The organism is Paenibacillus sp. OAS669, from assembly GCF_014873645.1.
Taxonomy (GTDB): Bacteria; Bacillota; Bacilli; order Paenibacillales; family NBRC-103111; genus Paenibacillus_S; species Paenibacillus_S vulneris.
This window is the reverse complement of the sequence record NZ_JADBDR010000021.1, coordinates 1-57,671: the sequence shown is the minus strand read 5'-3', so window position 1 is coordinate 57,671 and position 57,671 is coordinate 1. Positions and strand designations below refer to the sequence as shown.

Genomic DNA, 57,671 nt, shown 5'->3' with positions numbered 1-57,671 from the left:
AGGGAGCTCGTTCGGCAAGCCCATAAGGACATGGCTGCTTATCACGAGTCGATAGCCGCCTATCGCGGAACAGAGCCCCCGGATCCGGAGGTAAAGGCTTGGAGGGCAGGGCTTCTAATGGCCGAGCTGGCCGTGCGCAGCGGCAAATTAGCTGAGGCCAGGAAGCTCCTGAGGTATTATGCGCAACGATTTCCTGAAGTCGGGCCCTTACGGACGGAGCTTCAGCATTTGGAAGGGAAAATCAACCGCTTAATGGGTGACAATGCGGCCCTATCGAATTGGAGCGAATAGAGCCGTTCTATAACAGGAATCGGGAGTTAAGAAGGCTCAAATCCTGATTTATCCGGTGGCGGAAGGTTTTTCCGCAAAGCCAGGCAGCATCACGCGGATTTATACTTCCTCATGCTCGTCCGGGAGTAAGGTAAGCCCGCAGGAGGGGCATGATTTCGTGATGGAGGTGACCCGGAAACCGCATGCCGGACAAGCTTCATCCAAGACTTCGGCCGCATGCTGATACTGCAGAGCCGGTTCGTTCGGAAAAAAACTTTGAACGGGCTGTCCGTCAATTTCTATCACCTGCAGCTCCTCGGTAAGCATCCAGATTATGTTCCCGTAGCGGTCGCTTACGGCGGCCAATGGAATTTCCGCGGACTCTTCATGGGGAAATAAGCTCCCGCCAAGGACGCTTGGCAGCATAGCTTTATAGGCTCCATATCCGGTACCGACCAGAACGTAGGTCTTGCCGCTTTCCTTATGTCTGACAACCGTTGCCAATAGGATCACCTCTTTTTACCGTTAGGAATAGATCTCAGTCCAGGCCGAGACGCACTAACAGCTCCTCAGGCTCCTGAAGCTGCTCGAATTCCTTGAATTTTTCGTTACGGGGTGCGAACCATGCTGCCCGGTAGGGCTTCATACCTGCCTCCGCCGCGCCTTCCAGCTCCTGGGAGCCGCCGTCACCGACGAACACCGATTCCTCGGGCCGCACCTGTAAGCGGGTACAGGCCAATTCATATATCCGGGCATCCGGTTTGGCATATCCCGTCTGATAAGAAAAGATCACTTCATCAAAGTACGAAGCCAGCCCGCTGCTTTCCCATGCGCGAACCTCCTCTTCCGTACAATTGCTGATAAGTCCCAGACGAAGGTCGTTGGCTTTTAATCTTTTTAACATGTAAATAATATGAGGGGAAATATCCTGAAAGGGTATGGATTTGGCATACAGCCTTGAAGAATAGAGCTTTTGGATATGGGCTTCATCCAGGGACTTGCCTTTGCCCTGCCACATATCGCGGAGAACCGAAGGGTAGTCGGGGAAGGTGCCGTTCATTCTCTGTTCCTGACGTACGCGCCATTCCTCATCGTATTCCCGCCTGCTTAAGCCCCACTGCTCATCCAGCTCGTTAATACGCGGCACTTTGCGTGCCCCGTCGGCAAACTCGGTAATCAAGGTTTCGAACAAATCGAACATAACCGCTTTCATGACTGCAGCTCTCCCTCTTTTTGTAAAATGGTGTTGCGGATGGAATCGTTCAGGCGCTGGATATGGCCTCGGGGAGCTGCTCCAGAAACTGCCGGACTTCCCGGGGAGATCGCAGAATATAGATCGTTTTGTGACCGGTTAATGCGCTTAGCTTGTTCAACAGGGCAGGGCGGCTTGTCTGTCTGTAGCTCCATACCCATTTGACGAATTTCAAATCGAGCCGTTCGGGGCAGCCTTCGGCTAAATCGGGCCGCGTTTTGCCGCGATACATCATTCTTCGTTTGATAATCCGATAGACGCAAAGATGCCGCGGCATGTCGAGAAATATAATCGTATCGGCTGCCGCTAAACGCATATCCATCGTCCTGCCGTAGTTGCCGTCAATGATCCACGTGTCCTTACCGACCAGCTGCCTCATAAGCGCGTCCCATTCCTCCTTGGGGGTAGCTACCCAGCCGGGGCGCCAGTTCAGCGCGTCCAGATGATAGACGGGAAGCCCGGTCCGATCGCTTAATTGTCTCGAAAATGTTGATTTACCCGAACCGCCGGAGCCTATAACAACTACTTTATTCATCGTCAGGGTTCTCCGTTTCTATGGATTTTTCATACAAATCGGTTCCAAATCCTTATATGCATCGATAAGCCAGGGATGAATAACCTTCAATCGATCCCGCTGATTCCATAAGTGCTGGATATAAACGAAGGCGCCGTGTTCCAGGGAGGTATCGAGCGCCGACAGCAGCTTGTCCAAATAGGGAGGCGTTCCCGGCTGATCCCATTCGATTTTGTCCGCTACAAACACAATCAAGTCCATTCGGGTTGGATTCGCTTTCAAAGTTGTATGACATTCTATAGCATCCAATATCGTTACATCGTGAATTTGAAAAAGATCTTGGGCAATGACGCGGGAGATTTTCTGGTGGATGATCATGGGGAAGGCCGCTTCCTCGGGCAAAATATCGATTCCGAGCGCTTCGGCTGTACGGATTCTTTCACTGTTAGGAAAGATTGCGCTAATATCGTGCAGTAGTCCCGCCTTCCTGGCTGCTTCGGGAAGGCCGCCGAATGCTGCGGCTAGTCGTTCGGCTTCACGGCCCACCCGCACGCTGTGCTCAGCGGTTTTGGGACAGTGGTGCATATGCAGCAGGCGGCTCACGTCGGCTTCGAGACGGCCCGAGAATGTCATGGATTGTTGAATGGCACCGAGCAGAGGATGAACGGACATGACATTTCCCTCCTTATGGAGAACTATCCCCATCGTACCATATTATGGGTGAGATGCCCATATCCGAATAGAAAATAGCGAGGCAGGATGAACGTGAATGAAACCTTTAGCTTTTTACCTGATTTGTTCATCAGAGACCTGGGTTGTTTTCGGGGCCTGCAGCTTAAAGGAAGCGAAGATGCAGGAGCGGGGACTGCTGTCCGCCCGCACCGTGCCTCGGCTGTGTTCTGCAGAGAAGCACGATGCGGGAGGGAGGAGATCAGACGTCCCCTTCCTGGTTTTGGGAAGATGTGTTTTGTACGATTTGGGCAAGAACCGTGAGCTGCTGCTGCATGAGCTGCGAAATCTGACCGAAGTGCTGCTCCAACTGCTGTTGATTGACCTGCATCTGCTGCTTGATGGATTCGGCGGCAAGAACCAGAGCTTTTTGCGATTGGTTCAAATCGGTCAGAATTTGCTGCGTTTGCTGCTGATTAGACTCCAACTGAACCTGGATTCGCTCTGCCGTCGTTCCCAAAGCTCCTTGATCTTGGGCCAGCCGCTCGAGCCTTTGTGCCGTTTGGACATGGTTCTCCTGGACGCGAGCGCCGATCCGGGAAGTTTCTTGCACCAGCCCGGATTGCATTTGCTCCAAACGGGATATGGCGGGAGGAGCTTCCTGCCGGTTCACCTGGATTTGAGCCCGTATCTGCTCGATTCCGTTGGCCAGTACCGACCTCGTTTGAGCGATTTCCTCGAAGGCCTGTGGAAGCTGCTGCTGATTCAGCTGCACTTGCTCTCTGAGCTGAGTGAGTCCGCTGACCAGCTCCGTTCTCGTGCCAGTAATGGCTTTGGTGGTGGCTTCCTGCTGCCTCAGCAGGCGCCGGCCGGTTCGCGTCTGACTTCTTTGCTGCTGCAGCGAATCGCGAAGCAGTCTGCGGGTTGATCTTATTGCCATGAACGATACCTCCTTGTAAATCTGTTTATAGTGTAGTGGCCGTGCCGGGAGATGGTATGGGTAAAATGGAAAACAATTGCGATGCCTCGTCCTCTATACTATAGAAAAAATCCCCCTTGCCGCCGCGGGCAAGGGGGATACTTAAAATTTCGATAGATTATTGACCGCCGGTTGGAGATTTCCGTTCCACAAGCATCGTAAGACTAAGCAGGCTGATAATGATCGTGGCTCCCATATCGGATAAAATGGCGAACCACAGAGTCAGCATCCCGGGAATCGTGAGCAGCAGCGCAGCGAGCTTAAGCCCCATCGCGATCGTAATGTTGATGGCGATGATCCGGTTCGTGCTGCGGGCTATGGCAATGGCATCGGGCAGCTTGCCGAGGTGATCCTGCATCAGCACGATATCCGCCGTCTCAATGGCGCTGTCCGTGCCCTTGCCCATCGCAATTCCCAGCTCGGCGGTGGCGAGAGCCGGGGCGTCGTTGATTCCGTCGCCAACCATAGCGACCCGTCCGCCTCGTCCGAGCTCACGGATTTTCTCAACCTTATCCTCCGGCAGCAAGCCTCCGTAGAAGGAGGTGACACCGACGGCGCGGGCAACCTTCTCCGCCGTTTGCGGATGATCACCCGTCAGCATAACCGTACGGCGAATGCCGCGGCGATGCAGCGAGGCGACCACGCCTGCGCTTTCCGGACGAACCTCGTCGGCGATGCCGAAGAGCCCGAGAACCGCTTCCTGGTCTGCAACCAGAACCAATGTCAGACCGCTTGCCTTGAAGCGGGCAATATCCTCTTTTACAGCCTCCGGCAGAGCAAGATGGCTGACGCTCGCTTCATTGCCCAAGGAGTAGCGCTTGCCGCCAAGCACCGCGCGAATCCCGACGCCGGAAGCGGCGACAACCTCCTCGGGCTGCTCGGCCTGGATGCCGCGCTTCGCGGTTTCGCGCAAAATCGCTTTGGCCAGCGGATGGGTGGATGACTGCTCGATGCTTGCCGCGACGCGGTAAAAGCGTTGTTCGTCGGCATCGTACACGGCTGTTTGCTCCACATGCGGCTCTCCCAAGGTGAGCGTTCCCGTTTTGTCAAAGGCGATCGTATCGATACGGCCCAGCTGCTCCAGGAACACGCCGCCCTTGACAAGAATGCCGTGCCGCGCGTTGCGTGTAATTCCGGCAACGATGGCAATAGGGGAGGCCAGGATTAAAGCGCAAGGACAGCCGACGATCAGTACGGCAAGCCCTTGGTACAGCCACTCCTTCCAATCGCCTTGGAGGAAGAGGGGAGGGAAGACGGCAACGATTAGAGCAATGATCATGATGGCTGGAGTATAGTATTTGGCAAAACGATTGATAAACAGCTCGGTCGGCGTCTTGGTTTCCTGTGCCTCCTGCACCAAATGAAGAATACGGGCAAGGGACGAATCCTCATAAGCCTTTTCTATAAGAATGTGCAAAACGCCGTCGTGGTTAATGCTGCCGCCAAACACCGGATCCCCCGGCACCTTCTCCAAGGGGAGCGACTCCCCGGTAATTGCGGCTTCGTTGACGGAGCTCGTGCCTTCAAGCACACGGCCGTCGGAAGGGATCTTCTCTCCCGCCCGGACCAGCACGATGTCTCCTGCCTCGAGCGACTCGATAGGCACGGAGGCTTCCTTACCGTCCCGTATCCTTACCGCTTGCTTAGGCGCTACCTGCAGCAAGGTTTCCATGGAACGACGCGCTTTCTCCATTCCGATGCCTTCGAGCAGCTCGTTGATCCCGAACAGGATGGCCACCATGGTCGCTTCTTTCCATTCGCCGATGCTTACAGCGCCAATCAAGGCTATCGTCATCAAGCTGTCCATATTGAACCGAAGCTTGACCAAACGCTTGAGTCCTTTAATGAAGGTGCTGTAGCCGCTCAGCAGGATGGCGCCAAGATAAAGAAGGATGCTTATGAAGCCCGGAATCCGGTCCTCAAGCAGCAGTGCGGCTCCATATAAAACAGCGGAAACGACCAGCTGCTTGATCATGGAAGATCCGCTATGGGAGTGGGAATGGTCGTGCCCGTGATCATCGTGCTCATGGGCATGATCGTGAGCATGCCGGTGGTCATGTCCATGCTCATGAGAGTGATCATGCGCATGGCCGGAAGCTCCGTCGTTCCCGGAGGAAATGTGCGGAACAGTCCGGGCAGCCGCATCTCCATGCTCCACGGCATCGGAATCGGCATGATGGCCGCGGGAGTGATGATGCTCCGTGCCGCAGTCCGTGCATGCGTGTTCTACCGCAGCGCTGACCTGCTCTCGGCTTTCCTCAAGACGCTCGTTATGACTCCGCACCCGCTGAGTCACTTTGCCGGCAGCCGCCGGTTTAACGGAACGCGGGGCCAGCGAATCGATAAATGCGCCGTCGGAGCGCAATATTTTTTGAACTTCGGGTAAGGATACATTAGGATCGATCTTCAGCTTGCCGCTATTATAATTGAGCGTTGCGTTTTGTCCGTGCTCGAGCTGCTGAATCTGCTCCTCCATCTCCCGGGCACAGTTCGCGCAGCTTAATCCTTTGACTCTGTATTCCAGCATGGCTATTCCCTCATTTCGCGCTTGTCTCCGGTCTGTCTCCATCCCGGAATTAATCAGCCCAGCTAATCGTGGTTGGCGTGGTGAATCGCTTCACTGAGCAGATCCATCACGTGCTCGTCATCATGTGAATAATATAAAGTGGTACCGGCTCTTCTGAACTTCACCAGACGCAGGTTTTTCAAGAAGCGGAGCTGGTGGGATACGGTCGATTGAAGCAGCGAAAGCTCGTCGGCAATTTCATTGACCGAGCATTCTTTTTGTGACAGCAGGTATAGAATGCGTATCCGTGTTGTATCGGATAAAGCCTTGAACGTTTGAGATACCATAAACAAAGTTTCTTCATCCAAGGAACGGACTGAAACATCCGGCCCTTGAGGGCGGTCCATAGATTCCATAGAATACCTCCATAAAATGAACGTATGAATATATGAGTATATGTTCATATAGTATTCTATAAGGATGTTTTTGTCAACGACAAATGTCCTTATTGTCGAAAGAAGGATGTTAACACAGATAGGAATAGGATGTGCTTTTTGGCGCCGGAACATGAAAAAAACAGGAAACGTCTGAACCATTCATCCTGTGGTTCAGACGTTTTTTTTGTTTTTTTAATTTCTATGGTTAATGTCCGGGGCCCCCGCAAAGTATTTGGTAATGCTTCGAAGCATGGCTCCACTTTGTGTGGTTAAGGTTATTGAAAAAACCTGTTTTGCGTGAGCTATGCTATACATGAAGGTGGGGTATGCCCCGGAGGAGTTTACGTCCGCCTTTGAAACCCGTGAAAAATACCGCTAAATCTATTCATATTTCACGGGTTTCAACAGCGGCTGGAGAGGCATACCCCACCGGAGTATATTGGCAAAAGTTCAAGCTCTCTTGGTCTTTCAACAGACTAAGCTGCACTTTGTGGGGGTTATTGCTATACGGTGCCGCGGAACATTTTGGGCGATACGCCGACGATTTTTTTGAACAGACGCGAGAAATAAAATACGTCTTGATAACCCAGAGAGGAAGCGATTTCCTTTAACGATTGATCCGTGTTAAGAAGAATATTTTTGGCTTCCGCCATCTTCAGGCGGTGAACATACTCATTCAGTGGATAGCCCGTATATTTGCTGACGATTCGCCGGAGCGTCGGAAACGAGATGTGATGCCGTTCGCATAATTCGGCAGGATCAAAGGGCCGGTAAATGTAGTCGGTTACCGCTTCGATCAGTTTGAGAGCATTTTCGGCTTTTGTGACTTTGGGGACGGATTCGGAGCTAAGGGCGAACTCCAGCAGCATCGCCTCTACGGCTAATGCGGCCCGGTCGATATTACTCGGAATGCCGCTTTCCATCAGCATAAAAATACGGTTGATTCGCGTCAGCTGCTCTTCCTCTGTCTGCTTGACTTTGCCGGGCTCTATAAGACCGGATTGAAGCCATTCTTGAATCCGCGGTCCTTCGATCGTGAAATAATGCTCATCCCAGTGCTCGTTCTCCCCGGGTCCATAATGAAATACGGCTCCCGGATACAGCAGGAAGAAGCTGCCCTGCTTGACCTTCTGCTTGTCCCCGTCGTTCACCTGGTAGGTTCCCGAGCCCCCGGAAATATAGACGATCGCCCAGTAGGTAAACCTGGCCTGGCTCCGATAATGGATCCGCGCCGGGATATGGCCTACGTTGATCACTCGGAGCGCTTGTACCTTCAATATGCTTTTATCCACCGTCAGGTCAACGATCCGAATTGGCTGCCGACTGATCTTATAGTCCATGTAACTGATCATCGCTTACATTCCTTCTTTGCTGGATACGTGATAATTTGAGTATATAGTGCATTCAACATTAGCTCAACGATCAAAATCGACTAAGGGAGGATGGATGGAAATTGAACAAGCTGAACATAGGAATTATCGGGGCTGGCTCCATCTCGGATTTGCATTTTCAGGCTTACCAAAAGCTGGGGGAGGCCGTTCAAATTGCCGCTGTGTGCGATCTTAACCGGGCTAGAGCGCAGGAGAAGGCGGACAAGTACGGGGCAGCGCATGTGTATGAGGATTATCATGAATTGCTGGCGAATCCGTCCATCGATGCCGTTAGCATCTGCACCTGGAACAATACCCATGCGGAGATCAGTATTGCCGCGCTGAAGGCAGGCAAGCATGTGCTGGTTGAGAAGCCGCTATGCCGCACAGTGGAGGAAGCGTTGAACGTACAGCAGGCGGTCCGCGAATCCGGCAAGGTGCTTCAGGTCGGCTTTGTCCGCCGATATGACGCCAATGCGCAGCTAATGAAACGGTTTGCAGACAGCGGGGAGTTCGGCGACATTTATTATGCCAAAGCCTCTTGCATACGCCGGCTGGGCAATCCGGGCGGATGGTTCGCGGACAAGGAGCGTTCCGGCGGCGGACCGTTGATTGATATCGGAGTCCATGTTATCGATATTTGCTGGTATTTGATGGGGAGACCCAAGGTCGTTTCCGTCAGCGGGAACACGTATCGCAGACTGGGAAACCGCGGCAATGTGAAGAACCTGTCTTTCTATAAAGCAGCCGATTATGACGCCAGCCAGAACACTGTAGAAGATATGGCTAATGCGATCATCCGTTTTGAGAATGGCGCCTCCCTTATGGTCGATGTCAGCTTCACGCTGCATGCGAAGCAGGATGAGACAGTCGTCAAGCTATTCGGGGAAAAGGGCGGATTCGAGCTGGAGCCTGCATTAGCGCTGATTTCAGAGAAGCACGATACCATTCTGAACATTACGCCGCAAACGGATCAAAAGGGGCTTAACGTCACTGCGGCCTTCCAAAATGAAATCCGCTGCTTCATCGAGAGCTGCACGACAGGGTCGGAGCCGATCAGTCCTGTAGAGGACGGCGTGGAGCTGATGAAAATATTATGCGGTATTTACGAATCGGCCGAAACGGGCCGCGAGGTCCGCTACGAATAACCTGCCAAGGAGGGTCAAGATCACATGAAGCTAGGATTAAGCTCATATAGTTTGGTACGTGCCATCAAATCTCAACAGTTGGATATTCTCGGGGCGATAGATTGGATCGCTGACAATGGCGGGGAACATGTGGAGATTGTCCCTATCGGGTTCAATCTGACGGAGAATCCGGAGCTGATCGATGCGATTCGTGACAAGGCGGCAGCTGTAGGAATCGATATATCCAATTATGCGATCGGGGCGAATTTCATTACCGAAACCCGGGAGCAGTATGAGAGCGAGATTGAGCGGGTCAAGCGCGAGGTCGATATAGCGCATCGTCTTGGAGTCAAACGGATGAGGCACGATGTGGCTTCGCGCAAGGACACTTCCATGCTCCGCTTCCAGGAGGACCTGGAGCTTCTCGCATCGGCCTGCCGGCAAATTGCCGATTATGCGGCCCAGTTCGATATTGTAACCAGTGTCGAAAATCATGGCTACTATATTCAAGCAAGCGACAGGGTTCAAGCGTTGATCCATGCGGTGGACCGTCCGAATTTCCGGACGACGCTCGACGTAGGCAATTTTATGTGTGCGGATGAGAACTCCGTTGCAGCCGTGAAAAAGAACATTGCCTATGCTTCTATGGTTCACGTCAAGGATTTCTATCTTCGTCCGGCGGCTTTGAATCCGGGTACGGGATGGTTCCCGACAGCAAGCGGCAATCATCTTCGGGGAGCGATTGTCGGTCATGGCGATATCGATATGCGTCAGGTCATTAGCATTATTAAGCATTCCGGCTACGACGGCTATATTTCCGTAGAATTCGAGGGTATGGAGGATTGCTTTACCGGCTCCAAGCTGGGCTTGGAAACGGTTCGAAGACTATGGGATGAAGTATAACCGTCCCCGTGTCGTCGTCGTGCGATGAATGATTTTATAAAAAGAGGGCTCAGCCTTGTTCCGGCTTTGGAACAGACTGGACCCTCTTTTTATTCCGTGGCTGGAAACTATAAGCTTAGTGCTATGGCGAATATTTCTTTCGCCACTGCTCCAGCCAGTCCGTATAGCTGAGCCCCGTCAATTCCTCCAGTGTTCTGCCATCCAATGAGTAGACGGCTCCAGCCGCATCCATTTCCGGATAGGAATACCCGCCGATCACTTTTCCCTCCGACATCATGATGAAGACATTTGTCTTCTTCTTATAAATCCGTTCGAGAGGATGATGCTTGACGGTAAAACGGTAAATCGTGATTTGCTGTCCGAAATACTTATCCGGCTCCTCCTGCTGTACCGCCCACATTTGCCTGAAGGGAGTCGATTCCGGGCTGCCGTACAGCAGGCTTCTGTCCAACTGATAGCTGTAGATGGGACCGCCGCTTGAGGAGATGGTATAGCCCTGCGACTTCACGAATTCCTTGGCTGCAAGTTGATCTCCGCTTGCTTCCGGACCCTCGCCGCAGCCAGCAAGGAGAAGGAGCAGTAATCCGAGGAGCAATCCTATCCAAGCGCGTCTTCCCATAAGCAGGACCCTCCTTGAGTACTCGTTTGGTTCTGCTAGGATTGACGCGCCAGGTGCGGGGAAAGTTGCAAGCAGTCCCCTTATTCCAGCCGAAGCTGCATTCCGGTTTCCGCAAGGGCAACACAGGACGGAAGCCCGTAATCGCGCAGCACATCGACGCCATGGGACATATGCGTGAATAGAGTCCGTACAGGCTGAACCTCTTCAAGCAGCAGCAGCGCTTCCTCCATATCATAGACAGAGCGGGTAGGCAGCGCGGCTTCTTCTTTATAGAAGTTGGTTCCCAGCACAAGCAGCTGAAGTCCGTGCAGGGGAGCTTTTTCTTCCTCATTCAAGTTAATCGCATCGGAGCAATACACCCAGCTGTAGGGGGCCGAGCCGGTACGATTGAATTTGTAGGCATAGGAATAGCCGTTCTTGCCGTGGCAAACCTTCCAGGGCACAATGTCCCAGTTCTCCCATGTCAGACCGTTCATGCAATCCTGCATTTCGAGATGGCGTTCGAGCCACGGGAACTGCTGAGCAATGGTCTCAAGGACATCGCGGGGGGCATAGAGATGACCCTTGCGTCCCAGCCAGCGGCAGGCGTCGGCCCATTCAGGAAGACCGGCGATATGGTCAAAGTGAGCATGTGTAATCAGCACATGCTCGATAAATCGTTTGTCGAGACGCTCCATCTGCGTTCTCCAATCCGGTCCGCAGTCGATCAGCAGCTCGTGTCCGCCTGCACTCAGCATTGCCGAAGAACGAAAGCGCCGGTTGCGGCCTGTCGTCCTTGCTTCCTTGCAGATATCGCAAGAGCAGTAAACTCGGGGAACGCCCATCGAGTCGCCAGTGCCCCAGAATGTCAATATGTCGTTCATGTTCTGCATCTCCCGGTTACGGTATCATTTGCTTTCAAGCATAGCAGGAATTTTTTCGTACAACAAGAAGCCTCTACATACCGTGGTATTCCGCCCTTGCGGATTTACCCCTGGGACTGGCTTTCAATGTGCCTAGAGTGTCAGACCAAAGCGCTTCAGCTCGATAAAGATACTTTCCAGCTGCTTGCCTTTTTCCGTAAGGGTATACTCCACTCTCGGAGGGACCTCGGGATATACCGTACGGGTCAGGATGCCGTACTCCTCCAATTCCTTAAGCCGAAGAGACAGCGTCTTCGGACTGATGCCGTCGAGACATTTTAACAAATCGCTAAACCGCATCGTGCCTTCTATCAGCAGATCCCGAAGGATCAAGAAGGTCCATTTGGTTCCGATCATATCGATAACTTTGGCAATGGGGCATACTTCGTCCGGCGTGCCTTTGGTTAATGTCAGCGGCTCCCGGTTATCCATAACATCATCAGTCCTTTACTTAAGCTTGAATTTTTCCAACCATAGCACAAAACTAACTTTTCGGAAACTATATGACAATAATATCACTACTTCCTTAAATAAATTTGATGCATATATAATTAACTCGGGAAACAATAAGACAAGACAAAGGACTAAAGGAGAGAACAAAATGGCTCATTTATCTTCTGAATTTACTTTCAAAGGCTTGAAGCTGAAAAATCGCATCGTCATGCCTCCAATGTGTCAGTATTCGGTAGAAGCTAAAGATGGAAAGCCTAATGACTGGCACTTTGTACATTATACCTCCAGGGCGGTCGGCGGCGCGGGGCTCATTATTATCGAAATGACGGATGTAGATCCGGACGGCCGTATTACCGATTATGATCTTGGGTTATGGTCGGATGACCAGATTCCCGCCTTCCGGCGAATGATCGAGGAAATCCACAAGTACGACGCCAAAGTCGCAATACAGATTGCCCACGCGGGCCGCAAGGCGGAGGATGCTGCTGTTCCGGTAGGCCCCTCCGAGATTCCGTTCAATTCCCAGTTCAAAAAGCCTCGCGCGCTTACTACAGAGGAAGTCCGGCAGATGGTAGTGAAGTTTAAGGAAGCGGCTGTGAGGGCTATTGAAGCGGGTGTCGACACGATTGAGCTGCACGGGGCACATGGCTATCTGATTCATCAGTTTCATTCTCCAGCCATTAACGACAGGGAGGATGAATACGGCCAGGACCTGGCCCGTTTTGGAGTGGAGGTCATTCAGGCCGTGAAGAGTGTCATGCCTGAGCAGATGCCGCTAATCCTTAGAATTTCCGCTGTGGAATATATGGACGGAGGCTATGATCTGGATCATGGCATCGAAATGTGCAGGCGCTATAAGGAAGCCGGCGTAGATGTGTTCCATGTGAGCAGCGGAGGCGAAGGTCCTGTAGGGGGTGCAAGGAAGCCGGGCAATTATCCGGGGTATCAGGTTCCTTTTGCACGGGCTGTTAAGCAGGCTCTAGATGTGCCGGTCATCGCCGTCGGTCTGCTGGATGACGCCAGATTGGCTGAAGCGACTGTGGCCAATGGTGACGCTGATTTGGTAGCCGTAGCCCGCGGCATGCTGCGCGATCCTTATTGGGCGACCCATGCGATTCAAGAGGTATCCGGGCAGATCCACGCGCCTAAGCAGTATTCAAGAGCTTATTAAAAAAAGGGCCAGGGTAGACCAGTTCTACAGGCCATGTTTACTCCGTCATGAAACTCATTGCAGCCTATTTCTTCGGGGGGCAAGCATCCATTTTTCGTCATCCGACATAGTCTATTGTGAAACTACAAGGAAAAGAGAAGGATGGGATGACATGAGTAAAAATAAACGTTCATATCAATGGCCAAGTCAAGGCGGCTGGTCGGGTCAAGGCGGACACTGGGGCGGCGGTCATGGCGGCTATTGGCCAGGTCAAGGCGGATACTGGGGCGGCGGTCATGGCGGCTATTGGCCAGGCCAAGGCGGATATTGGGGCGGTCATGACGGTCACTGGGGAGGCCAAGGCGGTCATTGGGGCGGTCAAGGAGGCCACTGGGGAGGCCAAGGCGGTCACTGGGGCGGTCAAGGAGGCCACTGGGGAGGCCAAGGCGGTCATTGGGGCGGTCAAAGCGGTCATTGGGGAGGCCAAGGCGGCTATGGCGGCCACGGAGGACACGGGGGTCAATGGGGAGGCCATAGCAGTCAAGGGCACCGGTCTGGTCAGGATCGCAACAACAAAAAGTAAGCTTCCGTTAAGCATAGCAGCCTAGACTCTGTGTGAAGGTTTCAGTCATCAGCATCGATAACAACTATTAGGTAACTTCTAGCAAAAAATGTAGACTCTACCGCTTGATTGTGGTAATCTATTAACAATAATCCGGAAGCACCGGTCGAAGAAGCCTGTCAGCGGCATACCGCAGACAGGTTTTTTTGTTGTTCTGCTTCAATGGGGTATGACCGACCGCCTCGCAGTGCTGCAACGTGCGCCTGGGATTCGCGCATAATCAATGGAGGGAGCAGATATTCGGACGTGGCCTTTTCAGGGTTTAGATTAAAGATTTTTGAAAACGATTACATTTCTGCGCAGGAAAGTTTGCGAGTTCGCCACTATGCATTTCTGACATTTTGCGTTACATTTGAAAGCAGGGGCAGTGATCAAGAAACGGACGGCCGCCGTGATCCTTTTCTTTTGAAATATGCAAAATTAGGTATACTGAAAACGAGCAGCTCGTATCACTACCCAAGGGAGTGACCGGATGGAGTCAACGAATCGACAGGATGATATTGCACAACTATGTTTGCTGGCCGGCAAAATTATGCTGCAAAGCGGCGGTGAGACCTACCGGGTGGAGGACACGATGATTCGTATCGCGGCGGCGCTCGGAGTGGACAACTCCCACAGCTATGTAACCCCTACCGGCATTTTTTTCTCGATTGACGGAACCGAGCCGATGACCCGGCTGATCCGCATCATGGAACGCTCCACCGACCTGCGCAAGGTGACCTTGGTTAACGATATCTCGCGTAAGATCAGTGCCGGGGAGTTAACCGCCTCGGAGGCGTATGAGAAGCTTCAGGATATTGACGCTGCCAAAATCGCATATCCCGTATGGGTCCAGGTGATCGCAGCGGCTCTGGCCAGCGGCTGCTTCCTGATCATGTTCCAGGGCATATGGCAGGATGTGCTGCCCGCCGTTATTTCGGGAGGCTTCGGATTTGCCTTTCTCGTACAGATTCAGCGGTGGATCGAAATCAAGTTTTTTGCGGAATTTTTATCGTCACTAATGATCGGTGCTCTATCGTCTTACTTTGTTAAGCTGGGGATCGGTCATCAGCTGGATACGATTATTATCGGGTCTGTAATGCCCCTCGTACCCGGGCTGCTCATCACGAATGCTGTCCGCGATCTAATGGCGGGGCATCTCGTCTCAGGCATGTCCAAAGGAGCGGAAGCCTTTTTGACGGCATCGGCTATCGGTGCAGGCATTGCTCTCGTCATTTCCTTTCACTAGCCAAGCCGGATCTGCGCAGCCTTTTTAACGGAGCAGGATAACCGTATAACTTCCGCCGGACTCGGCTGCGCATTATCACAGAACGTCGACAGACATTGAATCACAGGAGGCTTCTCAACTTGGTCATCGAGCAGCTGGCAACCAGCTTCATCGCTTCCGCCGCCTTTGGCATCATATTTAACGTACCGCGACGCAACTTGCTGCAATGCGGCTTTGTAGGCATGATTGGATGGCTGCTGTACATCCTGTCCATGAGATTATCCGCCAATCCGATCGTTTCGAGTCTGGCCGCTGCATTTGTCGTTACGGTGCTCAGCCAATTGTTAGCCAAAATATATAAGACCCCTATTATCATTTTTAGTGTTTCCGGCATTATTCCTTTGGTTCCCGGAGGGCTTGCTTATGATGCGATGCGCAACATTGTCGAGAACCAGTATGATGTCGCGGTTCAGCTTGCCGCCAAGGCGTTTATGATCTCGGGAGCGATAGCGATCGGGCTCATTTTCTCGGAGGTCATTAATCAAGTCATTCGAAAGTCAAGGCTGTGAGCCGAAAGGCCTGACGATTCAGGCCTGCGTCATGGGATGAATGATGAGGAGGAATTCGGACATGAAGATAGACACAATTACCCTTCAAGGAACGGCCAAATGGAATGAGGATGCGCTCGTCCGTCATGAACAGCTGCAAATGTACGGCGTCCTCGACGGAGCTACTTCGCTGCGGCCTTATCGGGGACCCCGCCAAGAGACCGGAGGTTATCTTGCTTCCCGCCTGATCCGGGGCTATCTGGAATCGCTCGAAGAGAAGGAGATGCCGGAGGATAGCCTGAAGCCTTTAGTCTTGCAGGCGAATGCTCTGTTGAGAAGCAGCATGCTGGAGGCAGGCATCGACGTGACAGACAAAACCGCTTTATGGACCAGCGGCCTGGCTCTTATTCGTATTCACGATGCATACATCGATTATGCGCAGGCAGGCGATTGCATGATCGCCGTTGTCTATAAGGACGGGTCGGTGCGGACGCTGTCCCGTGACCAGGTTGCGCATGTCGATCAATTATCCAAACGCAGTCTGGAGGAGGGAATCCGGCAGGGCGTTACGACACGGGAGCAGCTGCTGGAGCTGGTAAGGCCCATTCTGCTGGCCAATAAAGCCCGAATGAACACCCTGCAGGGGTATTCCGTTCTGAGCGGCGAGCCGGAGCTTGCCCATTTCCTGGAGTACGGGCGTATTAACCGCATTCAGCTTAAGGCGGTGCTGCTTGTGACCGACGGATTGTTCCCTCTTGCAGAACCCTCGGAGAAGGAGGCACCTTCTTATGACGCTGTCAGGGAACTTGTGAAGCGCATTGCCGATGAATCGTTAGCGGGATACGCCGAGAGGCTGATCCGGCAGGAGCAGGAGGACTCGGACTGTTTGAAATACCCGAGGTTTAAGGTATCGGACGACAAGACGGGCATTTGGATTCAATTTGAATGAAAAGTGTAAAATGCTGCCATACTTTTTATTAATCGATGGACACGTTGCATCTTCGAGATATTTGGATTACAATGAAACCGGATTCAATGAACTATATTATTTAACCTTTGGATAATAACTTACTTGGAGTGCACGAAAGGGGAAAGCAAGATGACGGAAACGGTACGAGTGGAAAAAGATTTCTTAGGCTCTAAGGAAGTGCCCATCGATGCGTACTATGGCATCCAAACCCTGAGGGCTGTAGAGAACTTCCCTATTACGGGTTACCGGATTCATGAGGAATTAATTAAGGCTATGGCGATTGTAAAAAAATCAGCGGCTACCGCCAACATGGAAATCGGGCGTCTCCAGCCGGGGTTGGCCGAGGCTATCGTCAAGGCTGCAGACGAGATCATTGAAGGCAAATGGCATGATCAGTTCATCGTCGATCCTATTCAGGGCGGCGCAGGTACATCGATCAACATGAACGCCAACGAAATTATCGCCAACCGGGCGATTGAACTCATGGGAGGAACCAAAGGCGATTATTTCAAGGTCAGCCCGAACTCTCATGTGAATATGGCGCAATCCACCAATGATGCTTTCCCTACGGCAATTCATATTTCGGTATTGTCGTTAATGGATAAATTGCTGGTAACTGCCGAGGAGCTGCAAGGCGCATTTGCTGCCAAGGCTGCAGAATTCGATAGCGTGATTAAAATGGGGCGTACCCACTTACAGGATGGGGTGCCTATTCGGCTTGGGCAGGAATTCGCCGCTTACGCCAGGGTGCTGGAACGCGATATCAAGCGGATTCAGCAAAGCCGGGCTCACTTGTATGAGGTGAATATGGGAGCGACAGCTGTAGGGACCGGTCTGAACGCTGATCCTCGCTACATCAAACGCGTCGTCGAGCTGCTTGCGCAGTGGAGCGGCTTCCCGCTTAAAAACGCGGAGGATCTTGTCGATGCTACGCAAAATACGGATGCATATACTGAGGTGTCGGCTGCGCTAAAAGTGTGCATGATCAACATGTCCAAAGTCGCCAACGACCTTCGTCTGATGGCTTCCGGACCGCGCGCCGGGTTGTACGAAATCAAGCTTCCGGCCCGTCAGCCGGGCTCCTCGATCATGCCGGGTAAAGTCAATCCGGTGATGTGCGAGGTCGTCAACCAGGTGGCATTCCAGGTGATTGGTAACGACCATACGATCTGCCTCGCATCGGAAGCAGGCCAACTGGAGCTGAATGTCATGGAGCCGGTGCTGGTCTTCAACCTGCTGCAATCGATCAGCATTATGAACCAGGCGTTCAAGGTGTTCAAAATTCACTGCGTTGACGGTATCGAAGCCAATGTCGAGCAGTGCAAAGCCTATGTTGATCGTAGCATTGGGATCATTACCGCATTGAACCCTCATCTTGGCTATGAGGTGGCGGCCCGCATCGCCCGTGAAGCGACGTTGACGGGGAAATCGGTTCGTGAGCTGTGTCTGGTGTACAATGTGTTGACAGAAGAGGAGCTTGATCTGATTCTGGATCCGTACGAAATGACGCATCCGGGCATTGCCGGCGCTTCCCTGCTTGATAAATAAGGACAAGCTTATATGGAAAAAAGGTCCCCATCCCGGGGCACGGGCTGTCGAGAAGCCATATCGCACCGAAAAAAGTGAATGGTGATAGGTGGGGTATCTCCTGTAGGAGCGATAGCGTTCGCCTTTGTTCTCGGAAAATTACCGCTATATAGCGATTATAATCAACATTTCCCGAGAACAACAGCGGCCGGAAGGGGATACCCCACCGGGGTACCAAGGCAATTTTTCAGATTTTCAGGTTTCTCAACATATTAGCCCCCATCCCGGGGGCTTTTTATATTGCACGATTTGCTTGGCGTCTATAACGCCCTGGAACGCCTCTAAAGCGAATGTATGATTTCTTACGTTTTCCCGCATGCTAAGAAAAACATTGCAAAGGGGCGTTTTTGCCATGATTTTAAGCACGACACCGACCATTCAAGGCAAAGAAATCGTACAATATATCTCCATCGTGACAGGTGAAGCCATTATGGGGGCGAATATCGTTCGAGATATTTTCGCGTCGATTACCGATATTGTAGGCGGCCGGTCGGGAGCTTATGAGAGCAAGCTGAAGGACGCCCGCGACATTGCTTTTAACGAGATGGAATCACAAGCTGCAAGGATGGGAGCTAACGGAATCGTAGGAATCGATATCGATTATGAGGTAATCCGTGAAGGAATGCTGATGGTAGCGGTAAGCGGTACGGCGGTTCGTGTGGAGTAAACAACGGCAAAAAAACAGGCAGCCTACCTACAATAGCGGTAAGCTGCCTTTACATCGTTATAAGAAACGAAACGGCTAAATAACGATAACGTCTTGTGACCATTAAAGATCGATGAGACTTTGCACCAATAAGATAGGCAATGCGGCAATAGCGATAAAGCTGTAAAAGAAGCCTTGCAAGAAAGAAATAAAAAGTTTCATGATGATCCCTCCAATGAAGTAAGTATGTGAACATTATATGCCTGCGCTCTTGGAGAAATCTTAAAGAAACCTTAGAACTACATAAAATTTTCAGAAAATTGTAACAAGTTGTATATTTCTTAAATAAAAAAGCTGCCCGTTTGAGCAGCTTTCCCCTTCAGCAGGAATAAAATCCGGAGTACGGTATCGCAGGAAACGTATATCTTGGGAACCTTTGGTTTGGGTCCTCCATCTTTGATTCTGCGGACGATTTGGCTGCTTGCGGGGCAGTCGAGGGTGAGAGTGCAGGCGAAGCTGCGGCTGGGAGGGGACGGGCCTCATGCTCCAGGTACATTTTGTAGCAGAACATGGTATCCATACGCGGAATATTGACGACGGAGCCGGGAACGATTTCATTGCTTGCCGGAAGATGGGGGTTCACCGCCTCGAGAATGGGCTGCGGTACGTTATAGGCTTTGGCTAATGATGGCATGGTGTCTCCGGCTTGGCAGTGATGCTGGGCAAACAGCTTGACGCTGTGCTCCTCTCCTTCCTCGCCTCTGACATACGGAAAGAAGAACGGGGACACGAAGAAGAAGGGAAGAAAGCGGCGCTTCGGGAAAAAGAATGGATTAAAAAACGGCGGCTGCTGGAAAAAGCCTCTCTGCGGAAATCCGAAGGCTTGGTGATTCATAGACGGGTACCTCCGTATACTAACAAATGGTCTTCTGCTTGTATTGTATGGAGACTGGGCGCGCATGGTGACTGCCTCAGCATGCAAACCTGTTAGAAAAAGATAAAGAAAACTAATGATATTCAGGCCAATAGCTAAAATTTACTTAATGCCCCTTTGCCTAATACACCTATAGCAGCAGACAAGGGGTAAAGGGGGAACAGGAGTATGGCAAAGATCCTGGTGGTGGATGATGCGGCATTTATGCGGATGGTACTGAAAAACATGCTGACTGAGGAAGGTCATGAGGTGATCGCCGAAGCAGCCAACGGGGTGGAGGCGGTACAGGCTTATACACAAGCCTCAGGCCGGATTTGGTTACCATGGATATCACGATGCCGGAGCTGGATGGCGTAGGGGCTCTAAAGGAAATACGGAAGGTCGATTCGGGGGGCTAAAATTATTATGTGCTCGGCTATGGGACAGAAGGCCATGGTGGTGGAAGCCATTACGGCGGGCGCCAAGGATTTCATCGTGAAGCCGTTCCAGAAGGAACGGGTGATGGAGTCGGTTCATAAAGTGTTGGGCATCTAATCTACCTTAGAGGAATGGGAACCTCCATGCGGCCAATGACCCGGAGATGGGGGTTTTTCATGATGCAGCAAAAAAGCATCCGCGTACGTTCGACGTGGATGCTTTCGATTTGGAATGGAGCCTGCTACCCGAGCCCCGGGACTGTGGTGCCTTCAGAAGGGCCGTAAGTCTGTCCGGCCGAAACGAGAGGCTCTCCGTTCTTATAATAAAGCATGGGATTCAGAATCACGAAAAAGAGGTGGACCTGCTCATAGCCGAAATCCTTGAGCAGCCGGCTCAGCTTCGCGGCGACGGCATCGTGTACCTCCTGCTTTCGCGGAAACATGAGGATCTCGACACTAAGCGGAACCTGCGTGATAGCCTCGCTCAGCAGCAATTCGATCTTTACCTTTTCCTTGGCGATGCTGACAATTTGGGCAAAATCCTCAACAACTTGAGGAGCTATCGATCTAAGAAATTCACTGGGAAAACCTTTAAAACGTAAATAAGGCATGGTGTATGTCTCCCTTATATTACAATAGATATGGGGCGCAATGCGGATGCAGGGCCCTATTATTCCACAATGGGCGATAAACAAACCTTGCTTATGCAGCAAGGTTTGCTAAAGCACAACTTTAAGGTCGCTATCATCGAAAGACCTCACAAGAGGTGTTCTCCAAATACTAGAATAGATAAATTTGGGGCTCTCAGCAAAGTACCTGAATCGGCTTCGAGGCCAATGCTGCGAATTACGAGGTTATCCCCTGTTAGCTTGTACATCTATTAGTGCGCAGTAAGACGAGCCGTTCTATTGATTATATGTACATTTTTACATATAATAGGCACGAGAAAATAGTACTACGGTTCCATTCATCTGTCAACCGAGGGACCGATTCACGTGGAGGGGCCATGAATACTCTTTCTTACGGACTGCTTGCCCTGCTTTCGCAAGGGCCGTGTACAGGCTATGAGCTTATGCTGCAGATTCAGCCTGTATGGCAAGCCAAGCACAGTCAAATCTACCCGCTGCTGGCCAAAATGGAGCAGAACGGACTGGTTCAATTTGTTGCGGTACCGCAAAAGGAGAAGCCGGATAAAAAGGTGTATTCCATTACGGAAAGCGGGATTGCGGCGCTTCGGCAGTGGATTCCGGAGCCGACCTCGGAGCCGGTGAAACGGGATGAGCTGCTTCTAAAGCTGTATGGAGTATGGCTCGCGGATCCTGAAAAGGCGGTGCAGCTGTTTGAGGAGCGTTTGCAGACTTTTACCAAAAGATCCGTAAAATTAAAAGCCTTCCTCGAAACGTTACATAAGCAAATGGAAGAAGAGGGAGGAACCCGAAGCCTTAGCTCACCTTCCTTTGGGAGATATATTCTGTTGAAGCGCGCCCTGGATAACGCCAGGATGGAGATGGAATGGTGCGAGTGGGCTTTGCAGCTGCTAAGGGAGCAAGGCAGCCTTGATTCGGATTCAGTGCAAGGAAACCTCGGCAAAAGATCATAGATCGGCCCGGCTAAAGATCGACCTTATGCGTCTAACCCGTAAGGTGGATCTTTTTTTACTAATAGGCGCGTCTTAGCCCGAAAGTAACACTTCACATAGAGACCTTGTATTCAAAGTAGTGGGAGAAAAATCATAGGGTGTCTCCCTATTGTAGTTCTCCGTTCCTACTATGCGATGGGGCTAAACGTGCCTTTGTCCGGTTTTTATGCTATGGTTAATATATGAAAAAATTGTGCAAGCCAATGACTAATCTAGTGATTTAAAGTGAGGGTAGAAGGATGAACGATCGTACGATGATTGTCTGTTTGGGCGAGCTTTTGATTGATTTTGTGCCGGAAGAAAACGGCCAGCCTCTGGAGCAAGTACCGGTTTTTCAGAGGGCTGCGGGTGGAGCTCCCGCCAATGTAGCCGCAGCGGTAGCAAAGCTGGGCGGATCTTCCCGTTTTATAGGCAAGGTTGGCAATGATGCATTCGGACGCTATCTGCGAAACACGCTTGTGGAAGCGGGAGTGGAAACGGCGCTCGTAGAGACGGATGCGGCCAGAACGGGACTCGCATTCGTGTCGCTGCGCAAAGATGGAGAGAGGGACTTCTTGTTCTTCCGCGAACCGGCGGCAGACATGCTTCTGGAGGCTGCAGAGCTGAACGATAGTTGGCTGGAGGACGCGGCCATCTATCATTTTGGCTCGGTATCCTTGATCAGCGAGCCATGCCGTACAGCGACGCTGGAGGCGGCCCGCAGGGTCAAAGCGTTCGGCGGGATCATTTCATACGATCCGAATCTGCGTCCTGCCTTATGGCCTGATGAAGAAACAATGCGGCAAGAGGTGCTTCGCCACATTGCCTTGGCTGATGTTGTTAAGGTCAGTGAGGAAGAGGCCGCCTTTCTGCTCAATACGGAGCCGGCCGAAGCCGTTCAGCAGCTACTGATGATGGGAACGAAAGCGGTCGTCGTAACGCGTGGCGAAGAAGGCTGCTTTGTCGTGACCCGCCATGCGATGACATTGGTTCCAGGGGTCCGGGTGAAGGCGGTAGATACGACAGGAGCCGGTGACAGCTTCGTTGGCGCTATGCTCTATAAGCTCGTGGAAGGCGGATACACGGCCGAAGGTCTGGAGAACTTCTTCTCGGATGAAGCCGCTGTATCGGAGATTTTCAAGTTCGCTAACAAAGTAGGGGCGGTAACGACAACCCGTCGGGGAGCGATTCCTGCGCTGCCGACGCTGGCGGAAGTGGAGGCTCTGTAACATAAGAGAGAGGCCGGTCCATAATGGGCAGGCCTCCTTTCCTTTCCTCATGGATTGGAGAGCTTTTGGCCGACGGCGGCGAAAAGTGAGGGCAGCTGATCGACCGAAGTATCAGGCCTTTCCGGCTCATCTACCCGCAGCAGCGAAAAGCCCGCCGACATGAAATCGTTGATATAGGCTGAAAGCGGCCGGTGATAGGCTCCGAGCGTGGAACGGATAGTTCCTGTCCCGGCAGACTTCCAAAATTGAGGCGCATACTGCATTACCTTGCGGGAGCCGTCGCCTAACGGATGGCTGAACGGAGACTGAAAGCATGGATGCATGATGACCCAGATCATGATGCCCTCCGGCTTCAAAATACGGTGGCAGGCCCGGAACACCTTCCGGTGATCGGGAACATCCATCAGCATGACGCTGGACACGACGTAATCATAGGCAGCATCCGGAAGGCGGCGCAGCTCCATCGCATCGTCTTGTATCCAGTTCACCTGATCGTTTTTTTCTTTGGCGTATGTAAGGAGGGCTCCACTCAAATCGACACCGGTCACCAAGGCGCCTAATTGGGCCAGCCTGGAGCTAAGCTCCCCTTGGCCGCATCCGATATCGCACAGACTGCGGCCCTTCAGATCTGTTAACGCCTCCAATTGGCGGATAATATAGCGGTAGGCGGGTTCAGGTCCGCCGGTTTGAACCATCTGACGATATTGTTCGGCAAAGGAGTCATATTGTGCCATGAGCAGGCTCCTTTCTATACCAGGATAGTTGGATATGAGAATATTGTACCATTTTCCTTATTTGCAAATAATATCCAAAATAGCTGGTTTCGTTCTCAGATCCAGATCCATCCATGAACAAAAAGAGCGCTTTAGATCGATCCCGTACGGGAAGGGGCCAAAGCGCTCTTTGTTTTGTCATGACAAGTTATAATGTTTTTTTCATCCGAACATGCGGAATGCCTGCATCAAGGAAGGTTTCCTCCGAAATGGTGACATAACCGAGCTTGGCGTAAAAGGGCTCTGCTTGGCACTGCGCATCCAGAAGGGTATAAGCATAGCCGATCCGCTTGGCCTCTTCCTCCAGACCAAGCACGATAGCTCTGCCTGCACCCGTGCCGCGGGAAGATTGGCGTACGGCGATTCGCTGGAGCTTCATGGTATCGTCTGTGTAGGGGCGCATTCTGCCGGTAGCCGTCGGCTTGCCGTCCTCCAGAAGCAGAATATGATAGCAGGCCTGCGGAGATTCATCGAATTCGTCGATCTCCAAGCTTATATCGACCTTCTGCTCGCGGACAAACACTTCTTTTCTTATGTCAAGGCATTGGTTTAGCTGTTCTTGGGTCGTGACATGAATGGTCTGTTTCATTGCTAGGTCTCCTTCTTTAATTAGCTTCTTAACGGGAACACACATCAATCTCATCATGACATGAACGGAAGCGGTACGTCAAATGCAGCTGCAAGCCCGGAGACGATCGGGAGCTGGTATGCTCTCTTTGCAACAAACGGTTCGGTTCGATACAATAAAAGATAGAGAAATATCATTCCATATTTCCCAATCCATGAAAGAGGAAGGAGCGGATAGGATGGAAATAGGTATTGGAGTTATCATTGTTCTTATCATTATAGTCTTACTATTATTCAATCTATCCAAAGCATCATCCAATCAACGAAATCGGCACCGGCGCGACGATAATCATTCCAGTATGTCGAGCAGCTTCATCTTTTCAGATAGCTCCGAGGGGGAGCATCGGAATCACCACCACCATCATCATCATCACGGGCATCATGGTCACCATAGCCATCATGGGGATAGCCACAGCGGTTCGCATGACGGAGGCGGAGATAGCGGAAGCGGCGGGGATGGTGGAGGAGGCGGCGGAGATTAAAGGAAGCTCGGCCGAATTCGGAATAAGCCAAGATAAAGGAGAGGATACCTATGGAAGCTTTGCGTTTTCCTGTCGGGCGGTTTGAATGGAATGGGGAGATTACCCCGGAGCAGCGTCAATTGTGGATCGAGGAGATCGAGCAGCTGCCTCGGAAGCTGCGGGATGCCGTGGACGGGCTTACGGAAGAGCAGCTGAATGAGCCTTACCGGCCTGGCGGCTGGACGGTTCGCCAGGTGGTGCATCATTTGGCCGACAGTCATATGAACAGCCTTACTCGCTTTAAGCTGGCGCTTACGGAAGAGCAGCCCACCATCAAGCCTTACGACGAGGCGGCCTGGGCGGAGCTTGCGGACAGCCGGGAAGCGCCGCTGGAGCTTTCCCTTGCTCTGCTTGATCAGCTTCATGCACGTTGGGGGAGGCTGCTTCGCTCTCTGAGCCCCGAGCAGTGGGAGAGGACCTTCATCCATCCGGATTCGGGAGTGGTGCGTCTGGATGTGAATCTGGGGACTTATGCCTGGCATGGGCGCCATCATACGGCACATATTGCGCAGCTCAGAAAAAGAAAAGAATGGTGAGAACAGCCTCAATTTGAGGGAAAAAGAACCTGACTACAGGGCTGCTCAGCTCTGCTTGTCAGGTTCTTTGCTACGAGATCACTTTGAACATACGATGCCCGGTCTATTTTCTTAAAAAATATCTCCGTCCCAAGGCAGGCCCTTGCGGAATCGCGCCTCATCATGCCAGCGCTGAAGCATCAAAGCGCCGAACTGATACATCTCCCAAACTTCGCAACGGTCTTCCTTGGAGCCGGACGCTTCCAGCAGCGCGTTGACGGCACGCCGTGCCGCTTCGTTGGCACCTTCCATCGTAGCAAGATCCGTATTCGTTTTTACATAGTCCGAAGCGAGAAACAGATTCGGAATGGCCGTATAAGCCTGCGGGCGCATTTCCCATGTATAGACTTTATTGATCAAGAGAGGCTCCAGATTCGCAGCAACTCCGTCAGGGTTCGGCAGCTGGATGTCTTCATCAAGAAACCAGGAATGAATGATACTGTCCTCAAGCACGACACGCCCGCCCACGTTCAGGCTGGCCTTAAGCTGATGCCATACTTCCTGCATAATTTCATCGCGTGTGCAGTGCCGGGCACTTTTGCCGAAGAGAGCTCCGGGGGCTTCCCAATCGGAAATATCGACCGAGATGATGCCCCGAACCTCTCCGTCACCGTATTGCGCCAAATCGGTGTGGGGCCAGAACTGCTTCTGGGAAACGGAGGTCAGCGCCCACTGCGAATCCATATAAATCATATGCCCGTGGAGAATGGGTACGTCTTCTTTCAAGTAAAACTGGATTCCATTCATCCAATCGACATCGTTTGCCAATTCTTTAATTTTCGACAAAGTGGGGTCGGCTCGCAGCATTTCGTCAGTCAGGAACTGGGCCATGACTTCGACAGGAAATGCGGCTATATAGTAGTCGCCCTTAACGTCGTATGTATTCCCGAATTCGGTTATGGTCGCCCCGGTGATGACGCCATCCTTGCAATCGATTCGCTCCACCTTCGCGTTCAAATGGTAATCGACGCCAGACTGGCGTAAATAATCGAGCCACGGATTGATCCATACCTCGTTCGTCGGTCCGTTCAGCAGACGATCTGCGCTGCCGCCGGGCATGACCATATCCAGCATGATTTGTGCTCCTACCGTACCCACGGTCGCCGTGTTGGCCTCGCGGGCTTTGGCCGCTACCAAAATCCTCGTCATGCCGGTGAATACCCGTTGAAAATTGGCCGATTGCTGGTCCGCCTGGATGAAGGACCACCAAGGAATGTTCTGATACTCCTCGGACCTGCGTTCATTGCAGCTTGTCATAACCTGCCAGATCCGCTTCAGATAATGCTCGACCTCTTGCTCCGTAAGTCCCAGATGATTGTCGAACAATGATTTGAACAATGACTTTATGTCAGACAAGGAGGTTGGAAATTCGGTAACGAATTCGACAGGAACATCATCTGTTCGCGCAAGACCGAGTCGTGTTCCTTCGACTAAATTATCGGCAACTCCGCGCTTGTTATTGCCATAGGGAATCCGCTCCATCGTGTCGATAATATGCTTGTAGAACCTCGGGAAAAAACGGAAGCCATGCTCGCCCGGCAAATCCTTGCGCCCATTCGTCCCGCTGCCGGGTACCGGCATGGAGCGGGCTTTACCCCCGGGGATTCCTTTCATTTCATATACAGCGACATCAAAGCCGCGCTCGATCAGCTCGTGAGCGGCGCTCATTCCGGCTACGCCTCCCCCAAGGACGACGACTTTTTTCTTCATTCCTTATTTCCACTCCTGTCATAATTTGCTAAACTAGCCTAATCTATTTATACCATGGCTTTGGCCCTACGAAAACCGTTATTTTTCGACAAATTGATCTTAATGGCCTAGAGGTGTCGAAATGGAAGCTGCGACTCGATGGATGTCGTTTTTTTGCACCTCATAGCCCTGGGGGAGGGGGAGGGAAAATAAGCCATAAAGGAGAGGAATTGAGCCAAATCGAATAAAGACAGGGGAGTCAGGTTCGGGTATGATGCAAATAGACGGTTCATGACCATTAAAGGGGGAAGCCAGATGAAACGATTTCGCATTGCCGTTATCGGATGCGGCGGCATGTCCAAGGCCTGGATTGAATATGCGCTGGAGCGGGAGGATTCGCAGATCGTAGCGATGGTCGATATACGCAAGGAAGCGGCGGAAGCTATGGCGGAGCGTTACGGCATAAGCTGCGGCATTTATGATGATGTGAGTCAAGCCATCTCTGAATCCGGAGCGAATCTCGTATTCGATGTCACGATACCGGAGAGCCATGCGGCGGTAACAACCACCGCCTTAGAGCTCGATTGCGATGTCTTCGGAGAGAAGCCGATGACGACCTCCATGCAGGAGGCACAGCGATTGGTTGCGCTAGCCGAGCAGCGGGGGCGTATCTATGCCGTCATGCAGAACCGGCGGTATCTGCCGCAGATCCGGGCGTTTCGCGATCTGATCGATAACGCCGGAATCGGCCGGATAGGCTTCGTCAATGCAGACTTTTTCCTCGGTCCGCACTTCGGAGGCTTCCGCGATGCGATGGAGAGCCCGCTCTTGCTCGATATGGCGATCCATACGTTCGATCAGGCCCGTCTGATCACAGGCAAGGACCCGGTATCCGTCTACTGCCATGAATTCAACCCCGCCGGCTCCTGGTACGCAGGCAATGCGGCGGCCGTATGCATATTCGAATATTCGGATGGAGGCGTATTCTGTTACCGGGGCTCTTGGTGCGCGGAGGGAAGCCCGACGTCCTGGGAAGCGGAATGGAGGGTAAACGGCAGCAGCGGTACGGCGATTTGGGACGGAACGACTCCTCCGTTCGCCGAAGTCGTCCTTCCGCCGGAGGAGCAGGCGGATAAGCAGCGCTTCCGCCGTGTGGAGGCGAACCTGGACTGGAGCGGGCGCAGCGGTCATAAGGGATGTCTTGATGAAATGTTTGCCGCACTCGTCGAAGGGCGCAAGCCGGAGACGTTCTGCGCGGACAACATCAAGAGCATGGCTATGGTGTACGGTGCTCTGCAGAGCGCCAAGGAAGGGCGTAAAATTCATCTGGCGGACATTACCTTGTAAGAAGGGAAAAAGGCTTGGTTCTCATTAATGTGAACCAGGCCTTTTTCAATAAATTGTGGGACTTCCTTCAAAGTATTTGAATACAAAGCGAAGCCAGGGTCTCCCTTTATAGAGGGCCGATGGATTCAAAAGAGAGAATGGGGCAGGAGAAGGGCTACAAAGAATCTAGGGCAGCCATGCTATTTTCTGCCCTGCTACCCCGGTACGGACTCCTTGACAAGCAGTCGGATTTCATCCGCCTTCATCGGCATGCCGTAATAATAGCCCTGCATGACATGGCAGCCCCGGGATTGAAGAAATCGAATCTGCTCTTCGGTTTCGACGCCTTCGGCAATGACCTCCAAATTCAAATTTTTGGCGATCGCAATAATATTGCTGATGATCGCCTGCTTGGATAGAATTTGGCTTTTACTGACAAAGCTCTGATCGATCTTGAGCGTATCGACCGGCATTTCGTCCAGGCTCCCAAGGGAGGAATAGCCTGTTCCGAAATCATCCAGCGAGATGCGGACACCCAGCTGCCGAAGCCGCTGAAGCTGCTCTCTCGTATCCTCTGCGTCATGCATGGCGATCGATTCGGTAATTTCCAGCTCCAAATAAGAGCCTTCCAGTCCAGATTGCCCGAGAGCTTCCTCGACCATATCGTACAGCGCATGACTTTCAAAAATTCGGACGGACATATTGACGGATACGCATACCTGAAGAAGCTGCTGCTCCTGCCAATACCGATTCTGCCTGCATACTTCCTTCAGCAGCCAGTGCGTGATGGGAATGATCAAGCCTGTATCTTCCGCAATGGGGATGAATTCCTTTGGAGATATGATCCCCAAGCGCGGGTGGTTCCATCGCAGCAGCGCCTCCATGCCGACGATCCGGTTGCTGTTCGCATCGCATTTCGGCTGGTACACGGCAAAGAACTCCTGGTGCGCAAGCGCCTTGCGCAAATCTTTCTCGAGTTCCAGCTTGCGGATCATATGACGATCCATTTCCTCGTCGAAGATCCGGTACCGGTTCTTACCGGCTGCTTTCGCATTATACATGGCCGTATCTGCCGCCTTCAACAGCGCGGTCCGGTCGGTCCCGTGAATCGGAGAGAGGCTGATGCCGATGCTGGCTGTGACGTACAGCTCGTTTTCCTCCAGGAAGTATGGCTTCTTGATATCGTTCAGCAGTCGCTCCGCCAAAGCTTGCACCGATTCGAGGCTGTTTTCCTTGATGGCAACGAGGAACTCGTCCCCACCCAACCTGAAGATGCTGCAGTTATCTCCGGCACATTGCTGCAGCCGCCGGGATACTTCGCGAATGAGCAAATCTCCGATATCGTGCCCGAGGGTGTCGTTGATTGTCTTGAAACGGTCCAGATCCAGGAAGAAGACGGCTCCTTCCGTTCCGGGAAGAAACTGCTCCTCGAAAAAACGCGTCAGATCGTGGCGGTTCGCCAGTCCGGTCAGCGGATCGCTGTAAGCCATACGCTCCAAGACGTGGCGGTCAAAGAAGATGGCTCCCCAGGACACGGCCAAAATAAGCAGCATAGCCAATGAAACTCCGATCACCAGAAAAAAGGACGGCTCACTGGCAATGTCTGCCGAAATGGCAGACTCGCCGGGGGCCATGAGCACGGCCGCCATGCCGGTATAGTGCATGCCGCATACCGCAATGGCCATAACCACCGCGGACAGCAGCTTCCAGCGGCTAAAGTCGGGCGAACGGCGAAATTGGCGGAATAAATACAAGGCGGCGAAAGAGGCGGCTAGGGCCACAGCGACGGAGGCGGCAAACAGGTAAGGGTCATATGACATGGTAAAGGAAGCTCGCATGGCGGTCATCCCCGAGTAATGCATGACCACGATGCCACCGCCCATCGCAACGCCGCCGATCCCTAGCCTCCATTTGTTCATCTGCGTATCCATCGTGACCCGAAACGCAATGAAGGAGGACAGGATGCCGGCCAGTGCGGATAATAAGGTAATGGTAATATCGTAGCGGATCTGGAGATCCGTATGAAGGGCGAGCATGCCGACAAAATGCATAGACCAGATTCCGCAGCCCATGACGCAGGAGCCGGTCATCAGCCATACGTACTTGCTTTTACCCCGCGCACGCGAGATTTTGCCTGCCAGATTGAGGGCGGAATAAGAAGCCAGCAAGGCAATGACAAAGGAAAGCAAGACAATCCAACCGTTATAATGAACGTGAAGATGTTCCATGGTTAAGACCTACTTTTTTCTATTATCGTCAAATAATAGATTCAGTATAGTGTATCCTCGGGGCATATTAAAGAGAAAGTTTGCATAACGGCCCGAAGTTTTCTAGAAAGCTCCGGCCCCCGCACCTATTCCGTCGGACTTGCGGCCATGCCAGGGGAAATGGGTTTGAAACCGGGGAGGGGTATTGTATAATATATAAAAACGGCGGGAGCGGTGAGCTCGTCCGCTATAGAAAGTGAAGTGACTGATGATGAGCGCCAAAGATATGGAAACTGTAATAAATCACAATGCCTTGAACGAAGAGGATGCCTGCTGCGCCGTGGACGGAACCCGGAAAAGCCATCATTCGGATAAGGTCAAAGATAACTTGATCTCCCGCTTGAACCGGATCGAAGGCCAGATTCGGGGTGTGAAGGGGATGATTGAGAAGGACACCTATTGTGATGATGTTCTCAATCAGATCGCCGCTATCCAATCCGCTCTGAACAGTGTAGGGAAGGTGCTGCTCGAAGGGCATATGAGGTCCTGTGTTGTCGAACGTCTGGAGCAGGGGGATAAGGAAGTCGTCGACGAGCTGCTCAAAACGATAGGTAAGCTGATGAAATAACGGTCATTCAGCCCATTTGTGTATAACCACGGGAGAAGCCCGCGCTGAACAGGCAGCTGCGGGCTTTTTTCATATTTATATACCGTCAAAGCCGGTCCCGGCCTGTCATGCAGCGAGGGCCATTCATTTCAGCCGTTTGCCCTCCTCCAGCAGGGCGACGGCTTTTTGTATGCGGCGGGTACGCGTATCGGCCTTTTTGGCGGCTTCGATCCAATCGACGTACACCTTTTGGGCGGAATAAGGGAGCTTGGCGAAAAAGCGTCCGGCCTCCACGTGCTCCTCCAATGCCGTTTGGAGATCATCGGGAATATCGACGGCGCGAGGCTCCGTATCCTCCTCCATCGTTACTTCCACGGTATCGCCCGCTTGAACGCCGGCGGCCTCGCGGATGGCTTGATTGACCACCATGTAGTGGGTTCCGCCCCCATGAAGCATCAGCGTGCTTCGATACGGAATTCCGTTGACAGTGCCTTTGACTTTGATGTGGGCTTTGGTTCCAAAAAGGCTCTCCGCATCGAAGGGAACGTTCAAATAGGTCCATGTTCCGGTTCCTTCGGGGCGGATCAGCCGGGCTGTAAATGCGGGCATAACCGTCTCGCTCCTTTTTGGTCTTATTATACCACGCGGGAGCGGCGGGAACGCATTCGCGCTTCAATAAGCCAGGCCAAGCTAAGCAACAGGAGCAGCGCCGCGCATAGGCCGTACACCCCGGCGAGCCCGAGCGAGTCGATCAGTGCGTAGCCGGCCAGCGGGCCCAGCGCGGCCCCGACATCGACGACCGTCGTATAGGTCGTCATATAGGCGACACGCGATTCGCCCGCCGCGGCGTCGGCCGCCAGCGCGTCGTTCAGCGTGACGATGGCGGTGTTGGCCAGCTGGGCGGCCAGCAGTACCGCAAGCCATGCTGCGAAGGGCAGCGGATGCGGCAGCAGTGCAAGCGCCGCAACCGCCAGGACAAGGCTGCCGATAAAGAGAGGCAGCCGGCCGCGGGGGCCGTCGGACCACGCTCCGATCCGCGGCGACAGGAACGGGGACCAGGCCCAGCGGACGGCTTGCGCGACTCCTGCGAGCGAAGCGGCGCCGAACGAAAGGCCGAACAGCAGCAGCGTGCCGGAGTCGGGCAGATGAGCCTCGATAACCGGGCTCATCGTGCCGGCATAGACGCCGAAGAAGACGACGGCCGTCACAAGCCCCGTAGCGAGCACGAGCCTGGAGCGGCCGCCTCCCGTCAAGGCGGCGAAGGGCCGGCGAGCCGCAGTCTGTTTCCCGGCGGGGGAGCCGCCGGGGCGCTCTTGGGCGGACGCGCCGGGCACATGCCGCCAAGCCAGCGGGATGCCGGCCAGCATGGCGGCGGCCAGCAGAAGCGACACGATGCGCGCGCCAAGCGCATCGGCCAGAACGCCGCCGGCCAGCATGCCGATGAGGCTGCCGACGCCGATGATGCCGTTGTAGCTGCCGAGCAGGCGCCCCCGGTTGCTGTCGTCGGCGGCCTCCAGCACCGTAAGGTAGCCGCCGATGCGCAGGAGCGACCAGGCTGCCCCCCACAAGGCGCGCGCCGCCAGCAGTGCGATGAAGCCGGAGAAGGCTCCGTAAGCGGCAGTCGTCAGGAAAGCCAGTATTACGGCCAGCATGACGCCCATCCGCTTGCTGATTCGGCCGTACAACCAGCCGACCAGCGGATTCAACGGCAGCCGCACGAAACGGTTGACGGAGAGCAGCACTCCGACCTGCCACAGGGCGTCGAGACCGAACTCCCGCCAATAGACCGGCAGCACGATGTACAGCATAGAGTCGCCCAGCAGACTGATGGCGGTAATCCAGGCGATGATGCGTACCTGAAGACGTCCCTCTGCCGCAGGACCGATGGTATGGCGGGTGTCAGACGGGTTGAAGGCCGAGCGCTGAGAGGGATTCATATAAGACGAGCCTCCTTCCGAAGGAATCCAAAGATTTGCTTTTATTGTACCTGGATAAAGGGGAATAAAAAGGGTAATCTCTATTTAATAGATTTCCCCCTTTTTTGAGGGTAAGGGGAGGAGGAGCGTGATCCCATGCAGCTGATTGAGCATTATGCACAGCTATACCGGGCGTGGAGGCCGGAGCGTCCGCATGAGGAAGCCGCCGTTACGATTCCTGCTATCGCGGCCTGCCTGCATTGTACGGAACGGAACGCCAAGCTGATTATCAAGGCGTTGCTGGGCCGCGGCTGGATCGGCTGGCGGCCGGGAAACGGCCGGGGTCACAGCTCCCGGCTCCGGTTTCTCGCCGATGTAGACCGGCTGCTCCTGGAGCAGGCAGAAGCGTGGATCGGCGCGGGTCAATTGCAGGAGGCGGTGAAGCTGCTTCAATCGCCGCTGTTCACGGAGCAGGGACGGGAGCGGCTGCATGACGCCATCGGAGGGTCCTTCGGCTTCCATAACCATAAGGGAGGGGAAGAACAGCGGCATTTGCTCCGCTTTCCCTCGTACCGGAAGCCGGGAATGCTCGATCCGATCTATGCGACCCGCCGTACTGAGCTGCATCTGATCCGGCAGCTGTTCGACACCTTGGTCGTTTTCGACCCGGATATAGATACCTTTGCCCCGGGACTGGCTCATCATTGGGAAATGGACGAAGAGGGGCGGTGCTGGAGGTTTTATTTGCAGAAGCAGGTCCGCTTCCATAATGGGGCTGCCTGTAAGGCGGAGGATGTGCAGCGGTCGCTGGAACGGCTTGTGCGGGGAGAGGAACGGCCTTCTCCCTACAGCCGTTTGTTTGCGCCGATAGAGCACATAGCTGCGCTGCATGAGTATTTAATAGAAATCCGCTGCCAATACGGCTGCTATCACCTGTTGTCGCTGCTGGCTTCCCCGGCGGCTTCCATCGTCCCGTGGCAGCTTGGAGCTGAGTGGCCGTTTCGGGTCATCGGGACCGGCCCCTTCAAGCTGACTCGAAGGGATGACAGCGTCCTGGTGCTGGATGCCAATCCGGATTATTTCCTTCGGCCATCCCAGCTCAATCGGGTGGAGATGTGGTTTCTTCCTGACATCTACGAGGCCAGGGAGGGGGAGCAGCTCACAGATCTGCAGGCATCCGGGGATGAAGATTCACCCCAAAGCCGTTTACTTGAGCAGAGAGGAGGCTCCGGACTTCGTCCTTTACGTGAGAATGACCTCGAGTCGGGAGGGATGAACTTCCGGCATTTCGGAGGCGCCCGGCCATCGTCCGCTGAAGGCAGCTGGTCTACTGTAGAACGGCATGATTATGGATGTAAGTTTATCCTGCTGCACCAGGCCAAGGGAGGACCGCTGCAGCAGCCGGAGCTGCGAAATGCACTATTCCACGCTATCCGAAATCAGGCGGCTGTAGAGGGCTTGGGAGGGAACCGGGGGGTGCTGGCGGATGCATTTGTACGAAAGGATAGCTGGATGGAGAAGCTCTCCCCATACGGGGTTCTCGACGACAAGGAGAAGGCATTGACGGGTGCCCTCGATTTACAGGGCCGCAGCCGTAAGGAGAGGCAGGAGGAACAAGAGCGTGTCGAGCGGTGTGCGCTGCTGCTCCTCACCTATGCCGGAGCGGGGAATGAAAGGGATGCGGCGTGGCTGGCGAAGACTTTGGACGGAATAGGCATTACGGTAAAGGTTCGATTCGTTCCTTATGAAGAGCTCTCCGATCCTTCCGTACGAGCCGAAGCCGATCTGCTTCTGCTGGAGCAGCCGGTGGACACGGACGCAGAGGGAGCCATGTGGTCGATACTCGGCGGCGGCCAGAGCCCGCTGCGCAGCTGCTTGTCCGAAGACTGCCTGCAAAGGCTGGATAGCGGCTTGTCCGGACTTCCGGCCATGCCGTCCAGGGAAGCAAGGCTTCGGCAGCTGCTCCGGCTTGAGGAGGAGCTCCTTGCCGAGCGGGCGGTCATTTTATGGTACCGTTGGCGTCAGATGGCATCGTTTCCTGTGCAGCTTCAGGGCGTCAAAATAAGCGCTTTTGGCTGGGTCGATTATAAGGACCTCTGGTTTCGCGACGGCTGCGGGGAAGGAGAAGCCTCCACCTTGCTGTTTCCGGCACAAGCCTGAAGCTAGAGTCTGGTAACGGGCAGCTTGCGCGCAATGGCCCGGCGCATAATCGTCTGGTGAAGCGATTCCGGCGTAATGCTTGGATTGCCTGCGTTGATACGGGGAATTTGCATCGGGTCGTCCTGCCGGACCGCCATATGGCTCGCCACGGTAAAGGCATACTTGATACCGGCCTGTCTGATAAGCTCCGTAGCTTCCTGATGATACATTCCGAACGGATATGCGTAGGAATCTACGGGTTCGGAATGCAGCTCGTACAAATTGCTAATACAAGCATTCGTATCCTTCAGAACCCGCTGACGGTACTCCTCCGGTGTTTCAGCTGTTCCCTCCCTATGCAGCAGGCTAGTCAGGTGCGGTCTGCCGTTCATTTTGGCGTGCATGTCGTGGGAATGGCATTGAAAGTCGATGTCTTTCGATTCCAGCGCCATGGCTCGAATTTCTTCCTGGGATAAGGAAGGCAGGTGCGGCCTTTTCGGATGATGCAGGTCCTTCGTCACGACGAAATTGACTGCCGGGATGCCCATCTCCTTGAGAATGGGATAGCCGTATGTATAGAAGCTCTCATACCCGTCGTCAAAGGTTACAAGAACGGCTTTGTTCGGCACAGCCGCTCCTTCGATGAACTGCTTGAATTGGTCCAATGTGATGAAATGATAGCCCTTTTGGCGCAAAAAGGACAGCTGCTCCCGGAACAGCTGCGGAGTGATGGTGACATTGCTTTGTTCGTCATGACTGAGATGATGGTAAGCGAGAACCGCGACTTGTTGGGTATAAGAATAGGAACCCCATTGGTAGATGCTGAAGAGAAGCAAGAGCGACGCAATCCCGATCGCTAAGCCCGTCTTCCATAGGAATGATAATGAACGCATTACAGCAGCTTGAACCTCCATTTATTATTGTACGTTAATGCTTTGGCGCATCGTCCTCATTCCATACGTCGGAAGGGGGATTCTGGTTTCCTTGAGACGAGGAAGAGTTGCTTTTTCCGTTGAATAAGGTTTCGGCCAAAGCCTTCAGCTTCTCCATCACCTTGCCGTACCCGAACCCGACCAGGAATGCGATACCGATCTTGGCCAGCATGGAGTCACCCGTCTGCAGCAGCAGAATGCCGCTTTGAAACAAGATGATGGTCATCACGGCCGCCCCTGCGCACTTGATCGGACGCAGCAGGTACCAGAACAGCCAGCGCTCGGAGATTTGATTGTAAAATTCGTGAAACAGGCGCAAAGCATAGAGACTCCCGCCTATGGCACCGGCCAAGGCATAATATACATACTCCTCGACTAGCTTCCAATCAATTCCAAGCACATGGTTTAAAAGACCGCTTTGCAGCGCAGCCATCATCCAGAAGCTGCCTACGAACCACACGGTTAAATAAACCGCTATGGCCAGCTTGTACAACAGTTCCTTGTTCAGCATCCCCCTCACCGCCAATTCCTCGAGTTATTGTATGGTATGAACGAAGGAAGGGGATGGTGCGGGCGAAATTCATGATTTTGGGCGTTAGGGGCAGGTTCCCGCTGGTTATAAAAAAAGAAGACGGAGCGGATTCGCTCCATCTTGATAAGTTATCCCTGGGCCTTACGTTTGGCAGAGTAGCATTTGCGGCATACCGGCAAGTAGCTTTCGTTTCCCCCGATTTGAATCTGTTCCCCGGTAAATACTGGGCGTCCGTCCTCACACCGCATGTTCATAATGGCTTTTTTATCACAGAACCAGCAGACGGTTTTGATCTCCTCAATCTTATCCGCCAAAGCAAGCAGCTGGTAGCTGCCCTCGAACAATTGGCCCATAAAATCGGCTCTCAGACCGTAGGCGATAACGGGTATGTTCAAGTCATCCACGATTTCCGTCAGCTGCATAATCTGATCCTTACGCAAAAATTGCGCTTCATCAATAATGATGCAATTCGGCTTTTCCTTTGCCGCCAGACTTACCATATCCATATGATCATCGATAATGATCGCTTTCTTCTGCATCCCGATCCTCGAAGCTACCGTACCTACTCCGTAACGGTTATCAACAGCCGGAGTGAATAATAGGACCTTCTTACCTTGCTCTTCATAGTTATGAGCGGTTCGCAGTACCTCAATCGATTTGCCGCTGTTCATGGTGCCGTACCGAAAATATAATTTGGCCACGTTGGTTAGACAGTCCTCTCGGTGAAATATGTCATTTTATCATAGCATAGGTTGGAAAGGTTGAGTATAGGTCTTAAGCGGAATGGCTTGTTTTCCCATTTTTATTCATAAAAATATTTCACACGTAAACTTTTTTTAGAAAAACTATAAACTTTTGCAGGAACGATGCCGAATATCTAGTGGGGAATTATCCAATGTAAGGAAAAAACGGCTTGGCAAGGCCGGAACCGGAAAGACAAAAAAAGATCATATGGGGGAATAACGTACTGTGAGTTACAGACCAACGAGAACATTAACCGCCTTCCTGCTATCCCTATGCTTGTTCATCTCCTCCTTCGGGGTCGCCTTCGGTGCGGAGAACGCATCCGACGTCAAGGGGCATTGGGCCGAGAAGCAAATCACGCGCTGGGTAGCCCAAAATTGGATTCAAGGGTATGAAGACGGCTCCTTCAAGCCGGATCACTCCATCACTAGAGCCGAGTTCATGGCATTGGTAAACCGATCCTTCGATTTGAAGACAACCGCCAGTGCGAGCTTCAAAGATGTAAAATCGGCAGATTGGAGCTATAACGATGTAATGAAGGCGGTCGGCGCCGGATACATCGAAGGCTATGAGGATCAAACGATCCGTCCAAAGAATAAAATTAATCGCGAAGAAGCCGTTGTGATGATTTCCCGTCTGCTCAAGCTGGACTCTTCTGCGAGTGCATCTGCAGGTTTCAAGGACGATGCCCAAATCTCCTCCTGGAGCCAGGGGGCTGTAAAGGCAGCCGTTGCAAAACATATTGTGGATGGATATGCCGACCATTCGTTCCAGCCGAAAAAAGAAATTACGCGTGCCGAAGCGGTAGTTATGCTGGACCGGGCGCTGCCTGCTGCGGATAGCCAGGTAGTATACAACCAGGAAGGCACTTACGGTCCTGAGACAGGCTTGGCGACTCAAGCCGGCAATGTCGTGATCGATGCACCGGGAATCAAATTGCAAAACACGGTGATCGAAGGAGACCTCCTGCTCACAAGCAGCATCAAGGAAGGAGACGCTTATTTATCGAACGTTACCGTAAAAGGTACTACGACGATTAACGGTGGCGGCTCCAACTCGGTTCATATCGCGAATTCCGTGTTGAATAAAGTCATTATTGACAAGAAGAACGGCATTGTCCGCATCGTGCTGGAAGGTACCACCAAGGTGCAAGAGGTAACGGTTCAGAGCAAAACCCTATTGGAAACGGCTGCGGGTACCGTGATCAATCACCTGACGGCCAATGATGTTATTGAAGTCAAAGGGCAGGGTACTCTGGATAGCGTAACGCTGAATGATGCGGCTAAAGGGTCGACCTTTGAGAAACAGCCCGGCAAGGTAGACGGCGGGGGAGCATCTGCTTCGACTGCAGCCGGCGGCGGAGGAGGCTCCTCCCGGGGCAGCGGCTCCTCGTCGTATTCCCAAAGAGGTACCGTAAGCGGTTATGTATATGACTACACATTAAGTCAAACCAACGCAGCGAACAAAGGCATTGCAGGCGTGACCGTATCTGTCTACAGCGGAGCTGCCGTAACAGGTACCGCCGTGACATCCGTGACAACCGATGGGAATGGACAATTTAGCGTAAGCCTAGTGCCTGGGACGTACAGTCTGTCCTATAAGGCAAACGGCTATGTAGTTGCGGGCAGAGTTAACATCACCGTAGCTGCGGGTCAAACGGTTCAGGCTGATACGGTAGAGCTGGCTCATAATACGCTGTTTGTAAGGGCAAGAGACAACACGTCAGGAACCCAGCAGAGAGTATTTGGAGCGATGGTGACCGTTACCGTGAACGGCCAAACGTTTACCGAGGAAAGCAATGTAGACGGAGCTATGCTGTTCGACTTGCCGGAAGGTACGGGAGTAGCACGCGTCACGGCGGAAGGCTATGAGGACGCCGTATCGGCACCGTTTGAAATCAGATCTGGCGAGAACACAACGGTAACTGTGTTTATGGTTCCTAAAGCGACTACAATCAGCGGCGTAGTCTATGATTATGCAACAGGCGTGAAGCAATCGGGAGTGACCGTTGCAGTTTATCAGATGAGCAGTACGAGCGAGAAGCTGATTACTACGCTGATTACGGATGACAACGGCAGCTATTCGGCAGCCCTTAAGCCTTGGATGCATTACAGGCTTCAATTCACCAAGCCGGGCTATGCAATGGGAGATACCCCGATCTACGTGAACATTCGTCCGTCCGCTTATACGTACGACAGAGCTATGGCCCATACGGTGATCTACGGTAACGTGACCGGCTCCTCTTCCTCCTCTTTGGCCGGGGTGCGGGTAACGGCCGTAGGACAGGCTACGTATTCGACGGAAACTGATTCGTACGGCAATTACGCATTTTTCAATCTGTCGGCTGACAGCTATGTGTTTACGGCTTCCAAAGACGGCTATCTCAGTATTATGACTTCGGCATATGAGCTGAAGGAGGAAGGAACCGTAAGACCGACGATCCGGTTGACACCGGTTCCTGCCAATTAATCATTATCCATACCTGCTGCCGTTAGTGGTAGCGTGAAGGAGGGTGTCTGCGACAGCAGGCCCCCTTTTTTTATTAGCCCCGGTCATCAGGAGGAATATCTCAGGGCCGCCTGTCCGTAGATGCGAAGGGATCTGGCGGATGCCGGGAACGGATGCGGGATGAGGTACAAGAGCCGGCTGTATTTTTTCGGGACATCTGCAGCAGGGAACGGCAATGACAAGCTATTTTATGCATAGCATAGAAGTGGAGGGCGGAGGAGTGGATTCGAGCCGTGTGGACCCTTCGTTCGAACGCTAAGAGGTAAGGGGTGGGAAAGCTCCCCATGAAGCCGGGGTGGCGATGATGCTGGTTCCGTCTGCCTGGTCGTGAAAATATGAACGCGCCTCTGGTAGAGCCTTTCATAGATGAAATATAAGGCATCAGCCTTTTCCGCGATGAGAGTGGGCGGCATCAAGAGCAGCGGATTGGTGTACCTTTCGATGCCGAAGGCAAGCATGATTTCAAGTCCATGAGGCAGGGAAACACGAACATTCCATGTTAGATATAGGAGCAAAGATTGGATTTTGCAGAAAAAATGCATAGTTTTAAATTGATTAGTCGGTTCTTAGGTGTTAATATAAATCATACCTTTTAAGAGAGGTTCATAGAATTGTCATAGTTTGCAGCGCAAAGAGGCACATCATCTCCATGTTCATCAAGAGAAGCGGGTCCAATACCAGATCGCAGTTTCCAGAGCAACAGATCGTCGTCGCCTCTTTTTTTCCATTCTTAACTTTATGTATGTAAAGCTTTACTGTGCTAAATTATGTTGGTAAGAGCTTGAACAAATAAAGGATAGAAAGGTTGTACAACATGAACAGAAAAGGATTGCCAGTGAAGCAAGGTCTGTACGATCCGCAGTTCGAGCATGATGCGTGCGGTATCGGTTTTGTTGCCAACATCAAGGGGAAGCCGAGTCATGAGATTGTCGGTCAAGCGTTGAACGTTCTATGCAATCTGGACCATCGCGGCGGACAGGGCAGTGAGACGAATACGGGAGACGGCGCCGGTATTTTGCTGCAAATTCCGCATCGCTTCTTGAAAGCGGAATGCAGCAAGGAAGGCATAGAGCTGCCGGAGGCCGGACTATACGGCGTCGGTATGCTTTTTTTGCCTCAGGATGCGGCTGAGCGTGCTGCCTGTGAGAAGATTTTGGAGGAGAACGTGGCGGCAGCCGGCCAGCTATTGCTAGGCTGGAGAACAGTCCCTACGGATCATTCCTCCCTGGGCGAGTCCGCCAAATCGGTAGAGCCCTTTATCCGCCAAATTTTTATCGGGGCGAACGGCGTGGAGGAGCTTGCATTCGAACGCAAGCTGTACGTGATCCGCAAAAGGACCGAGAATGCCGTGCGTGCCTTGAACTGTGAACAGCCGCTCTATTTTGCGAGCTTATCGAGCCGAACCATTGTATACAAAGGGATGCTGACGCCCGCTCAGGTTGACCATTTCTATATCGAGCTGAAGGATCCCGCCTTTGAAACCGCGCTGGCGCTCGTTCACTCCCGGTTCAGCACGAATACGTTCCCGAGCTGGGAGCGGGCGCATCCATACCGCTATATCATTCACAACGGAGAAATCAACACCTTGCGCGGCAACGTCAATTGGATGCATGCGCGTCAGGCCATGTGCGAAACGGAGCTGTTCGGAGAGGATTTCAAGAGCATATTGCCGGTCATCGATACCAGGGGCTCCGATTCCCAAATGTTTGACAATACGCTCGAGTTCCTCATGCTGTCCGGCCGCTCCCTGCCTCATGCGGCGATGATGATGATTCCCGAGCCTTGGTCGAAGCATGAGTCGATGAGCGATGAGAAGAAAGCGTTCTACGAATACCACAGCTGCCTGATGGAGCCGTGGGACGGACCGGCCGCCATCTCGTTTACGGACGGGAAGGTGGTCGGCGCGGTGCTCGACCGCAACGGGCTTCGCCCGGGCCGTTACTATATTACGAAGGACGATCTCATCATCCTGGCCTCCGAAGCCGGCGTGCTGAATATCGCTCCGGAGCGCATTATCCGCAAGGAGCGTCTGCGGCCGGGCCGCATGCTGCTCGTAGATACGGCGGAAGGCCGGATCATATCCGATGAGGAGATCAAGCGGAGCATTGTCGCCGAGCATCCGTACCGCGAATGGCTGAATGAGCACCTGGTATCGCTTGAGGAGCTGCCGGAAGCGGCTGAAGTGCCGCAGACCGATCACGATACGGTGCTGCAGCGCCAGCAGGCGTTCGGCTATACCTTCGAGAACCTGCGCAAAATTTTGGAGCCTATGGCTAAAACCGGAGTGGACCCTGTAGGCTCCATGGGCTTCGATGCTCCGCTGGCGGTGCTGTCGGACCGGCCGCAGCTGCTGTACAGCTACTTCAAGCAGCTGTTTGCGCAGGTGACGAACCCGCCGATCGACGCCAACTTCGAGGAGATTATTACGGCGCAGGGAACTACGGTGGGCCCCGAGCGCAGCTTGATCCGGCCGGAGCCGGCAAGCTGCCGTCAAATCCGGCTGGCTACGCCGATCCTGACGAATGCAGAGCTTGCCAAGCTGCGCGGCATTCAGCGTGAAGGCTTCCGCACGGTTACACTGCCGATCCTGTTCAATCCGGCTGAGGGCGCGTCCGCGCTGGAACGTGCGATGGATGAGATGTACGCGGCTGCGGATGAAGCGATTGCCGGCGGCGCAACGCTGATTCTATTATCCGACCGCGGCGTAGACGCCCGCCATGCAGCCATACCTGCGCTGCTTGCGGTCTCGGGCCTGCACCATCACCTGATCCGCGAAGGCACGCGGACGAAGGTAGGCTTGCTGCTGGAGTCGGGCGAGCCGCGTGAGGTGCATCATTTTGCTCTGCTTCTGGGCTACGGGGTCAGTGCGGTCAATCCTTATCTGGCCTTGGAAACGCTGGAGGATATGGTCCGCCATAGCAGGCTGAAGGACATTACGGCGGAAAAGGCGGTTTATAACTACGTGAAAGCCGCTGCCAAGGGCGTCGTGAAGGTGCTGGCCAAGATGGGCATCTCCACGATCCAGAGCTACCGCGGAGCGCAGATTTTTGAAGCAATTGGCTTGGATTCCTCCGTTATCGATAAATATTTTACGTGGACTTATACGCCGGTCGGCGGAATGACGATAGAGGGGATTGCCCAGGAAGCGATTCTCCGTCATCAGCGGGCCTTCTCCGAGCAGGAGGGCCGGGATCGTGTGCTGGATACGGGGGGAGAGCTGCAGTGGCGCAAGAACGGCGAGGATCATTTGTATAACCCGGAAACGATCCACGCCCTGCAGACGGCCGTTCGAACGAACAATTACGGCATGTTCAAAAGCTTTGTCAAGCTGATTCATAAAGAAAATGAAAAGTACGCCACGCTGCGTTCCCTGCTCACCTTTAAACCGAACCGCAAGCCGGTTCCTATTGAAGAAGTCGAGTCTGTAGAATCGATGTTCAAACGGTTCAAGACAGGCGCCATGTCTTACGGCTCCATCTCGAAGGAAGCTCATGAGAGCCTGGCGATCGCGATGAACCGGATCGGCGGTAAATCGAATACAGGCGAGGGAGGGGAGCATCCGGAGCGCTTCACTCCCGACGCGAACGGAGACCTTCGCCGCAGTGCGATCAAGCAGGTAGCCTCGGGACGATTCGGCGTAACGAGCCATTATCTCGTTAACGCCGACGAGATACAAATCAAGATGGCGCAGGGCGCCAAACCGGGGGAAGGCGGTCAGCTGCCGGGCACGAAGGTGTACCCCTGGGTCGCCGAGGTCCGCGGCGTAACGCCGGGTGTTGGATTGATCTCGCCTCCGCCGCATCATGATATCTATTCGATCGAGGACTTGGCGGAGCTGATTCACGATTTGAAGAACGCGAACCCGCGGGCTCGAATCAGCGTCAAGCTCGTATCCGAGGTGGGAGTAGGCACAATCGCGGCCGGCGTGGCCAAAGGGAAGGCCGACGTCGTCCTGATCAGCGGCTACGACGGGGGAACCGGAGCCTCGCCGCAAACGAGCATCCGTCATGCCGGCTTGCCGTGGGAGCTGGGGCTTGCCGAAACGCATCAGACGCTGGTGCTGAATAATCTGAGAAGCCGCATCACGGTGGAAACGGACGGCAAGCTGATGACGGGCCGCGATGTTGTTATTGCCGCGCTGCTTGGAGCCGAAGAGTTCGGCTTCGCCACTACGCCGCTGATCGCCCTCGGCTGCATTATGATGAGGGTATGTCACTTGGACACCTGTCCGGTCGGCGTGGCTACCCAGAATCCGGATTTGCGCAAAAAATTTTCAGGAGATCCGCAGCACGTGGTCAACTTTATGCATTTCGTCGCGCAGGACGCGCGCGAGCTGATGGCAGAGCTCGGCTTCCGTACGATTGAGGAAATGATCGGACATACCGAGATTCTCGAAACGAAGCAGGCCATCGAGCATTGGAAGGCCAAAGGCATCGACTTGTCCCCTCTTCTTCACCAGCCGCAGGTTGGAGAAGAGGTAGGCCGATTCTGCTCCGAGGCCCAGGACCACGGTCTGGATCGGTCCCTGGACATGACGGAGCTGCTGGAAGCCTGCAAGCCTGCGCTTGAACGGAAAGAGCACGTGCATGTGATTTTGCCGATTCATAACGTTAACCGCGTCGTCGGGACGATCGTCGGCAGCGAGGTCACCCGCCGTTACGGCAGTGAGGGACTGCCTCACGATACGATCCGCCTGCATTTTAACGGCTCCGCAGGGCAGAGCTTCGGCGCCTTCGTGCCGAAGGGCATCACGCTTTCCCTGGAAGGGGATGCGAACGACTATGTCGGCAAAGGCTTATCCGGCGGCAAAATCGCCATCTTCCCTTCCGAGCAGTCGACGTTTGCCGCCGAGGACAACATCATCATCGGCAATGTGGCCTTCTATGGAGCTACGGACGGCGAGGCCTATATCCGGGGAATAGCGGGTGAGCGGTTTTGCGTACGCAACTCCGGCGTTCGCGCCGTTGTCGAAGGCGTAGGCGACCATGGCTGCGAATACATGACCGGAGGACGCGTAGTCGTCCTTGGCTTAACGGGTCGTAACTTTGCAGCCGGGATGTCAGGCGGCATCGCCTATGTGCTGGATGATGACGGTACATTCAGCGAACGCTGCAATAAAGAGATGGTGCTGCTCGAGCAGGTCGAGGAAACGTATGAAGCCGAGGAGCTGCGCAATATAATCCAGCGCCACGAGACGTTTACGGGCAGCACCGTAGCCGATCGTGTGTTGAAAAACTGGGGAGAGTATCTCTGGAAATTCGTTAAGGTCATTCCGAAGGATTACAAGCGGATGTTCGAGGCAATCGAGCGCGTGAAGCGCTCCGGCTTGAGCCAGCAGGAAGCGATGCTGGTCGCTTTCGAAGAGAACATGAGAGACGTCTCCCGCGTAGGCGGCAACTAATATTAATCCCGTGCCGGGCTTGAACGATTCTTTTGGCTGCATTCGAAAGAGGATCGGCCGCTGCCCGGCACGAGCAGGAGGTATACGATGGGGAAACCAACCGGATTTATGGAGTATCAGAGGGAAACTCCCGAAGAGACGGCCCCTCTGCTGCGGATCAGCCATTGGAACGAGTTCAGCGTTCCGATGAGCGAGGAGAAGCTGCAGGTGCAGGGCGCGCGCTGCATGGACTGCGGCATCCCTTTTTGCCATACGGGGAAGCTGATCAGCGGGATGGCGGCAGGCTGTCCGGTGAACAATCTGATCCCGGAATGGAATGACCTCGTCTACCGCGGACTATGGCGCGAGGCGCTGGATCGTCTGCATAAGACGAATAATTTCCCGGAATTTACGGGCCGAGTGTGCCCTGCGCCCTGCGAGGGCTCCTGTACGGTGGGCCTGAAGGACACGCCGGTAACCATCAAAAATATCGAGAAATCGATCATCGATAAAGGCTTCGCCGAAGGCTGGGTTGTTCCCGAGCCTCCCCAATCGCGCACCGGCAAGAAGGTGGCGGTCGTCGGATCAGGCCCGTCAGGGCTCGCCTGTGCCGCCCAGCTGAATAAAGCGGGCCATTCGGTGACCGTATACGAACGCGCGGACCGCATCGGAGGGCTGCTCATGTACGGCATTCCGAACATGAAGCTGGATAAAGCCTACGTGCAGCGCCGCATCGATCTGTTGGCGGCCGAGGGCGTCCAGTTCGTTACCGGTACGGAGATCGGCAAAGATATTCCGGCTTCCAGGCTGAAGGAAGAGTTCGATGCCGTCGTCTTGTGCGGCGGCGCGACCAAGGGCCGCGATTTGAATATTGAAGGCCGCGGGCTGAAGGGCATCCACCTGGCGATGGAATTTCTGTCGAAGAATACGAAGAGTCTGCTCGATTCCAAGCATGAAGATGGACTGTTCATTTCCGCTGAAGGCAAGGATGTCATCGTTATCGGCGGCGGCGATACGGGGACGGATTGCGTGGGCACCTCCATCCGCCATCAATGCAAAAGCGTGCTGCAATTCGAGCTGATGCCGAAGGCGCCGGAGACCCGCCAAGCGAACAATCCGTGGCCGGAATGGCCGAAGGTGCTGAAGGTGGATTACGGGCAGCAGGAGGCGGCTGCGCTGCAAGGGGGTGACCCCCGGACGTATCAGATCAGCACGAAGAAATTCGTCGGGGATGAACATGGGCATGTGAAGGAGCTCCATACGGTGCTTATCGAGTGGAAGAAGGATGAACAAGGCCGGTTTGTGCCGGTGGAGGTTCCGGGCAGCGAGAAGGTATACCCTGCCCAGCTAGTCTTGCTGGCGATGGGCTTCCTCGGTCCGGAGCATACGGTCCTGGATCAATTGGGTGTAGAGAAGGATGAACGTTCCAACGCCAAGGCGGAATACGGCAAATTTGCTACGAACGTAGAAGGCGTGTTTGCCGCAGGGGATATGCGCCGCGGGCAAAGCCTCGTCGTGTGGGCGATCAACGAAGGACGGGAGGCAGCCCGTGAATGCGACCGCTATTTGATGGGGTCTACCCAATTACCGTAATGAATAATTAACAGCATAAACCTTCAATAGGGGGCCGGCATCTGGCACCTTATTTTTTTTGCCGATTTGGTGCGGATAGCGGAATATTTCGATTCGGCTGCAACTTCAACGCGAATGGCGCATACATATTGCTAGTGACAATCTATGTTTTGGCAGTACAAAGTCCAGGGAAGGAGGTGCAGTATGGTTTCGAGTGAAGAAAGAAACTTGGCGCTGCTTTCTCATGTATTATGCATTATTCTTGGTGTGCTCGCACCGCTGATTATTTGGTTGATTAAGAAGGATGAATCCGCTTATATCGCGGAGCATGCGAAAGAATCGCTGAATTTTCAAATATCGATGATCATCTATTCTTTTGTTGCGGGAATTCTCTGCTTCGCGGTAATCGGGTTTGTCCTGCTTCCGCTGCTGGGCATATTCGCGCTTATTGTGATTATTATAGCCTCGGTTCGGGCTTCCAAAGGGCAAATGTATGAATATCCTTTAACGATTCGTTTGATAAAATAACGAACAGGATGGAGCGTCGCAGCTCTCTCCATCTCACTTCAACAGCCTTTATCATCCCGGAGCGGGATGTTGAAGGCTTGTTTGGGCTGGGGCAGGACAAGCCGTATTTGGCTTTCATATACCAGCCGATACAGCATAATCCAAGTGTGGATGGTCGCTCATTTCATTTTTTTCTTTTTTACACGTTCACATCGGCACTTTTTTTGATAAAATATGAAGGAAGAGAAAAAGAAAGAACAGTAGGGGTGCTACCATGATAGGCAGACGAGTGAAACAATTACGGATGGAAAAGGGGCTCACCCTCACGGAACTCGCCGAAAAGGCCGGGGTAGCGAAATCCTATTTAAGTTCCATCGAGAGGGATATCCAATCCAATCCCTCCATTCAATTTCTGGAGAAAATATGCGCGGTTCTCGACGTACCTATAGAATCGTTCCTGCACAATAAAACGACCGAGCATCAGGATCTGGATGAGGAGTGGGTGGGACTCGTTCGGGAGGCCATGTCTTCGGGAGTCAGTAAGGATCAGTTTATGGAGTTTTTGCAGTTCAACAAGTGGCGCAACAACAACAGTCACAAAGAATAAAAGCTTTCACTTAAAAGCCCACAGCCGCTGATGCGGTCTATGGGCTTTTTTGACATTATGCGGATGTATCCAGAGGGGTCTGCTTCTTGCTTCGCGCGAAGCTTGGGCAGTCCCCCGAACGTGAAGTACCCCCACCAGACTCCCCGACGCCGGCAGCGAAGATAGCGCCGCCAAATACGGGCTTGTCTTTCACCGGGAGAGAGGTTGCTCCAATACCTGCTCCTGCGGGCAATCCCCATCCCTCATCCATCTATCTTCCTTAGCTGACAACGGCCTTTCAACTATAAGCCTTCCGATAATGTCCCGGAGGGACACCGACCGCCTTCTTGAACGTCCGGGAGAAGTTCTGCGCATTGCTGTACTGCAAGCGGGAGGCGATTTCCTCGACGCTCATTTCCGTCTCCAGGAGCCATCTTTGCGCCTTTCCAATCCGGCTGTGCAGCAAGTATTCGGAGAAGGTTGTGTCGTGAACCTCCTTTAGCGCCTGCTTGCCGATGGAAGAAGGGAGGTTCAGTGCCTTGCAGCAGCTCTCCAGACGCAGATCCTCTTCATTGTGCTCCTCAATGTAAGCGGCGAGCTGCCGGGCGACGTTCTGCATGTGCTCCATATGCTCATCCGACAACCCGGCAATGAGCCGGTCGATTGCTTGTGTATTCAGCCAGCTGCTCCATTCCTCCAATGTAGCAAGCTCCATAAGCTCGGCCATGACAGGCTCCGCCATAGGCTTGCGGAGGGAGCTGCCGACGGTGCGATGGATAGAGAACACCATTTCGGCCAGCTGGCTTTGAAGCCACTGATAGCTGATGGTGCGAATACCCTGCAGAGAACCGAGTGAGTCCACATACCGGTAAGCCAGTTCGCGGTCCATGGAACGGATGGCATAGATCAAATCGTTCTCCAGCTCACGGAACGAGATCGGGAGAGGCTGCTGCTGTCCATCGGTTCCATCCGGTTGGAATTCGGCAATAGGAATGACCTCATTCGTACCCGCCACCAGCTTATGCTTCAATGCCTCCTCGGCTTCCTGCGCGGATACGCTCAGGTAAGCAAACTCTTTGCGGACGCGGCTGACGCCGATCGATACGGTAAACGGAAAGTACTGCTTAATAAAATCACGAACCGTCGATGCCGATCTCAGGATCGTGGAATAGGCTTCCTCCGATGCCGGTTCCTCCAGAGTAATCAGGGCAAGAAAGCGCCCGTCGCCATGGGCGGACACGACCCCTTGTCCCTGAGAATCGATTACCTCCTGAATCACCATGGACAGCCCGTAACGGAAGTAATATAGATCGGCTTCCGAATAAATCTCCGCCATGCTTTTATATTGGTCGATTTCAACGCAATAGCAGCCATAGTTTCCGGTTAACAGCGGAATATGGTACCGCCGGCACTTCTCCAGATCCTCATCCGACCGGAGTCCTTTTTGCAGCATGTTGCGGATATAAGCTTCCCGGATTTCCGGCGTCAGCTCCCTGACCTGCTCCTTAAGCTCATCGCGGGTTTCCTTGATGCGCTGCATTTTATCATAGATTTGGCGGAATTCGTCCAAGGGCGCCGAGGCTTCGGCAGAGAAGGCCTGTTTTCCGGGAAGCGTCTTGTTCGACGGCCTTTTATCCCCTTTTCCCGGAGTGGAATCCTCCAGCAAGGACACGATGTCGCTCCATCCCCGCCACAGCCGGTTCGTAGAGAAAATAATGACGAAGATGGCCAACCCCAGCAGGATACCCGCCAGTATGAAAATGCCGTTTCGAATACCGTTCATTTTCATGAACAGCTCGGATAAAGGAATGGCGAACCCGAATACCCATCCATTGTAGGAAGGGGGCAAGTAAGAGATAAAGATCTCCTCGGACCCCGGCATGCCCTTCGTAATGATAGGAACGATCTCTCTCTCGAGCCGTTCAGAGCTTAGATCACCACGGTTCTGCAATAAGCTTCCATGCTCGTCAAGAATGAAGTAAGTGCCCCTGGTTTCATTATGAGCTCCCAGGATATGATCGAAGAATTTCTGATTCAAATGAACAATAATGTAAAAAGCTTTGGAGCTTTGAAATATCGGCAGCTTCCGGACATATACGGTTGTCGGTGTCTGCTTGACTGTCATGTTGAAAAAGGCTTGGCTGCTTTCAAGACGCTCGAACTTGTCTATGACCTGCGCATAATCATCCTGATAGGCGGAAACTTGATGATTGGTGCTGTATAGTCTGTGCGTGCCAAGCCGGTACAGGGCAATATTATCTACATCCTCCAGAGAGGTTTGCATGCGAAGCATCGTTTCAAGCAAGGACAATATTTCCAGGTTATTTTCTTCCTTCTGGGGGGATGCGAGTGACTCAAGTGCCGGGAGCTTTTCGAATTGCAGGACGGCTTGGTCAATTTGTTTGAAGTAGCCTTCGACCTGATCCTGCATGCGCAGCAAAGAAACCCGGTAGGCGCTCTGGACCTCTTGAGTCAAAGTATTCGTAGCGATGCGGTATACCGTGAATCCCATGACCACAATGCTGAGGGAGGTCAACAGCAGCATGAGAATGAGAGTCTGGGCTTTCTTGGAGCGCTGCAGCCGCATGATGTCTCCCCTTTCTATTGCCAGTAAAAGCTGGGCGTCTCAGGATCGTTCCTCATAAAATATACCCGTTTGATTATAGCATGGAAAGTGTCAATTCGGGCAAAAGGCGAATTTGCTCATAATGATAAGTTGCCGCAGAAACCCGCATTCCTGCCGGGTTTTGAAGAAGAGACGTTTGGTCAATGTGCGGGAATAGGGCGTTTTGCAGCAAATGATCGTTGCCGTGAATCCGTGAAGAAGGATAAAGTAATGACAAGGCAGGCCGGCCCAAAAATGCAAGGTCAAGAAGCATTAATGCCATGGGACATCAACGGGAAGTTATAAAGAGGAAAAGGGGTACTTCATTCATGACGTTAACCAACAGCATTTGGAAAAAGACGGCAAGCGCAGTACTGGTAACCGCACTCGCGGCTGTTACGGCTGCTTGCGGCAATAGCGGTGCGAACGGAACGCAGGGAGCTCAGGACGGCTCCAAGGCACCAAACGGATCTGTAAAATTGAAAGTGGCTTACGATTACGGGAACACGATTCCTAGCACGTCGGCGGAAAGCAATGAAGCTTTGAAATATTTGCAGGATAAGCTCGGCGTTCAATTCGAATTCAATATCAACGCTTATGAAATATATAAAGAGAAAATACGCGTGCAAATTGCCTCGGGAGACATTCCGGACGCATTCGCCTGGCGGACGATGGATGATTTTATCGTAGGTATGATTAAGGCCGGAGAAATCGTTCCGCTGGACGAGTATATCGACAAGTATCCGAACCTGAAGAAGCAGAAGGACCTTTATATTACGAAGTATCAAAATAAAACGTGGGCCATCACGAATGTGCGTAACCCTGTAGCAACAGGTGATGCTCCGATGATTCGTCAAGACTGGCTGGATCATTTGGGCTTGCAGGCTCCCAAAACGATGGACGAGCTCTATAACGTAGCCAAAGCGTTCACATTCAATGATCCGGACAATAACGGTAAAAAGGATACCTACGGAATCCAGATCGGCTATGCCAACAATGCCTTTGTTGGGGCAAGCGGTCTGCAGGAGCCGTTCGGCATTCAGGATAAATGGGTGAAGCAGGACGGCAAGTACGTGCCGAATTTCGCGACCCCGGCTTTCAAGGAATACCTTGCATGGATGAGCAAAGCATTCAAAGACGGCTTGATCGATCCGGATTTTGCGGTAACGGACGGCAGAATGGCGGAATCCAAGCTGGTCAGCAAAGGACAGGCCGGGATCTTCTTCCATTTCCTTTCCCGTATCAACGACTTTGAGGACAATGTCAAGAAAACGAATCCGTCCGCCAAGCTCGTTCCTTTCGAGCCGGTCAAAGGTCCGTCAGGCCAACAAGGCGCTACAGGCCGCGTAAATTACGGCGGGTTGTTCGTATCCAAAAATGCGGCTAAAGATCCTGCCAAAATGCAAAAGCTGATGGAGTGGCTGGACTTTGGGGCCAGCCCGGAAGGTCAAAGCTTCAACGTATACGGCGCGGAAGGCATCCACTATACGAAGAAGGACGGCAAGAACGAAGTGAAAAGCGAGCTGATCGCACGTGATATGCCGGGAGCATTCCTGTGGACGCTGCCGCTGCAGCCGACCGAAGAAGTATTTATCAGCAAGAAGAACTCGGAAGAAGCGCAGAAAGCGATCGTCGACGGCAACAAAATGCTGGAAAAATATTTGAACATACCTAAGCCGCTGGATTTCGCGTTTTCTCCAACCGGAGCGAAATACAGAGCGGAAGCCGACGCGTTTATCAGTACCAACACGGTAAAAGTCATCATGGGCAATATCGGCGTGAAGGATTGGGACGGTATCGTCAAGCAGTGGTATGACCGTTTTGAAGGAAACAAATGGGTTGAGGAAATTTCCGCAAGCGACAAATAAGTTCAAAATAAAGGAAAGCCAAGCGGGTATGTTTCTGCTCATCGGAACGTACCCGAGCTTTTCATAAGGAGCGTGAACTTCCATTATGGCAATGGGAACGGAAGCCGCGGCGATTCGCGGCAGCAAGCCGGCCGCCGCATCAGGCTCAAAGCGCGGCAAGCTGTGGAGAAAGCTGTGGACGGACCGGTACATGTATTTGCTTGCTCTGCCAGGCATGGCGTTTATTGTGCTTTTTGATTATGTGCCGATGTATGGCATCGTGCTGGCGTTTCAGGACTATAACCCGTTTGCGGGAATTTTTCATAGCGATTGGGTCGGGTTTGCTCATTTTGAGAGATTGTTCAAGCATCCGGATTTCTGGATGGTATTGCGCAACACCTTGGTGATCAGCTTGCTGAACCTGGTATTGTTTTTCCCGACACCGATCGTGCTCGCGCTGCTGCTCAATGAAGTGCGGTCCGTCGTATTTCAAAAGGCGGTACAGACGATCATTTATTTGCCCCATTTCGTATCATGGGTCGTTATTTGTTCATTGACGATTACGTTGATGAATTCGGAGGGGATCGTTACCCAAATTGTTCATGCGCTGGGGTTTCCGAAGGTGCAGCTGCTGCTGGATACCCGCTTGTTCTGGGGCATGATTACCCTGCAAAGCATCTGGAAGGAGGCAGGGTGGGGGACGATTATTTTCCTGGCGGCCTTGGCCGGGATTAACCCGGAATTGTATGAAGCTGCGCGTGTAGACGGAGCGAACCGGTGGCATCAGATGAAGGCCATTACGATTCCGGCTCTAATGAACACCGTTGTTGTGCTGCTGCTGCTGCGGATCGGGCACATTATGAGCCTTTCCTTCGACCAGCTGTTTATTATGGGCAACCCGATGGTGAGCAGCGTATCCGAGGTGTTTGATACGTACGTGTTCAAAGCGGGCGTGCTGCAGGGCAATTTCAGCTTCGCGTCGGCGGTAGGGCTTTTTAAATCCGTGGTAGGACTTGTCCTTATTCTCGGTTCCAACTACGTAGCCAAGAAAACGAGCGATAACTATTTATTTTAACCAAAGCGTTCGGAAAGGAGAATCATTCACATGAAAATACAAAAAGGCATTTGGTTCGAGGCGGTCAATTACACGCTGCTCGGCCTGATGGCGCTGTTGATGGTATTTCCGTTCTGGAATGTGTTCGTGCTGTCCTTCTCCACGGCGCATTTGGTATACGAGGGCCAATTGCTGTTCTGGCCGAAGCAGTGGACGAGTATCGCCTACGATACGGTATTTCATAACCGGCAGTTCATCCAGACGTTCTATAATACGGTGTTTGTGACTGTTGCAGGAACCATTCTCAGCATGCTGTTAACCATCTCGCTTGCGTACCCGCTGTCCAAGAAACACGTGAAGGGCACTAGCGTAATGCTGTTCCTCGCTTTTTTTACGATGCTGTTTAACGGAGGCATTATCCCTTCGTACTTGCTGGTGAAAGAGCTGGGGATGCTGAATTCGCTGTGGTCGCTTATTGTTCCCAGTGCCCTTAGCGTATTTAATCTGATGATTATGGTCAGCTTCTTCCGCTCCGTTCCGCAAGAGTTGGAGGAATCGGCCAAAATCGACGGAAGCAATGATATGGGAGTGCTGGCGAGAATCGTCATGCCGATTTCTTTGCCGGTTATCGCTACGCTGACTCTGTTCTATGCGGTATCCAAATGGAATATCTTCTTCCAGGCGGTCATGTACAACAGCGATGTCAGCAAAATGACGCTGCAGGTGCTGCTTCGCCAAATTCTCGTGCAAATGACAAGCGAAGCGGTCGATGCCGCCATGTCCGGAGATGCGCCGAAAATCGGTGTTACCGTCAAGATGGCGATGATTATTATCGCTACGGTGCCGATTCTGCTTATTTATCCGTTCCTGCAAAAGTATTTCGCCAAGGGAGCGATGATCGGCTCGGTGAAGGGCTAAGCGTATGGACTTGCAAGAAACATATCAGATAATGTCTGTGTAATGCAGGGGGAGGAATATAAATGAACAGAGAGAAGCTCCTAGGTAAGGCGGAGCAGGTATACGAGTACATGGTGATCGCGCCCGAAAGCGATTGGCAGCGCAACATGTACAATTGGGATTGGAAGCCAGGCGTAGGCTTGATCGCAGCGGTCAAATATTTCGAGGCAACCGGTCTTGAAACGGTGCGGGAATATTTGTGGCGCTGGATGCGGGATAACCGCCACAAGGCTGCACAGCAGCGCGTGATTAATTCCACCGCGCCGTTCGCGGCGTTGACAGAGCTGCTGCGCCGGGAACCGGAAGCGGCGGCGGAGTGGATGCCGCTTGTGCAGGAGCACGGAGACTGGCTGATGCATAAGGCGCCCCGCACGAAGGAGGGCGGCTTCGAGCATACGGTGACCGAGGGCGTCGACTTCCCCGAGCAGCTGTGGGCGGATACGCTTGTCGTTGGCGCATTGTTCCTTGCCCGCCTCGCTTCTTTGACAGGAGACGCTGTCATGGCGAAGGAAGCCGTGAAGCAGGTGCTCGTCCATCTCCAACTGTTACAGGATGAGACGACGGGCGTGCTGTTCCATGGCTTTGACGGGGTCAATCGTAATCACATGTCGGCAGCCCGATGGGGCCGTGCTAATGCTTGGGTCGCTTTCGGCGTCCCTGAGATTGTTGCTCATGTCAAGCATTTAGCTGAGATTCCGGCCGAGGTGTACGAGCGTTATACGGCTCTGCTGCGGGGTTTAGTCCGATACCAGACAGCCAACGGCATGTGGCATACCGTTCTTGACCGGCCGGACTTTTATTTGGAGACCTCGGCCGCCGCCGGCATTGCCTATGGCTTCCAGCTGGCACTTCGCACCGGAATGATAGAAGATTCCGCCCTGCAAGCGGAGCTTCGTCAAGCGGTCGAGAAGGCAGCTGAAGCGGTTATGATCCATGTCGACGTATACGGGGCCGTACATGGCGTCTCCGGCGGAACGCCGGTCATGCCGACGGTGGAGGCGTATAACGAAGTGAAGATAACACCGACGCCTTACGGCCAAGCGCTGGCGCTTATGCTGATCTGTGAGCTGCTGGAAGGAAGGGATCGTGGGTTGGGCTTGAAGCACAGCTATTCCTCTATTAATGGAATCGCCGGAAGGAGTCGATAGAATGATCTCAACGGAATTAACCAGGCAGAAGCTGCTGCAGTGGCTGGAGCACAACGAGGCCAATTATAATCCGGAGCTGCAGCTGCTGAGGCAGCCCTTCAGCAGTCCGGGTTATCATACGACCCTGCGGGATGTGCCGTATGTGCACCCTACACGCGAATCGCTCTCTTACGCGGTGACGCTGCTGGGCAGCGGCATTCCCCGCTATCAGGAGCGGGGATGCGCCATTGTGGAGAAGGTCCTATCGTTGCAGGATACGGATCCTAGCCGCCCGACCCATGGCATTTGGTCGTGGTTTTACGAGGAGCCCTTGGACCGGATGGCGCCCCCCGATTGGAACTGGGCCGATTTCTGCGGGAAGCAGCTCGTTCTTGCTGCCATGCACCACCATGACATCATGTCGCCCGGCTTAAAGTCCCGTCTGCGTGACGCGATCTTCCGGGCATGTCAGGCAATCATTGCAAGGAATGTGGGGCCAGGCTATACGAACATTTCCATTATGGGCGCCTTCGTAACGCTGCTTGCCGGCGAGGTATACGATTATGCTCCCTACCGCGACTATGGTCTTCAGCGTCTCACGGAGTTTCATGCCCATACTAAGCGTCTCGGCACCTTCGAGGAGTATAACAGTCCCACCTATACAACGGTTGCGATTGCCGAGCTGTCGAGCCTCTACACACGAACTAAGAATGAAGCCGCCCGGCAGTTGACGGAGAAGCTGCTTGAGGTGGGATGGCGCATGGTCGCGGAGCATTTCCACGTGCCCACGAAGCAGTGGGCGGGTCCGCACAGCCGCAGCTACGATAAGCTGCTGGCACCGAAGTTTCTAACCTTTTTGCAGCTAGGCTTAGAGGGAGAAGTACGCTTTCTTCCCGATGAGGACCTGATCTTCGAGCCGAATTGGTATGATAGCGGCTTGAGGTGTCCCGAGCCGCTTCGTCCTTACTTTATCGAGCCGCATCATGAGCATTTACGCCAGCGTATTTATGAGAACACGGCTAAGAGAATTCAGAAGCATGCTACGCTGTTCATGAATGAAGCCTATGCGTTAGGCACGATAGATAAAGAAATTATGTGGAATCAGCGGCGCAATTTATTAGCTTATATGAAGCATGGCGGGGAAACCGCCTATATGCAGCTGCAATGTCTTCATGACGGCTACGACTATGCGGCGGCAATCATCACCTCCCGGCAAAATGAGGGAGATGTCCTGTATGGAATCGGCTTCAGCACCAACGGAGGGGATACTCACAGCAGCCTGGACCGAATCGAGGGATGGGTCAAAGTGCAGGACCTGCGGATTCGCCTGGAATTCGGGGGATGCCTGGATACGATAGAAGTCAAGGTACAGGAGGAGAGAAGGGTACGGGTTGTGCTTGGGGAGCATACGATTTGCGTGCAGAACCTATTGGCCGAATTTCAGTCAGACTCATCCAAGACGGGCTGGGAATGGCAGATTCAGGACGGACGTCTGCATCTTGATTACATCCTTTACAGCGGACCGGAGCATGTATTCGACTTTACTGACATGGAGCAGGCGGGCCTGCTGTTCGCATTGAGTTTAGGCGACCGTGAGAAATGGCTTCAGGTGGAAGTGACCGAGCAAGAACAGTACTGGACAGCTTGGTGCACCAATGAAAGTCCATTATTGAAAATAGCTATGCGCCGCAAGCCGGCCACCGTCGATGAGCTGCTGTCCCAATAATTGATTGCATAAACATCCGCAGAAGGGACTGTTGACAAACGTATCAATTTAATAGGTTTTTTGGAGGGCCGTGTAGAATTTATTTCTATACGGTCTATTCTTACTTGGGGGGGATTTTTATGATGGGTATAGATGGAGTCAAACAAAACCAATTGATGTATATAAGTTTAGATGACCTTGTGCCTCAAGATCATTTGCTGCGAGATATTCGAAAAAAAGTGGACTTTACTTTTATTTATGAAAAAGTGCAGCACCTCTACTCTCCTTTTGGGCGCAGATCAATTGA

At 53.1% G+C, this 57,671-nt stretch carries 52 protein-coding genes and 1 pseudogene (1 of these 53 running past the window's edge); 29 read left to right on the top strand and 24 right to left on the bottom strand.

All coding sequences use genetic code 11. The features are described from left to right. Positions 1-291, top strand: partial view of a glycosyltransferase gene (locus GGC63_RS31205; protein ID WP_192705625.1) — the 3' portion only. The gene continues 1,179 nt to the left of window position 1, outside the view; the window shows 291 of its 1,470 coding nt (coding positions 1,180-1,470); the start codon falls outside the window, past its left edge; its stop codon occupies positions 289-291. Positions 292-390: 99 nt separating this feature from the next. Here GGC63_RS31205 and GGC63_RS31200 read toward each other — a convergent pair whose 3' ends face one another. The 8 genes from GGC63_RS31200 to GGC63_RS31165 all read right to left on the bottom strand — a co-directional run bounded on the left by GGC63_RS31200 (position 391) and on the right by GGC63_RS31165 (position 7,979). Then, positions 391-774 carry a hypothetical protein gene (locus tag GGC63_RS31200; RefSeq protein WP_192705624.1) on the bottom strand — a complete coding sequence of 128 codons (384 nt, stop codon included), beginning with the start codon at positions 772-774 and terminating at the stop codon, positions 391-393. A gap of 34 nt (positions 775-808) precedes the next feature. After that, positions 809-1,483 carry an HAD family hydrolase gene (locus GGC63_RS31195; RefSeq protein WP_192705623.1) on the bottom strand — a complete coding sequence of 225 codons (675 nt, stop codon included), beginning with the start codon at positions 1,481-1,483 and terminating at the stop codon, positions 809-811. Positions 1,484-1,532: 49 nt separating this feature from the next. Continuing rightward, positions 1,533-2,057 (bottom strand): DNA topology modulation protein, encoded by a 525-nt coding sequence (locus tag GGC63_RS31190; protein WP_192705622.1) that lies wholly within the window; start codon positions 2,055-2,057, stop codon positions 1,533-1,535. An 18-nt stretch (positions 2,058-2,075) separates the two neighbouring features. Continuing rightward, on the bottom strand, positions 2,076-2,708 hold the full coding sequence (yqeK, locus tag GGC63_RS31185) for a bis(5'-nucleosyl)-tetraphosphatase (symmetrical) YqeK (protein ID WP_192705621.1): 633 nt from the start codon (positions 2,706-2,708) through the stop codon (positions 2,076-2,078). A gap of 259 nt (positions 2,709-2,967) precedes the next feature. Then, positions 2,968-3,645, bottom strand: coding sequence for a hypothetical protein (locus GGC63_RS31180; protein ID WP_192705620.1), 678 nt, complete (start codon positions 3,643-3,645; stop codon positions 2,968-2,970). 157 nt (positions 3,646-3,802) lie between these two features. Beyond that, a complete protein-coding gene (locus tag GGC63_RS31175; RefSeq protein WP_225948630.1) occupies positions 3,803-6,211 on the bottom strand; it encodes a heavy metal translocating P-type ATPase in 2,409 nt (802 codons plus the stop codon). A 62-nt stretch (positions 6,212-6,273) separates the two neighbouring features. After that, a complete protein-coding gene (locus GGC63_RS31170; protein ID WP_144028090.1) occupies positions 6,274-6,597 on the bottom strand; it encodes an ArsR/SmtB family transcription factor in 324 nt (107 codons plus the stop codon). Between the two features lie 533 nt (positions 6,598-7,130). Beyond that, complete coding sequence (locus GGC63_RS31165) at positions 7,131-7,979, bottom strand: AraC family transcriptional regulator (RefSeq protein ID WP_079914566.1); 849 nt, start codon at positions 7,977-7,979, stop codon at positions 7,131-7,133. Between the two features lie 101 nt (positions 7,980-8,080). Here GGC63_RS31165 and GGC63_RS31160 point away from each other — a divergent pair, with 101 nt between their 5' ends. Both GGC63_RS31160 and GGC63_RS31155 read left to right on the top strand, forming a co-directional pair. After that, positions 8,081-9,145 carry a Gfo/Idh/MocA family protein gene (locus tag GGC63_RS31160; protein WP_192705619.1) on the top strand — a complete coding sequence of 355 codons (1,065 nt, stop codon included), beginning with the start codon at positions 8,081-8,083 and terminating at the stop codon, positions 9,143-9,145. Between the two features lie 24 nt (positions 9,146-9,169). Beyond that, positions 9,170-10,027 carry a sugar phosphate isomerase/epimerase family protein gene (locus GGC63_RS31155; protein ID WP_192705618.1) on the top strand — a complete coding sequence of 286 codons (858 nt, stop codon included), beginning with the start codon at positions 9,170-9,172 and terminating at the stop codon, positions 10,025-10,027. Positions 10,028-10,148: 121 nt separating this feature from the next. Here the strand turns inward: GGC63_RS31155 and GGC63_RS31150 are convergent, their stop codons facing one another. From GGC63_RS31150 to GGC63_RS31140, 3 genes are all read right to left on the bottom strand, one after another. Further along, positions 10,149-10,646 carry a hypothetical protein gene (locus tag GGC63_RS31150; RefSeq protein ID WP_192705617.1) on the bottom strand — a complete coding sequence of 166 codons (498 nt, stop codon included), beginning with the start codon at positions 10,644-10,646 and terminating at the stop codon, positions 10,149-10,151. An 80-nt stretch (positions 10,647-10,726) separates the two neighbouring features. After that, a complete protein-coding gene (locus GGC63_RS31145) occupies positions 10,727-11,509 on the bottom strand; it encodes an MBL fold metallo-hydrolase (RefSeq protein ID WP_192705616.1) in 783 nt (260 codons plus the stop codon). Positions 11,510-11,641: 132 nt separating this feature from the next. Then, positions 11,642-11,980 carry a winged helix-turn-helix transcriptional regulator gene (locus tag GGC63_RS31140; protein WP_079914561.1) on the bottom strand — a complete coding sequence of 113 codons (339 nt, stop codon included), beginning with the start codon at positions 11,978-11,980 and terminating at the stop codon, positions 11,642-11,644. Between the two features lie 169 nt (positions 11,981-12,149). On the opposite strand from GGC63_RS31140, the gene GGC63_RS31135 reads away from it, so the two are divergent. The 7 genes from GGC63_RS31135 to GGC63_RS31105 all read left to right on the top strand — a co-directional run bounded on the left by GGC63_RS31135 (position 12,150) and on the right by GGC63_RS31105 (position 18,752). Continuing rightward, entirely contained in the window at positions 12,150-13,172 is a 1,023-nt protein-coding gene (locus GGC63_RS31135) for an NADH:flavin oxidoreductase/NADH oxidase (protein ID WP_192705615.1), read from the top strand. Between the two features lie 151 nt (positions 13,173-13,323). Then, positions 13,324-13,734, top strand: a complete 411-nt coding sequence (locus GGC63_RS31130; protein ID WP_192705614.1) for a hypothetical protein — start codon at positions 13,324-13,326, stop codon at positions 13,732-13,734. A 511-nt stretch (positions 13,735-14,245) separates the two neighbouring features. Then, entirely contained in the window at positions 14,246-15,001 is a 756-nt protein-coding gene (locus GGC63_RS31125) for a threonine/serine exporter family protein (RefSeq protein WP_192705613.1), read from the top strand. 119 nt (positions 15,002-15,120) lie between these two features. After that, entirely contained in the window at positions 15,121-15,549 is a 429-nt protein-coding gene (locus GGC63_RS31120; protein ID WP_192705612.1) for a threonine/serine exporter family protein, read from the top strand. A 61-nt stretch (positions 15,550-15,610) separates the two neighbouring features. Next, complete coding sequence (locus GGC63_RS31115; RefSeq protein ID WP_192705611.1) at positions 15,611-16,477, top strand: PP2C family serine/threonine-protein phosphatase; 867 nt, start codon at positions 15,611-15,613, stop codon at positions 16,475-16,477. 150 nt (positions 16,478-16,627) lie between these two features. Beyond that, complete coding sequence (gene aspA / locus GGC63_RS31110; RefSeq protein ID WP_192705610.1) at positions 16,628-18,046, top strand: aspartate ammonia-lyase; 1,419 nt, start codon at positions 16,628-16,630, stop codon at positions 18,044-18,046. Positions 18,047-18,437: 391 nt separating this feature from the next. Continuing rightward, positions 18,438-18,752 carry a heavy metal-binding domain-containing protein gene (locus GGC63_RS31105; RefSeq protein WP_079914554.1) on the top strand — a complete coding sequence of 105 codons (315 nt, stop codon included), beginning with the start codon at positions 18,438-18,440 and terminating at the stop codon, positions 18,750-18,752. A gap of 358 nt (positions 18,753-19,110) precedes the next feature. Here GGC63_RS31105 and GGC63_RS31100 read toward each other — a convergent pair whose 3' ends face one another. Next, positions 19,111-19,626, bottom strand: a complete 516-nt coding sequence (locus GGC63_RS31100) for a LysM peptidoglycan-binding domain-containing protein (RefSeq protein ID WP_192705609.1) — start codon at positions 19,624-19,626, stop codon at positions 19,111-19,113. 207 nt (positions 19,627-19,833) lie between these two features. Between GGC63_RS31100 and GGC63_RS31095 the strand changes: the two are divergent. Continuing rightward, positions 19,834-20,199 (top strand): annotated as a pseudogene (locus GGC63_RS31095) (response regulator). 124 nt (positions 20,200-20,323) lie between these two features. On the opposite strand, the gene GGC63_RS31090 reads toward GGC63_RS31095, so the two are convergent. Continuing rightward, positions 20,324-20,692 (bottom strand): DUF1904 family protein, encoded by a 369-nt coding sequence (locus GGC63_RS31090; RefSeq protein WP_192705608.1) that lies wholly within the window; start codon positions 20,690-20,692, stop codon positions 20,324-20,326. Positions 20,693-21,087: 395 nt separating this feature from the next. On the opposite strand from GGC63_RS31090, the gene GGC63_RS31085 reads away from it, so the two are divergent. After that, positions 21,088-21,681 (top strand): PadR family transcriptional regulator, encoded by a 594-nt coding sequence (locus GGC63_RS31085; RefSeq protein ID WP_192705607.1) that lies wholly within the window; start codon positions 21,088-21,090, stop codon positions 21,679-21,681. A 278-nt stretch (positions 21,682-21,959) separates the two neighbouring features. Beyond that, positions 21,960-22,928 (top strand): PfkB family carbohydrate kinase, encoded by a 969-nt coding sequence (locus GGC63_RS31080; RefSeq protein WP_225948629.1) that lies wholly within the window; start codon positions 21,960-21,962, stop codon positions 22,926-22,928. A gap of 47 nt (positions 22,929-22,975) precedes the next feature. On the opposite strand, the gene GGC63_RS31075 is transcribed toward GGC63_RS31080, so the two are convergent. Together GGC63_RS31075 and GGC63_RS31070 are read right to left on the bottom strand one after the other, a co-directional pair. Continuing rightward, positions 22,976-23,662, bottom strand: coding sequence for a class I SAM-dependent methyltransferase (locus GGC63_RS31075; RefSeq protein WP_192705606.1), 687 nt, complete (start codon positions 23,660-23,662; stop codon positions 22,976-22,978). 187 nt (positions 23,663-23,849) lie between these two features. Then, positions 23,850-24,290 (bottom strand): GNAT family N-acetyltransferase, encoded by a 441-nt coding sequence (locus GGC63_RS31070; RefSeq protein WP_192705605.1) that lies wholly within the window; start codon positions 24,288-24,290, stop codon positions 23,850-23,852. A 217-nt stretch (positions 24,291-24,507) separates the two neighbouring features. Here GGC63_RS31070 and GGC63_RS31065 point away from each other — a divergent pair, with 217 nt between their 5' ends. Together GGC63_RS31065 and GGC63_RS31060 are read left to right on the top strand one after the other, a co-directional pair. Next, complete coding sequence (locus GGC63_RS31065) at positions 24,508-24,810, top strand: hypothetical protein (protein ID WP_192705604.1); 303 nt, start codon at positions 24,508-24,510, stop codon at positions 24,808-24,810. 50 nt (positions 24,811-24,860) lie between these two features. Continuing rightward, positions 24,861-25,385 carry a YfiT family bacillithiol transferase gene (locus tag GGC63_RS31060; RefSeq protein WP_192705603.1) on the top strand — a complete coding sequence of 175 codons (525 nt, stop codon included), beginning with the start codon at positions 24,861-24,863 and terminating at the stop codon, positions 25,383-25,385. Positions 25,386-25,496: 111 nt separating this feature from the next. On the opposite strand, the gene GGC63_RS31055 is transcribed toward GGC63_RS31060, so the two are convergent. Further along, on the bottom strand, positions 25,497-27,134 hold the full coding sequence (locus GGC63_RS31055; protein WP_192705602.1) for an FAD-dependent oxidoreductase: 1,638 nt from the start codon (positions 27,132-27,134) through the stop codon (positions 25,497-25,499). A gap of 294 nt (positions 27,135-27,428) precedes the next feature. Here GGC63_RS31055 and GGC63_RS31050 point away from each other — a divergent pair, with 294 nt between their 5' ends. Next, positions 27,429-28,460 carry a Gfo/Idh/MocA family protein gene (locus GGC63_RS31050; protein WP_192705601.1) on the top strand — a complete coding sequence of 344 codons (1,032 nt, stop codon included), beginning with the start codon at positions 27,429-27,431 and terminating at the stop codon, positions 28,458-28,460. Between the two features lie 194 nt (positions 28,461-28,654). Here GGC63_RS31050 and GGC63_RS31045 read toward each other — a convergent pair whose 3' ends face one another. Then, positions 28,655-30,667, bottom strand: a complete 2,013-nt coding sequence (locus tag GGC63_RS31045; protein ID WP_192705600.1) for an EAL domain-containing protein — start codon at positions 30,665-30,667, stop codon at positions 28,655-28,657. Positions 30,668-30,932: 265 nt separating this feature from the next. Between GGC63_RS31045 and GGC63_RS31040 the strand changes: the two genes are divergently transcribed. Continuing rightward, positions 30,933-31,274, top strand: coding sequence for a metal-sensitive transcriptional regulator (locus GGC63_RS31040; RefSeq protein WP_079914613.1), 342 nt, complete (start codon positions 30,933-30,935; stop codon positions 31,272-31,274). A 123-nt stretch (positions 31,275-31,397) separates the two neighbouring features. On the opposite strand, the gene GGC63_RS31035 is transcribed toward GGC63_RS31040, so the two are convergent. Together GGC63_RS31035 and GGC63_RS31030 are read right to left on the bottom strand one after the other, a co-directional pair. Further along, on the bottom strand, positions 31,398-31,862 hold the full coding sequence (locus tag GGC63_RS31035; protein ID WP_192705599.1) for a YdeI/OmpD-associated family protein: 465 nt from the start codon (positions 31,860-31,862) through the stop codon (positions 31,398-31,400). Positions 31,863-31,888: 26 nt separating this feature from the next. After that, positions 31,889-33,190: an MFS transporter gene (locus tag GGC63_RS31030; RefSeq protein WP_192705598.1), complete on the bottom strand. Its 1,302-nt coding sequence runs from the start codon at positions 33,188-33,190 to the stop codon at positions 31,889-31,891. 135 nt (positions 33,191-33,325) lie between these two features. Between GGC63_RS31030 and GGC63_RS31025 the strand changes: the two genes are divergently transcribed. After that, positions 33,326-35,329 carry an ABC transporter substrate-binding protein gene (locus GGC63_RS31025; RefSeq protein ID WP_192705597.1) on the top strand — a complete coding sequence of 668 codons (2,004 nt, stop codon included), beginning with the start codon at positions 33,326-33,328 and terminating at the stop codon, positions 35,327-35,329. A 2-nt stretch (positions 35,330-35,331) separates the two neighbouring features. Here GGC63_RS31025 and GGC63_RS31020 read toward each other — a convergent pair whose 3' ends face one another. The 3 genes from GGC63_RS31020 to GGC63_RS31010 all read right to left on the bottom strand — a co-directional run bounded on the left by GGC63_RS31020 (position 35,332) and on the right by GGC63_RS31010 (position 37,473). Next, on the bottom strand, positions 35,332-36,201 hold the full coding sequence (locus GGC63_RS31020) for a polysaccharide deacetylase family protein (RefSeq protein ID WP_192705596.1): 870 nt from the start codon (positions 36,199-36,201) through the stop codon (positions 35,332-35,334). 34 nt (positions 36,202-36,235) lie between these two features. Then, positions 36,236-36,751, bottom strand: coding sequence for a hypothetical protein (locus GGC63_RS31015; protein ID WP_192705595.1), 516 nt, complete (start codon positions 36,749-36,751; stop codon positions 36,236-36,238). A 149-nt stretch (positions 36,752-36,900) separates the two neighbouring features. Next, the gene (locus tag GGC63_RS31010) at positions 36,901-37,473 is read right to left on the bottom strand and encodes a thymidine kinase (RefSeq protein ID WP_079914535.1); all 573 of its coding nucleotides are present in this window, start codon (positions 37,471-37,473) and stop codon (positions 36,901-36,903) included. A gap of 268 nt (positions 37,474-37,741) precedes the next feature. Between GGC63_RS31010 and GGC63_RS31005 the strand changes: the two genes are divergently transcribed. The 5 genes from GGC63_RS31005 to GGC63_RS30985 all read left to right on the top strand — a co-directional run bounded on the left by GGC63_RS31005 (position 37,742) and on the right by GGC63_RS30985 (position 48,090). Beyond that, on the top strand, positions 37,742-39,985 hold the full coding sequence (locus GGC63_RS31005) for an S-layer homology domain-containing protein (RefSeq protein ID WP_192705594.1): 2,244 nt from the start codon (positions 37,742-37,744) through the stop codon (positions 39,983-39,985). Between the two features lie 853 nt (positions 39,986-40,838). Next, a complete protein-coding gene (gene gltB, locus GGC63_RS31000; RefSeq protein ID WP_192705593.1) occupies positions 40,839-45,425 on the top strand; it encodes a glutamate synthase large subunit in 4,587 nt (1,528 codons plus the stop codon). 87 nt (positions 45,426-45,512) lie between these two features. Beyond that, on the top strand, positions 45,513-46,997 hold the full coding sequence (locus GGC63_RS30995) for a glutamate synthase subunit beta (RefSeq protein WP_192705592.1): 1,485 nt from the start codon (positions 45,513-45,515) through the stop codon (positions 46,995-46,997). Positions 46,998-47,180: 183 nt separating this feature from the next. Then, positions 47,181-47,504, top strand: coding sequence for a DUF4870 domain-containing protein (locus tag GGC63_RS30990; RefSeq protein ID WP_079914530.1), 324 nt, complete (start codon positions 47,181-47,183; stop codon positions 47,502-47,504). 253 nt (positions 47,505-47,757) lie between these two features. After that, on the top strand, positions 47,758-48,090 hold the full coding sequence (locus GGC63_RS30985; protein ID WP_079914529.1) for a helix-turn-helix domain-containing protein: 333 nt from the start codon (positions 47,758-47,760) through the stop codon (positions 48,088-48,090). 55 nt (positions 48,091-48,145) lie between these two features. On the opposite strand, the gene GGC63_RS30980 is transcribed toward GGC63_RS30985, so the two are convergent. After that, positions 48,146-48,340 carry a hypothetical protein gene (locus GGC63_RS30980; RefSeq protein ID WP_192705591.1) on the bottom strand — a complete coding sequence of 65 codons (195 nt, stop codon included), beginning with the start codon at positions 48,338-48,340 and terminating at the stop codon, positions 48,146-48,148. Positions 48,341-48,367: 27 nt separating this feature from the next. Beyond that, on the bottom strand, positions 48,368-50,656 hold the full coding sequence (locus GGC63_RS30975; RefSeq protein WP_192705590.1) for a helix-turn-helix domain-containing protein: 2,289 nt from the start codon (positions 50,654-50,656) through the stop codon (positions 48,368-48,370). A 69-nt stretch (positions 50,657-50,725) separates the two neighbouring features. On the opposite strand from GGC63_RS30975, the gene GGC63_RS30970 reads away from it, so the two are divergent. The 6 genes from GGC63_RS30970 to GGC63_RS30945 all read left to right on the top strand — a co-directional run bounded on the left by GGC63_RS30970 (position 50,726) and on the right by GGC63_RS30945 (position 57,385). After that, positions 50,726-50,980, top strand: coding sequence for a hypothetical protein (locus GGC63_RS30970; RefSeq protein WP_192705589.1), 255 nt, complete (start codon positions 50,726-50,728; stop codon positions 50,978-50,980). Positions 50,981-51,003: 23 nt separating this feature from the next. Continuing rightward, positions 51,004-52,542, top strand: coding sequence for an extracellular solute-binding protein (locus tag GGC63_RS30965; protein WP_192705588.1), 1,539 nt, complete (start codon positions 51,004-51,006; stop codon positions 52,540-52,542). Between the two features lie 85 nt (positions 52,543-52,627). Beyond that, complete coding sequence (locus tag GGC63_RS30960; protein ID WP_225948628.1) at positions 52,628-53,596, top strand: ABC transporter permease; 969 nt, start codon at positions 52,628-52,630, stop codon at positions 53,594-53,596. A gap of 30 nt (positions 53,597-53,626) precedes the next feature. Then, positions 53,627-54,493, top strand: coding sequence for a carbohydrate ABC transporter permease (locus GGC63_RS30955; RefSeq protein ID WP_192705587.1), 867 nt, complete (start codon positions 53,627-53,629; stop codon positions 54,491-54,493). A gap of 62 nt (positions 54,494-54,555) precedes the next feature. Further along, a complete protein-coding gene (locus GGC63_RS30950) occupies positions 54,556-55,680 on the top strand; it encodes a glycoside hydrolase family 105 protein (RefSeq protein ID WP_192705586.1) in 1,125 nt (374 codons plus the stop codon). Between the two features lies 1 nt (position 55,681). Continuing rightward, positions 55,682-57,385: a hypothetical protein gene (locus GGC63_RS30945; RefSeq protein ID WP_192705585.1), complete on the top strand. Its 1,704-nt coding sequence runs from the start codon at positions 55,682-55,684 to the stop codon at positions 57,383-57,385. Positions 57,386-57,671 lie beyond the last annotated feature (286 nt).

Excerpts from the sequence above, each read along its gene's own strand:
- GGC63_RS31115 (WP_192705611.1), top strand. The coding sequence starts at position 15,611 with ATGAAGATAGACACAATTACCCTTCAAGGAACGGCCAAATGGAATGAG.
- GGC63_RS31055 (WP_192705602.1), bottom strand. The coding sequence starts at position 27,134 with ATGAAGAAAAAAGTCGTCGTCCTTGGGGGAGGCGTAGCCGGAATGAGC.
- GGC63_RS31025 (WP_192705597.1), top strand. The coding sequence starts at position 33,326 with ATGCAGCTGATTGAGCATTATGCACAGCTATACCGGGCGTGGAGGCCG.
- GGC63_RS30945 (WP_192705585.1), top strand. The coding sequence starts at position 55,682 with ATGATCTCAACGGAATTAACCAGGCAGAAGCTGCTGCAGTGGCTGGAG.
- GGC63_RS31195 (WP_192705623.1), bottom strand. The coding sequence starts at position 1,483 with ATGAAAGCGGTTATGTTCGATTTGTTCGAAACCTTGATTACCGAGTTT.
- GGC63_RS30965 (WP_192705588.1), top strand. The coding sequence starts at position 51,004 with ATGACGTTAACCAACAGCATTTGGAAAAAGACGGCAAGCGCAGTACTG.
- GGC63_RS31070 (WP_192705605.1), bottom strand. The coding sequence starts at position 24,290 with ATGAAACAGACCATTCATGTCACGACCCAAGAACAGCTAAACCAATGC.
- GGC63_RS31175 (WP_225948630.1), bottom strand. The coding sequence starts at position 6,211 with ATGCTGGAATACAGAGTCAAAGGATTAAGCTGCGCGAACTGTGCCCGG.
- GGC63_RS31125 (WP_192705613.1), top strand. The coding sequence starts at position 14,246 with ATGGAGTCAACGAATCGACAGGATGATATTGCACAACTATGTTTGCTG.
- yqeK (WP_192705621.1), bottom strand. The coding sequence starts at position 2,708 with ATGTCCGTTCATCCTCTGCTCGGTGCCATTCAACAATCCATGACATTC.
- GGC63_RS31050 (WP_192705601.1), top strand. The coding sequence starts at position 27,429 with ATGAAACGATTTCGCATTGCCGTTATCGGATGCGGCGGCATGTCCAAG.
- GGC63_RS30985 (WP_079914529.1), top strand. The coding sequence starts at position 47,758 with ATGATAGGCAGACGAGTGAAACAATTACGGATGGAAAAGGGGCTCACC.
- GGC63_RS31035 (WP_192705599.1), bottom strand. The coding sequence starts at position 31,862 with ATGCCCGCATTTACAGCCCGGCTGATCCGCCCCGAAGGAACCGGAACA.
- GGC63_RS30975 (WP_192705590.1), bottom strand. The coding sequence starts at position 50,656 with ATGCGGCTGCAGCGCTCCAAGAAAGCCCAGACTCTCATTCTCATGCTG.
- GGC63_RS31065 (WP_192705604.1), top strand. The coding sequence starts at position 24,508 with ATGGAAATAGGTATTGGAGTTATCATTGTTCTTATCATTATAGTCTTA.
- GGC63_RS31130 (WP_192705614.1), top strand. The coding sequence starts at position 13,324 with ATGAGTAAAAATAAACGTTCATATCAATGGCCAAGTCAAGGCGGCTGG.
- GGC63_RS30960 (WP_225948628.1), top strand. The coding sequence starts at position 52,628 with ATGGCAATGGGAACGGAAGCCGCGGCGATTCGCGGCAGCAAGCCGGCC.
- GGC63_RS31165 (WP_079914566.1), bottom strand. The coding sequence starts at position 7,979 with ATGATCAGTTACATGGACTATAAGATCAGTCGGCAGCCAATTCGGATC.
- GGC63_RS31180 (WP_192705620.1), bottom strand. The coding sequence starts at position 3,645 with ATGGCAATAAGATCAACCCGCAGACTGCTTCGCGATTCGCTGCAGCAG.
- GGC63_RS31015 (WP_192705595.1), bottom strand. The coding sequence starts at position 36,751 with ATGCTGAACAAGGAACTGTTGTACAAGCTGGCCATAGCGGTTTATTTA.
- GGC63_RS31190 (WP_192705622.1), bottom strand. The coding sequence starts at position 2,057 with ATGAATAAAGTAGTTGTTATAGGCTCCGGCGGTTCGGGTAAATCAACA.
- aspA (WP_192705610.1), top strand. The coding sequence starts at position 16,628 with ATGACGGAAACGGTACGAGTGGAAAAAGATTTCTTAGGCTCTAAGGAA.
- GGC63_RS30950 (WP_192705586.1), top strand. The coding sequence starts at position 54,556 with ATGAACAGAGAGAAGCTCCTAGGTAAGGCGGAGCAGGTATACGAGTAC.
- GGC63_RS31030 (WP_192705598.1), bottom strand. The coding sequence starts at position 33,190 with ATGAATCCCTCTCAGCGCTCGGCCTTCAACCCGTCTGACACCCGCCAT.
- GGC63_RS31040 (WP_079914613.1), top strand. The coding sequence starts at position 30,933 with ATGGAAACTGTAATAAATCACAATGCCTTGAACGAAGAGGATGCCTGC.
- GGC63_RS31060 (WP_192705603.1), top strand. The coding sequence starts at position 24,861 with ATGGAAGCTTTGCGTTTTCCTGTCGGGCGGTTTGAATGGAATGGGGAG.
- GGC63_RS30995 (WP_192705592.1), top strand. The coding sequence starts at position 45,513 with ATGGGGAAACCAACCGGATTTATGGAGTATCAGAGGGAAACTCCCGAA.
- GGC63_RS31045 (WP_192705600.1), bottom strand. The coding sequence starts at position 30,667 with ATGGAACATCTTCACGTTCATTATAACGGTTGGATTGTCTTGCTTTCC.
- GGC63_RS31100 (WP_192705609.1), bottom strand. The coding sequence starts at position 19,626 with ATGAATCACCAAGCCTTCGGATTTCCGCAGAGAGGCTTTTTCCAGCAG.
- GGC63_RS31020 (WP_192705596.1), bottom strand. The coding sequence starts at position 36,201 with ATGCGTTCATTATCATTCCTATGGAAGACGGGCTTAGCGATCGGGATT.
- GGC63_RS31105 (WP_079914554.1), top strand. The coding sequence starts at position 18,438 with ATGATTTTAAGCACGACACCGACCATTCAAGGCAAAGAAATCGTACAA.
- GGC63_RS31170 (WP_144028090.1), bottom strand. The coding sequence starts at position 6,597 with ATGGACCGCCCTCAAGGGCCGGATGTTTCAGTCCGTTCCTTGGATGAA.
- GGC63_RS30990 (WP_079914530.1), top strand. The coding sequence starts at position 47,181 with ATGGTTTCGAGTGAAGAAAGAAACTTGGCGCTGCTTTCTCATGTATTA.
- GGC63_RS31080 (WP_225948629.1), top strand. The coding sequence starts at position 21,960 with ATGAACGATCGTACGATGATTGTCTGTTTGGGCGAGCTTTTGATTGAT.
- GGC63_RS31145 (WP_192705616.1), bottom strand. The coding sequence starts at position 11,509 with ATGAACGACATATTGACATTCTGGGGCACTGGCGACTCGATGGGCGTT.
- GGC63_RS31140 (WP_079914561.1), bottom strand. The coding sequence starts at position 11,980 with ATGGATAACCGGGAGCCGCTGACATTAACCAAAGGCACGCCGGACGAA.
- GGC63_RS31075 (WP_192705606.1), bottom strand. The coding sequence starts at position 23,662 with ATGGCACAATATGACTCCTTTGCCGAACAATATCGTCAGATGGTTCAA.
- GGC63_RS31150 (WP_192705617.1), bottom strand. The coding sequence starts at position 10,646 with ATGGGAAGACGCGCTTGGATAGGATTGCTCCTCGGATTACTGCTCCTT.
- GGC63_RS31155 (WP_192705618.1), top strand. The coding sequence starts at position 9,170 with ATGAAGCTAGGATTAAGCTCATATAGTTTGGTACGTGCCATCAAATCT.
- GGC63_RS31135 (WP_192705615.1), top strand. The coding sequence starts at position 12,150 with ATGGCTCATTTATCTTCTGAATTTACTTTCAAAGGCTTGAAGCTGAAA.
- GGC63_RS31085 (WP_192705607.1), top strand. The coding sequence starts at position 21,088 with ATGAATACTCTTTCTTACGGACTGCTTGCCCTGCTTTCGCAAGGGCCG.
- GGC63_RS31090 (WP_192705608.1), bottom strand. The coding sequence starts at position 20,692 with ATGCCTTATTTACGTTTTAAAGGTTTTCCCAGTGAATTTCTTAGATCG.
- GGC63_RS30980 (WP_192705591.1), bottom strand. The coding sequence starts at position 48,340 with ATGGATGAGGGATGGGGATTGCCCGCAGGAGCAGGTATTGGAGCAACC.
- gltB (WP_192705593.1), top strand. The coding sequence starts at position 40,839 with ATGAACAGAAAAGGATTGCCAGTGAAGCAAGGTCTGTACGATCCGCAG.
- GGC63_RS30955 (WP_192705587.1), top strand. The coding sequence starts at position 53,627 with ATGAAAATACAAAAAGGCATTTGGTTCGAGGCGGTCAATTACACGCTG.